The sequence below is a fragment of the Cyclobacterium roseum genome, assembly GCF_010119225.1.
Classification (GTDB): Bacteria; Bacteroidota; Bacteroidia; order Cytophagales; family Cyclobacteriaceae; genus Cyclobacterium; species Cyclobacterium roseum.
Map to the genome: position 1 here is coordinate 115,343 of NZ_WNKF01000011.1, position 57,671 is coordinate 173,013.

A 57,671-nucleotide genomic window follows, 5' to 3' on the forward strand; every position below is an offset into this window, starting at 1 on the left:
GCTTCCATAAAATTAAGTTCCTTGGCGGCAGCTTCCATTCGTTTCTGCGTTTGTTTGGTAAGTTTTTCCAATTTCTCCCGGCTTAAATACTGAATCACCGGATCCGCTGCCACGTCTACCTCTTCGGGATTGTTTTCTACATAGATCTTCGCGTTTCGTTTGCTATCGGCCACCTTCGTCTGCCCCATAATCCTATCCCTGGATTTGATGACCGTTGTTGGCGTGATGCCATGGGCTTCGTTGTAGGCTTTCTGTTTGACTCGTCGGCGGTTGGTTTCATCGATCGCCGATTGCATGCTATCCGTAACCTTATCGGCATACATGATGACCCTGCCTTCGGAATTCCTGGCGGCGCGGCCGATGGTCTGCACCAGGCTCCTTTCATTTCGCAAGAACCCTTCCTTGTCCGCATCCAAAATGGCAACCAGGGCCACTTCCGGAAGGTCCAGTCCTTCCCGAAGCAGGTTTACGCCTACCAAAACATCAAATATTCCGAGCCGAAGCTCTCGCAATATTTCCACCCGGTCCAGCGGTTTTACCTCCGAGTGGATGTACCTTGATTTTACGCCGATTTTGGCCAGGTACTTGTCCAGTTCTTCGGCCATCCGTTTGGTAAGCGTGGTTACCAACACCCGGAAGCCTTTTTGGATCGTCTGGTCTATTTCCTCCAGCAGGTCATCGATTTGATTGCCGCTGGGACGGACATCTATTACGGGATCCAGCAGACCGGTAGGCCGGATAATTTGTTCCACCACCACTCCCTCGGATTTGGTCAATTCATAATCGGCGGGCGTGGCACTGACATAGATCGTCTGATTGGTCAGGGATTCAAATTCATCAAATTTCAGGGGCCGGTTATCCAATGCGGAAGGCAATCGAAAGCCATATTCCACCAGGTTTACCTTTCTGGACCGGTCACCGCCCCACATGGCCCTGACCTGAGGAAGGGTGACGTGACTTTCGTCGATCACCATCAGGTAATCATCCGGAAAATAATCGAGTAAGCAGAACGGGCGGGTGCCCGGATGCCTGCGGTCAAAATAGCGGGAGTAATTTTCCACCCCGGAACAATACCCCAGCTCCCGAATCATTTCCAAATCAAATTCAGTCCTTTCCTTCAGCCGCTTTGCTTCCATCAATTTCCGGTTTTCCTCAAAAAAACGTATCTGAGAGACCAGGTCATCCTGAATTTCATGAATGGCGGTATCGATCACATCCCGGCCCGTGACAAATAAATTAGCGGGAAAAATAGTGATGAGGCGTTCGTCTGAGATTTTTTTTCCGCTTTCAGGATCCACCCGCTGAATGGCTTCGATTTCATCTCCCCAAAAGAAAACACGGTAGGCAAAATCGCCATAAGCGACAAATATATCTACGGTGTCTCCCTTTACCCGAAATGTTCCCCGGGTAAATTCACCCGTCGTCCTACTGTACAAAACCTCTACCAATTTAAACAGAAACTGATTTCTGGGTATCCGGTCTCCTTCCTGGATTTTGATTACGTTTTTTCCAAACTCTTCCGGATTACCAATACCGTAAATACAGGAAACGGAAGCCACCACGATAACGTCCCTTCTGCCCGAAAGCAGGGAAGAAGTGGCGGAAAGCCTTAATTTTTCGATTTCTTCATTTATCGACAAATCCTTCTCGATGTACGTTCCACTCGTGGGAATGAAGGCCTCAGGCTGGTAGTAGTCGTAGTAGCTGATAAAATACTCCACCGCATTGTCCGGAAAAAATTGTTTGAATTCCCCGTAAAGCTGGGCCGCCAGGGTTTTGTTATGGCTCAATACCAGGGTGGGTTTTTGTACTTCCTGGATTACATTGGCGATGGTAAAGGTTTTACCGGAGCCGGTTACCCCTAAAAGTACCTGGGCTGGTTCTCCTGAATTTACCCCGCTCACCAGATTTTTAATGGCTGTTGGCTGGTCTCCGGTGGGCACGTAATCCGAAATGATATTAAAATCCATATAATTTTAATTTATTTAAATACAACGTCGGATAGGTGGTGAATAGTTTTCGCGGTTACCTCCTTTTATCCAAACCGATGAACGCCTTTAGGTTATAATACAGAAAATTCGTTCTTAGCAAAATGATCAGCAACAGGGGCAGAATGCTGGGGTGAAAAGACTGAAATCCCAATATCCATATGACCAGTGCCAGGTCGGTGAGGATCATGCTTGTCAGAAGTAACTTTTTCACCAATGGATGAAGCGGTTTGACCAAAAGGTACCAGGCTACGATCAGGTGTAGGGGAAAGGCCCAAAGGAGATTCCAATTGTACTTCGTCTGGGAATGCTCGGTGAAAAACCAAAGAAATACAACCAGCAGTCCCAGCAAACCCAAAATGGTAAAGATCCCGATATCCAGGCCGTAGTAAAGTCTTTTATTCCTGAATCCAAAAAACGTAATCAGTCCCACGATGATGGCCAGGGCCCAAAAAACCAAATAAGGACTGGAAAAATCCCATTGTTGTCCTTCGGTATCCGGGAAATCGTAGACGGTGTGGTTTTCAGCAACCAGTGCTCTTTCAGGACCGTCCCCGATAATGGTGGCCCGTTGAAAAGCAGCTTCCAGGTAATCGGGTAAAAAGAGCTTTTCATTTTCATTGGCCGTACGGTCGATGACCGCACCCAGGGCCAGATCTATTCCCAGGTCCGACCAGGGCAGTGGGTAGACGTATTCGTCTATTATATTCCGGAAGGATTTTGAAGGAACATCAGTGGGATGATTCCATTTTAACGAAGAACCCAACACGGTTTCCAGCATTTCCCGGATTCTGGTGGAGCAATTGTCAAAGAAAAAGTCATACCGGTAACTCCGGTTTTCCGGTCGGTAATTGTTTTGCAAAAAGGCTACCAAGTCCCTGGCTTGTGCCTCTGAAAGTGCCAGCTCCTGTTCACGTACATTTCGCTTAAAATAATCGTATTCGTAGAGAAAGTTCTCCGTAGTGGTCAGCGATAACTGATAATCCAGCGTTCGACGGATAAATTTGACATAAAAAAAGGGTGTGTTGAAGTCAAAAGTGCCATAATTAAAGACCAGATCCCTGCCAGAATCCAAGTCCCTGACCCGAATGGCACTATGTCCAAAAGTGGAGTATAATTCGTCTCCGGGATCGCAGGTGAGCAGGCTTATTTTGAAACGCTGTGCCTCCGAATCAGGAATGGAGGTAAGTCCAACAAACAAGGTCAAGCTTATATAAATAAAGAGCCTGGCAAATGAAAGGTGAAAAGGATGTTCCATGGAATCGGGAGATGACTGGAGATTAGGGCGTAATGGATCGTGCAAATTTACAGGATTAATTCTGTTTTCGGGTAATTCACCACTCAAATCCTTAGCAGAAGTAATTCCCAAAAAAGGCAGATTTATCTAAGTGAAAATGGGTTTCCTATAAAAAAATATGTATTACATGCTTTGGTTTTTGCGGATGATTCCTTATTTTTAGTATGAATTCATTTTTATTCAGGATATTTTTTATAAAATGAAACCTTGCATTACCAACCGCGAACTACCGTGCATTCGGGCAATGGGTACCATTTTCCTGCTGCTTTCCTGTGTTTTTTGGACAAATGCACAGATAGCCCTCACATCCAATAGCTACCGTACCCAATTGCCCCAAGATGGCGTTGGGGACTGGAATGATGCCGGAATCTGGGAGGTTTTTGATGGGGTGTCCTGGGTAGCTGCAGGGGCTTCACCCAATAGAAACCACGATGTATTTATTCTCAAGGGAAACGAAGTCAGGCTAACCCAGAACCAGGAAGTAGGCAATCTCTACCTTTTTGGAGCAGTGGATGCAGGGAAAAAATTGAATTTGCAGGCCTTTGATCTGGAGGTGTATGGGGCTTTACATAGCTTTAACGTTAATGCAGGAGGGGAGTATGTACTATATGGCAGTGCATGGCTGGGGGACGACTGGATTTATCCCGAAACGGGTCGACTTGTTTTCAAGGGAACCTCCAGGACCGTGGTGGATCGGGGCTCCTGGAGCGGGCAAAACCTGGCAAGTAGGTTTTTGGTGGTTTTTAACCCGGATCCGGGAGAAGAATTGGTGGTTAATGCCGTGTTTAAAGCCAGTGGGTTTTTAATCCAAAGTGGAACGGTCCGGCAAACAGTTAATACAATCGGTACTCCGGCGACTTCCACTTTTTCCTTTACAACGACAGAGCTCTTTGGTACAGGAGATTTTGGCGAACTACGGATTGTCTCCGGTGCCACCTTAATTTCCGAGGCGACTAAAGAGTTTGACCAACTAATCCGACGATCTGAAAATAAACCAGCCAGTTCCTTTATTCTGGAAGAAGGAGCAAACCTGATTCTACTCGGGCAGGAGCCGGAGATAGATGCGGTAAACGTGGTATTGGATGGAAACGTGTTTTATGCTTCGGATGGAGCTACCCAGGAATTTTTGAAGGCATCCATGGCGAGCGCACAGCAATATTTCGGCTACCAAAACCTATACCTGCAAGGAGCTGCTTCCAAAAATCTTCCGGATCAGTTGCCGGTTCAGGGAGATTTTATATTGCTCTGGGGGGGAGCTGCCGATGGTTCCACTACCAACCTGCAGCTCACGGGCCCAACGGACCAGGAGCTGGATGTTTCCGGCCTGGTGCTTTCGGGTTTGCTGATAGACAAAGTCGCAGGCCTGGTAACGATAAATGATGATTTGACGGTTACGGAAAACTATTCACAGGTGGGTGGAGACGTTGATTTTCAACAGCACCAACTTATCCTGGATTTTGATGCTACGGGTGCTTATACCTATTCCGGAGGAAATTGGTTTAATCTGGGGGAATTGCGCTATGAAAGCCTGCCGCTTACATTAGATGCCGGAAATGCCCTTTTTCCATTTTTTGATCAATCCCTGGATGCACCGAGGCATTTACTACTGGAAGGAAATTTGTCCACGGTTGGCCAATCGTTAGTTTTGAGCTATGTTGAAGCACCCGGTGTGACGTACGATCCGGGTTTTTTAGATGAAGGGGTGGCAGTCGTGTATCATTTGAATAGCTTTTTTGAAATCAGTACTAACGGAACGGATCCCGGACAGCTAATAGCCTGGATTAGCGCAGAGGACCTGGCGGTTCAGGATATCGATCACCTGCGGGTAGTCGGAGACGGTCTGCCCGCTATTGGCATGCACCTGCCTGCCGAAGAAAAAGGTGGCTGGCTTTGGGCAAAAAGAGTTTTTGATTTTGAAGATGCACAAAGTAGTCTGCTGACCATAGGCAGTACGAGTTCGCTGAGTGTTTTGCCCCTGGATTGGAACGGACTGCAGGCCAATTTGGTGACTGACAGGGTGGTCTTGTCCTGGGAGGATGATTCCGACGAGCCGGTGGATTATACCATTACCCGGTCGGGTAGCGAAGGGAAGGAGTTTTTACCTATCGGCAGCTTTCAGGTAAATCCGGGCAATCAAATGGTGTCGTATGAAGATATCAACTACCCGTTGAATGAGCCCTTCTGGTTTTACCAGATTGTCGGCAAAGAGATGGATGGACTGCTCCATTACAGCCCGGTGATTCGAGTAACGAATCCTGTTTTTCGGTACCAAGGTCCGAGAATACACCCCAACCCCTACATTTCCGGGCCTCTTAACCTGGTCCTGGGCAGTATGTCTTCGGAGGAAATAACCGTTTGCAAAGTTTGGAATATGGAAGGAGTTAATTTTCTAACCCTTTATTTCAAAGAGGATTTTCATGCTGGAATTTTAGAAAATAGATTGGCATCACTTCCTGCGGGAAACTACCTGATACAGCTTTTAGGGGTAAGGGAAGTGCACACACTCAAATGGCAGAAGCACAACCAATAAAATTTGTATTTTATATACTAATAAACTTTTTTTAAAATAATAAATTGAAAATACTATAAAAACATTGTAAATATTCTTATTTATTTGTATTTTCATACTTCAAAAGAGGGGTGGCTAACCTTCTTTTTTGAAAGATCGCTATTTTTGTTAGCCTGATTTTTAGAGATAGGATCTCGGGGAGGGAGGACATGGTCTTAAGAATGTTATATCGGTTTCTGACGTTGCAGATTTTCATGGCAAGCGCAATTTCCCTTCCGGCCCAGGTGCAAATAACCGGTAATCAGAATAATATTGCTGTGGAAGAAGTTCGATTGCGCGTGGCAGGCACCTTGCACGTACAAACCACCGATGTTTCGACTCGAACTAATCCTTCTCCAACCACAGATCCCGTCATTATCGAAACCATTCTTTTGGCCGAAGGCACTGAAATTTTTGCTACGACTCGTACTCCCTTTGTTGGTAATTTGCATCGCGATCTTGGCACTACATCCATTGCAGTTGATGCAGTAGGCGTGGCCAAATACGATGGTAGCACGGTAAGTCATCGCAGCGTGGGCTTTGAACAGGCATTGGAAGAGGTGGTTTCCACACCGGACCTACGCTCCTACTGGGATATTGGAGGGGAGTCTATTCCTTCCGGAGAAACGTTCATGGATATTGTGTACCCGCAGGAGGTTCCAATGTCAGGGTATCTCATAGTATCGGAAAGGGACGGTAATTCCAAATTCAATTTCCAGGCCTTGGATGTCAATGGGGATCCTATCCCCGGAGCCAAAACCCTGGAAATAAGGGGCTATGAATGAAATACCCAGGTAGTAAATCAAGGGAATTATCCAAGTCAGCCGCAGCATTTGGTAGTTATTTCACCTCAACTATTTGATACGGAATCACCTGTATACGGGTTTAGGGTGATCAATCTGGACGGGGCTGATGGGAAGATTGTTTTTTTCCGAAATTCCATACACGTAAACCCGGACCTGCCAGAACCTGTTTTTTCTGGAGATACTGCCATAATAAATGTACTGCATAATGATGAATTGAAGGAGCAGGCAGCAACGGTAGCTAATGTCAGCATTTTTACCCTTACCGGGGTGGAGAATGAGTATGTGGTGTTAAGATCGGATGGGTTTGTGGATGTAGCTCCGGAGGCACCTGCCGGGACGTATACCATCGTCTACAATATTTGTGAAATAGGGAACAGCACCAATTGTGACAGCGGTACCGTTACGGTTGAAGTCATGTATGCCTTACCGGTAGTCTGGTTAGATTATAAAGCGAAAGCCGGAACGGGAGGAAATATGGTTATTTGGAACACCGCCTCTGAAAAAGACAATAAAATGTACCGGATCTGGCGCGCATCAGACCCGTCACAGGGATTTAAATTGATCGGAGAATTGCCTGCAAGGGGCGAAAGTACAGAACCACTACGTTACGCCTTTCTGGATACCGTGGATTTTTCCGGAGATGCCTTGTATTACCGGATAGATCAGATAGACGTGGATGGGGAAATTTCCACTACCTCCGTTTTCAGGCTAAAAACGACTATCAGGAAAACACCTGATTTCCAGGTTTATCCCAACCCTTATTTTGGTGGGCAGTTAGTGGTTAATTTTCCTCCTCGATGGAAGGGTAAAATGGGCACTATTGGAATTCAGAGCTATCTCGGTACCGTCCATTATTCAGTTCAAGGAGAGCTTCAGTCCCTGGCGGGCAGCCTCCGCTCACGTTTAAAGCAATTACCAAAAGGCATGTACATCCTTTTCGTACAAGTTGAAGACGAGAAAAAGGTAAAAAAATGGATCAAACGGTAAGTATGGGTGAATATTTTTTCCAAGTTTATTGGCTCTGAATAGGCATTCAGCGGAATATGCTGTATTTTTTCGATTCATTTCGAATTCATGATGACCTTTTTAATTGTCGGATTAAGCATATTATTGCTGGTAGGATTGATAGTTTGGTTGAGGGTAGAGCCCTTTATTGCCTTTCTGCTTACCTCTATTGCAGCCGGATTATGTCTCGGCATTCCGCTGGATGCTGTTTCCGGTTCTATTCAGAACGGGATTGGAAGTTTGATGGGGGCCTTGGTGATTGTTATTGTTTTGGGAGCAATGTTGGGAAAAGTAGTGGCGGATAGTGGTGCCGCTCAGCGGATCGCCCTTTTTCTTACACAGCGTTTTGGACAACAGCGCTTGCCCTGGTCGGTAGCGATGACCGCATTTATAGTAGGGATACCCTTGTTTTTTAACGTCGGGTTTGTGCTGCTGGTGCCCCTTGTGTTTTCGGTTTCCTATCAGTATAACATCCCGGCGATGGTCGTGGGCATCCCCATGCTGGCGGCTCTTTCGGTTACCCATGGATTGTTGCCACCCCATCCCGCTCCGGTAGCCCTGGTGGCTCAGTTTGATGCACATATGGGGACCACCTTGATTTACGGTTTGATATTGGCGGTGCCGATGGTGATACTGGCGGGACCCATATTGGGCAAGCTCCCCTATTTAAAGGCCATGCAGGTTAGGCCGTTGGCGGTTTTCAGTGCAAAACCGAAACCCGAGGAGGAGTTGCCGGGGTTGGGAAACAGTCTATTTACCGCATTATTGCCTGTTTTCTTACTTATCGTTTTGTCGTTAGCGAGTTTGAAAATGTCCCCCGATAGCGCTGGTTTCGGGTGGATTCAGTTTTTTAGTGACCCCAATGTGGTCATGCTGATTTCGCTCATTTGGGCCACCTTCAGCCTTGGAATTAGCAGGGGACAGCGGGTGGCCGAGCTCATGGAAGGGTACGGTTCTGCCGTCAAAGACATTTCCCTGATTTTGTTGATCATTGCCGGAGCCGGAGCCTACAAAGAGGTGTTGATGGATAGCGGGGTGAGTACGGAAATCGGAGCATCATTGGAACAATTACCGATCAATTCCTTAATCCTCGGATGGTTGATTGCGGCAGTTATCCGGATTTCCGTTGGGTCTGCCACTGTAGCAGCACTTACTGCGGCGGGGATCATTTCGCCCCTGGTGGCTGCTGGTAGTGTCGATCCTAACCTGATGGTGCTTGCCATTGGTAGCGGCAGCCTTATTTTTTCGCATGTCAATGACGGCGGATTTTGGCTCGTAAAAGAATATTTTAACCTGAGTATTAAACAGACCTTTTTATCGTGGACCTTATTGGAGACGGTGGTGGCTATTTTAGGCCTTTTGGGGGTGTTGATACTGGATTTGATTATATAAAAAAAGAATAATTGCTATGGAAAACATGTCTGCAGAAGGAAAATTAAAAGAATTAGGACTGGTATTACCCCCTGCTCCACCTCCGGGGGGTGTATACCGACCTATTGTTATCACCGGAAACATGTTGTTTCTGTCTGGTCACGGGCCGGTATTGGAAGACGGAAGCCTGATTAAGGGCAAGGTGGGAATTGATTTGGACAAGGACCAGGGCAAAGCCGCTGCCCGGCAGGTAGGCTTGACCATGCTTTCTACCTTGCAAACTCAGCTTGGGAGCCTGAACAAAATCAAACGTGTGATCAAAGTTTTGGGGATGGTTAATTGCAGTTTGGATTTCGAAGAACACCCCTATGTAATCAATGGCTGTTCGGAGCTGTTCGGAGAAATATGGGGAAAGGAAAATGGAATTGGCTCCAGAAGTGCCGTAGGCTTCGGTTCCTTGCCAGGGAATATTTCCGTGGAAATAGAAGCTACTTTCGAAATAAACCAGTAAGTGTATGACAGATAAGTGGTATGAATTACAAAATCCGGAGAGAACCGACAGTCCTGCCTTATTGGTATACAAAGAGCGGGCAATCGAAAACATCCAAAAAGCCATTCGAGAGGTAGGTTCGCCGGACCGGCTGCGACCTCATGTGAAGACAAACAAGTCCGTTGAGGCCTGCCGCCTGATGATGGATGCCGGAATAAAAAAGTTTAAAGGAGCCACCATCGCAGAAGTAGAGATGCTGATAATGGCAGGGGCTAAGGATATCCTGCTGGCGTACCAACCTGTGGGGCCAAAAATAGACCGACTGATATCTATCATTCAGAAATACCCGGAAATCAACTTCCATTGCCTGACGGATCATTCGTCTGCGGCGGATGTGATGGATAATAAGGCCATGGAGGCAGGTGTAAAGCTATCGGTCTACATTGATCTCAATGCTGGAACGAACCGGACGGGTATTGCCCCCGGTCCTGCCGCCATTGATTTGTTTGAAGGGCTTGTTCAAAAGAAAAATCTCCAGGTAAAAGGATTTCATTTGTACGATGGACATTTGCGGAATCCGGTATTTGAAATTCGTAAGTCGGAGTGCGAGGAAGGGTTTGCTCCCATTGCCGCCATGCGAGAGGAATTGGAAAAAAGCTATGGATTTTCCCTGGAAATCATTGCCGGAGGTACGACCACCTTTCCGATTCATGCTGCCCGTGAGGGAGTCACCTGCGGACCGGGAACATTTATTTATTGGGACGATGGGTATGGATTTGGGCTTCCGGAGCAGGAATTTCAGCACGCCGCACTGGTGATGAGCCGGGTGATATCTTTTCCGGCGGAGAACTTGGTTTGTGTGGACCTGGGGCACAAGGCCATAGCTTCCGAAAATCCCATTGATAAACGAGTACGTTTTCTAAATGCAACGGACCTTACGCCGGTAAGCCAAAGCGAAGAGCATTTGGTATTGCAAACTTCCCCCGATCATACCTATCGGATTGGCGACGTTTTGTATGGGGTTCCGTACCATATTTGCCCCACGGTAGCCTTGCACCAGGAGGCAGTGGTGGTGGAAAATGGGGAGCAGACAGCAGTATGGAAAACGATTTCCCGTAACCGGAGGATCTTATTTTAATGATTAACAAGACAACGATACATGTTTACTATAGACGCACACCTGGATTTGAGCATGAATGCTCTGGAGTGGAACAGGGACCTTACCCTCACTGTTGAGCAGATTAACGCAAGGGAACGGGAATTGCAAATGACCGATAAGCCGGACCGGGGTAAGGCCACCGTCTCGCTGCCTGCATTGAGACAGGCGGAAATTGGATTGGTGGTAGCCACCCAAATAGCCCGATACGTGGCACCGGGCAACGCTTTGCCGGGCTGGCATAGTCCTGAACAGGCCTGGGCGCAAACACAGGGGCAATTGGCCTGGTACCAGGCGATGGAAGATAAGGGAGAAATGGTGCAAATAAATAACCTGAAAGCCCTGGAGGATCACCTGAATTTATGGAAGAATGGCTCCGATGCCGGTAAAAAGCCTGTAGGATATATTTTGTCGCTGGAGGGAGCGGATTCCATTGTTGATCTCAGGTATTTGGAGAAGTCGTATGAGGCGGGTTTGCGAGCATTAGGTCCGGCTCACTATGGTCCTGGCCGGTATGCCCAGGGAACAGATGCCAGCGGTCCCTTGGGGCCAAAGGGAAGGGATCTACTTCGGGAAATGGAGCGTTTATCGATTATTTTAGATGCTACCCATTTGTGTGACGAGAGCTTTTGGGAGGCCTTGGATCATTTTAACGGGCCGGTTTGGGCAAGCCATAATAATTGCCGGGCTCTTGTAAATCACAACCGCCAGTATAGTGATGAACAAATCAAGGCCTTAATCGATAGGGGCGCGGTCATTGGAGGAGCGTTGGATGCCTGGATGATGGTTCCCGGATGGATTAAAGGTGTCTCTCAGCCTCGGGAAATGGATTGTGATCTTGAAAAAGTAATCGATCACTTGGATCATATCTGCCAGATTGCGGGGAATGCAAGGCATATCGGGATCGGGACCGACCTGGATGGGGCGTATGGAAGGGAACAAAGTCCCTATGACCTGGAAACCATCGCCGATATCGGCCGGATCCCAGGCATGCTTGAAAAGCGTGGCTATAGTACTGCCGATATTGAATTGGTCATGCATGGAAACTGGTTGCGGTTTCTACATAAAGCTTGGAGCTGATTTGTTTAATAATTAGAAAAAATATTAAACAAATACCCCTTTTTGGGTTTCACGAATAAAGGACGAAAAAGCCCCATAAAATCGATTTATGGGGCTTTTTTTGTAAATACATATCTCCTTTAAAATTTTTGTTTAAAGAAAAAATAAAAAAACTCTACAAAAAAGTTGTTTGTGTGTTTAACATTAAGTAGATTTGTTTAAACAAAAAGATAAAGCCATGACAACTCTTGAATTCAGCTACTCATTAAATAAGTTAAGTAAATCATTAAAGCCATTTGCGTTAAAGTTAACTCGCGACATGGATGATGCCAACGATTTGATGCAAGACACCATGGTCAAGGCATTTACCAACAAAGATAAATTTACCGACGGAACCAACTTAAAAGCTTGGTTATATACCATAATGAAGAACACCTTCATCACCAATTATCAGCGAATGGTGAGAAGAGGGACATTTGTGGATACCTCGGATAATTTGCATTTCATCAATTCAGGTTCCGTAGTTATTGAAAATGGTGCCTATGGAGAGTTCGCCATGAAAGATATCACCAAGGCAATCGATAAATTGGACTCGGTGTACAAAACCCCCTTCCTCATGCATTATAAGGGTTTTAAGTATCATGAAATCGCTGAAAAGCTAGACATTCCCATTGGAACGGTCAAAAACAGAATTCATATTGCCCGGAAATTATTAAAAGACGATCTTAAGGTCTATATTACCAAAAACTAAAGGATGGTTCATAAAAGAGTTGTGGTTATCGGTTCGGGTTTTGCCGGACTTTCTACAGCCACGCACCTGGCAGCAGCAGGCCAAGACGTATTGTTATTAGAAAAAAACAGCACCCTCGGCGGTAGGGCAAGAAAATTCCAGGCCGAGGGTTTTGTTTTTGATATGGGTCCGAGTTGGTATTGGATGCCAGATGTCTTTGAAAAGTACTTTGAAACTTTCGGGAAGCGGGTTAGTGATTACTACAAACTTACCCGACTCGACCCCTCTTACTCGGTTTTTTTTGGCCAGGATGATGTAATGGATATTCCGGCCGACCTGGAAAAGCTGAAGCAAGAACTAGAAAAGTTAGAGCCTGGAGCGGGAGCTAAACTGGATGAATTTTTGAAGCAGGCGGCTTATAAATACCAAAAAGGAATTCATGATCTCGTACATAGACCAAGTCTGTCCCTTACTGAATTTATCGATTTTTCATTGGTAAAGGACTTGTTCAAAATGGATATTTTTCAGTCCATGTCTTCTCATGTCCGGAAATACTTTACCCACGACAAAATCATTCGCCTGATGGAATTTCCCGTGTTGTTTCTGGGAGAGACGGCACAAAATATTCCGGCACTTTATAGTTTGATGAATTATGCAGATATCGCTTTAGGTACCTGGTATCCCATGGGGGGCATGCATCAAATCATTGAAGGAATGGTAAGTCTGGCAGTGGAAAAAGGAGTGGAAATCCGGGCAAATGCTGAGGTGGTCAAAATAAATGCCCGGGCTGGCAAAGCCGAATCCCTACTTTTAAGCAATGGAGAAATCATCGATTTTGATATTCTGGTAGCGGGTGCCGACTACCACCATGTGGACAAAAAGCTTTTGGAACCAGCGTTTAGCAATTACAGTGAGGCGTACTGGGATAAGCGGACCTTGGCACCATCTTCCTTGCTTTTTTACCTGGGAGTGGACAAAAAACTTCAAAACCTGCACCACCACAACCTTTTTTTCGACGAGCCGCTGGGTCCGCATGCAGATGCGATATACAAAAATCCCAAATGGCCTGAAAAACCCTTGTTTTATGTTTCGGTGCCTTCACAAACAGATCCGACCGTCGCTCCTAAAGGAATGGAAAACCTGTTCATTCTAATACCGCTGGCTCCCGATCTGGAAGACCCTGAGAAAACCAGGCAGTTCTATTTTAATCTGGTGATGGACCGGTTGGAAAAATTAACCCATCAGGAAATACGATCTCACATTATTTATCAAAAATCGTATGCTCACCAGGATTTTAAGGACGACTACCATGCCTTCAAGGGAAATGCCTATGGATTGGCCAATACCCTGATGCAAACCGCTATCCTGAAACCTTCATTGAAAAACAAGAAACTTTCCAATGTTTATTATACGGGTCAGTTGACTGTTCCGGGCCCAGGCGTTCCCCCCTCTTTGATTTCGGGAGGAGTGGTAGCAAAAGAAGTCATTAAATCCCTGGGAAAATAAATAAAATCTATATATTGAGGAGGTTATGATCGATCACCAAAAGCTTTTTGATGAGACTGCACTGGAGTGTAGTAAACTAATAACCCAGAGGTACAGTACGTCCTTTACACTGGGCATCAAAACCTTGCACAAGAAGTTTCACCTACCGATCTATGCCATATATGGTTTTGTTCGCTATGCGGATGAGATCGTCGACACGTTTCATGACAAGGACAAGCAAGCTTTACTGAATTCGTTCAGAGAAGATACCTATCAGGCCATCTCCGACGGAATCAGTCTGAATCCCGTTCTCCATTCGTTTCAATTAATGGTGAATAAGTATCAGATTGACAGGGAGCTGATAGATGCCTTTCTGGCCAGCATGGAGATGGACCTGGATTTTACTACTTACAACGATTCCAAGTATAAGGAGTACATTTATGGCTCAGCGGAAGTAGTTGGACTGATGTGTTTAAAGGTTTTTTGCGAAGGCAATGCATCCGAGTACGAAAAACTAGAAGGAGCTGCTTGTAAATTGGGTTCTGCTTTTCAGAAAGTAAATTTTTTGAGGGATTTGAAGAGTGATTTTGAAGACAGAGGCCGGGTCTATTTTCCAGGTGTTGATTTTAAAAAATTCGATTATACGGTAAAAAGGGAAATTGAAAGCGACATTGAAAAAGATTTTAAAGAGGCATTAGAAGGCATCCATCAATTACCCAAAGGAGCCATGTTAGGTGTAAAAATCGCCTATTTGTATTATCAGAAACTTTTCCTTAAAATAAAGCGCCTGCCACCTGAGGTAATCACCAGGCAACGGATACGCATACCCAATATTCGAAAAATGGCACTACTCGCCAAGACCTATTTCGGATACAAAACAGGACTTGGATGATGAAAGAGGAATTTTATTACCTGGGACTGATGCTTTTCACCATCTCCTATCCACTGGCACAGTCATTTGAATCCCGGATATACTACTATAAAAAGTGGCACGCTCTCTGGCCGGCAACCCTGGTTTCAGCCTTTATTTATATCCTGTGGGACCATTGGTTTACCGTAGAGGGGGTATGGTGGTTTAATGAACGATACATTTTGGGTTGGTACCTTTTCGACCTTCCCCTGGAAGAAATATCCTTTTTCTTTATCGTTCCTTTTGCCTGTGTATTTATTTACGAAGTGCTGATTTACTTTATGGAGAAAGATTGGCTGCGCCCTTTGGGCAAACCGTTTGTCTTTTTGGGAGTACCGGTACTGTTATTCATCGGCCTGTACCATTGGGATAAAATGTACACTTCGGTAAATTTTATTTTTACCTCCTTTCTACTTCTCGGCCACTACCTGGTATTTAAAGATAAGATATTGGGTCGATTTCTGGCGGGGTTTCTAGTCAGCCTGATCCCTTTTATGCTTGTAAATGGTGTTTTAACAGGTTCCTGGATAGACGAGCCCATCGTAGGCTATAATAATGAAGAGAACCTGGGAATTCGAATTGGAACCGTTCCCGTAGAAGATAGTGTTTACTCCTTGGGGCTCTTGCTTTTAAATATCAGCATTTACGAAAAAATCCTGAAACGCAAAACAATTCGAAAATAGTATGGTTTATAGTCTATGTTAAATTTGGATGTACATATTGATCAACATTCCGGTTTTTGTTTTGGGGTAGTGTATGCTATTGAAATGGCAGAAGAAATCCTCGATAATGAAGGACGCTTGTATTGTTTGGGTGATATTGTACACAATGATGAAGAGGTAAAAAGACTAACTCAAAAAGGCCTAATCATTATCGATCATACGTCGCTGACCGATCTGAAAAATGAGAAAGTCTTAATCCGTGCCCATGGGGAGCCGCCATCTACTTATGAATTGGCAATAAAAAACAACTTAACCCTGGTAGATGCGAGTTGTCCTGTGGTATTGAAATTACAAAACAGGATCAAAAATTCTTACGACAAAGAGGAAACCATCTACATTTACGGAAAGCACGGGCATGCCGAGGTAATCGGCTTACTTGGCCAAACAAGAAACAAAGCCGTAGTTTTTCAGGATATAAGTGAATTGGACATTCCCTCCCTACCGAAAAACATTACGCTGTACAGCCAAACTACGAAAAGTACGGATAAATTTTACGAAATTAATAAGATCCTTAAAGAAAATGGAATCACCATCAATACCAATGATACCATTTGCAGGCAGGTTTCTAATCGGGATAAAGAGCTTCGGGAATTTGCTTCCAAATTTGACCACATCGTGTTTGTAAGTGGTACAAAATCTTCCAATGGGAAGGTTCTTTTTAACGTATGCAAAGAAAAAAACCCGAATACTTATTTTGTGTCCAGTCCGGAGGAAGTAGAACAGGACTGGTTTTCAGATAGTCAAACCGTGGGGATCTGTGGGGCCACCTCCACCCCCATGTGGTTGATGGAAAAAGTGAGGGATCGGATTAGAGAATTTTGAATGTTTTCATTTTTTTCATTGTTTCTTTCTCATGAACAATTTGCGATCTGTCCACCAGCTATCTGAGAAAATCGATCCAAAGGGTATTTTGATAGCGGTGTCCATCATGTTAATATGGGGCATCTCTTTGATTTTCTTATTAGGCTATTCGGTCGATTTTTCCAATCCGTTGGTTTATATAGGCATTTTGGTCCAGACGCATTTGTACACCGGGCTTTTTATTACCGCCCATGATGCCATGCATGGGGTCGTTTCTTCCAACAAGAAGCTTAACCATGCCATTGGTTGGCTCGCCGCCCTGCTGTTCTCCTATAATTTTTACTGGAAACTCTTTCCCAATCACCACAAACATCATCAATATGTTGCTACGGAAAATGATCCCGATTATCACTCTTCCAACCGTTTTCTTCCCTGGTACCTGAGTTTTTTGTTCAGCTATGTGAATATCTGGCAGTTCCTTTTGATGGCCGTTACGTTCAATGTGTTGAAAATTTGGGTTCCTGTTCCCAACCTAATTCTATTCTGGATGCTGCCTGCCATCCTTTCCACCCTGCAGCTGTTTTATTTTGGGACCTACCTTCCCCATAGAGGAGATCATGCCAATAAACATCATTCGGGTACTTTGCCAGCCAATCATATTTGGGCATTTGTATCCTGTTATTTTTTTGGATATCATTACGAACACCATGACTCACCGAATACGCCCTGGTGGCGCCTTTGGAGAACAAAAAATGTTCGTACCTGAAAATTTATTCTTTACAACCAAACATTTTTTGTTCATTTTGATTATTCTTTAAAACTACCGTTCATGATGAAGCACTTCTCCTTAGCATTCCTTCTATTTTTCGTTTTTCATTCGACGATGGCTCAGGATGGGGTCATTCAAGGTAAGATTGTTAATCCCATCAATAACGAACCCATTCCTTTTGCCAATGTAATTATTCAGGGCTTGGACCAGGGGGCCGTTTCCGATGAACAGGGCCAATACCGTATTTCAGGTCTTGAACCAGGCCTGTATAATGTAAAGGCGTCATTTGTAGGCTTCAAATCCCAGACGTTTTATGAGGTTCAGGTGACGCTGGCCAGACCCGTACAACTTGATTTTGAATTGGAAGAGGATGCATCTAATTTGGACGAAGTGGTAGTTGATTCGGAATTTAGCCGGTCAGAGGAAACCCCCTTATCTGCAAGAAAGCTTAATTCGAATGAAATCGAGCGCTATCCCGGAGGTAACCGGGATATTAGCAGGGTGATCCAATCCCTACCAGGTGTGGCCAGCACCGCCAGCTTTAGAAACGACATCATTATTCGCGGCGGAGCTCCCAATGAAAACAAGTTCTTTATCGATGAAATCGAAGTGCCTGTGATCAATCACTTTGCCACCCAGGGGTCCTCGGGTGGTCCGGTAGGTATCTTAAACGTAAACCTGATCAAAAATGTAGACGTTATCAGTGGCGGTTTTCCAGCCAATCGAATGAACGCCCTGAGTTCCTTTTTTGAATTTCAGTTAAAAGATGGGCGAAGGGATAAGATGTTCTCTCAGGTTACGGTAGGAGCCAGCGAACTGACCTTTTCCAATGAAGGACCCATTGGGGATAAAACTACTTATATATTTTCTGCCCGTAGGTCCTATTTACAAGGATTGTTTCGGCTTTTGGGACTTCCTTTTCTGCCTACTTTCAATGATTTTACATTCAAAACCAAAACCAAAATCAATGATAAGACAGAGCTGACGGTGTTGGGAGTGGGTGCGATTGATCAATTTGCCCTGAATTTTGACGTTCCGGATGGAGAAACCACCGAGGACAGGGAAAACCGGCTGTATCTCTTAGACAACCTTCCCATTTCTACCCAATGGAACTATGCCACGGGAGTGAAATTGAAGCGGTTTCGTGATAATGGGTTCTGGACCTTTATTTTAAGCCGAAACATGTTGAATAACCGTTCCTATAAATATGCCCAAAATGATGAGTCCCAGCCAGAAAACTTATTATTTGACTACTTGTCTCAGGAGAGCGAAAACAAGTTCCGTGCGGAAAACAGCGTTTTTAAGGACGGTTATACCTTTCAATATGGTGTTAATTATGAATTCAGCAGGTACCTGATCGAAAACCTTGACCGACAGGTGCTGGTTCAGGACGGGCAGGAGTTGAATATATCCTCTGTTTCGCTTTTCCATGGCTACGGTGGATTTGCCATGGGAAGTAAGAAATTCTACGATGAACGCCTGCTCGTTAATTTTGGGTTTCGGCTTGATGGAAGTGATTTCGGTGCGACCGCCAGTAACCCGTTGAATCAATTTAGCCCCAGGTTGTCTGCCAGCTACCAGTTAAAAGACAATCTATTTTGGAATGCCAATGCCGGGATTTATTACCAGAAGCCGCCCTACACTGTTTTAGGTTTTCAGAACAACGAGGGGAACTTTGTAAATCAGGACAATGATGTCCGGTTTATCAGGGCTACCCATCTGATTTCCGGAATAGAATGGAAGTTTCCGGAAAAAAACAGAACCTTTTCCGCTGAGGTATTTTATAAGAAATATGCCAATTATCCCAGCTCCATCCGAAACGGTATCGCCCTTGCCAATTTGGGGGCAGATTTTGGAGTGATTGGGAACGAGCCGGTAAGCTCGGATGCGGAAGGCCGTGCTTACGGTCTGGAATTGTTGGCCCAGCAGCGGCTATACAAGGGGTTTTATGGAATCGCTGCGCTTACCTTGGTTCGTAGCGAGTTTACCAATCCCAACACGGATTACCTTCCCTCCTCCTGGGACAACCGGTTTATCGTAAGCCTCACCGCGGGCAAACGGTTACCGAAAGATTGGGAAGTAGGAGCTCGCTGGCGCTTTCTGGGAGGAACGCCCTACACCCCGTACGATTTTCAGGCTTCCTCCCTTCGGTCCAATTGGGATTTATTTAACCGGGGAATTTTTGATTACTCCCGAATCAACGATCAGCGGCTCAACAGCTTTCACCAATTGGATCTGCGGGTAGATAAAAAATATTTCTTCGATAAGTGGAATCTCAATTGGTATTTTGACGTTCAAAACGCCTACAACTTTCAGGCTGAGCAGCAGCCAGAATTGATTCCCCAGCGAAATGATCAAAATGAATTGGTCGTGAATCCGGAGGATCCCAGCCGGTACATTCTTCGCGAAGTACCCAATCCTGCCGGGACAGTATTACCAACTATTGGTCTCATAATAGAATTTTGACCCGAATGTAGTATCTTCGGGGCCTGATGAAGCGAAGAACTACTTTTTTACTGATCCTTCAATTGCTCCTTTGGTGTTCTGCTCCTGCGCAGGAGCAGGGTAAGACCGCCGACTTGGGAGAAGCGGAGTCTTTTGCAGGGAAGCTTTTTGGCTTAGCTGACCGGACCATAGACTTATTAACGACGGATTCGTGGACCTTCATTCCTGCCCTGACCTACTCGCCTGAAACAAGCTTGGGTGTGGGTGGGAGGGCCCTGAAAATTTTTCGCACAGGCAAAGACCGCTCCTCAGGATCCACGCGACCTTCATCCCTGCCACTGACTTTTCTATATACGTTCAATCACCAGTTAATTCTAACAGGTGAGCTGGAGCTATGGTTGGATGAGAACAAGTCCTTTCTGAATGCAAGAATAGAATTTTCTGACTATCCTTTCGAATTTTCAGGTATAGGAAATGAGGTCGTACAAGCCGAACCCTATGCCAGCAGGTATTTTTACTTTCACTTATATTACGAGAAGAAAATCGCAAAGGGTCTCTACCTTGGCCCCCGGTATGAGTTTAGGGGCGATGATCTTTACCAAAAAATTCCCGGGGGGCTGCTGGATTCAGGCGATATTCCGGGCAGTAACGGGCAGCGCTTGTCCGGGCTGGGATTGGCAGTGAATTTAGATAGGCGGGATAATATTTTCCAACCAACGAAAGGAGTTTACCATCAATTATCCTGGATGAAGTTTCATTCTCTTTTTGGCAGTAATTTTGATTTTTCACAGTGGATCTTTGATTTCAGGAAGTATTGGCCGGTTGGGAACGAGCAGATACTGGTTGGGCAGGCAATGGTTAGCGTTTCAGAGGGAGAGGTGCCCTTCCAGCATTTAGCGATGATGGGGGGAAGTGATTTGATGCGCGGATATTTTGAAGGCAGGTACCGGGACAGACATGCCATGGTCTATCAGGCCGAGTGGCGTTTTCCGGTTTACCGAAATCTGAGAATGGTTGCCTTTGGAAGTGCCGGACAGGTAGGAAGGAAATTTTCGGATTTCGGACTGAACCACCACCTTCGCATGGCGGCTGGTTTTGGATTCAGGTATCGATTAAATAAGGAAGGGCTGCATTTAAGAATTGATTTTGCCTACGGGGATCAGCCAGCCTTTTATTTTGGACTAAATGAAGTAATCTAGCTAGCAGCGCATTTCTAATTTCAGAACGAATGGAAATAAGAGCATTGAACCAATTGTTAGGCAACATTGATATTTATTTGCTTGACCAACTATTAAAAGAACGTTTCAATAAGGAAATGCTTATCCTGGATGCAGGTTGTGGAGAAGGCAGGAATACCCATTATTTTATCCGGTCTGGCTATCAAATCCTGGGAGTAGATAGTAACCCCATAGCTATTCAGATGGCCAGGGTAACGGCGAAGACCCTGGACCCCACTTTCGATCCCTTACGGTTTTTGGTGGCTCCGGTAGAGGAGCTTCCATTTCATGGGGGAGCGTTCGACGTACTGATCAGTAGTGCCGTCATGCATTTTGCGGATGATCGGACCCATTTTGAAGCGATGCTACAGGAGCAAATGCGGGTGCTGAAAAAAGGAGGGCTTTTCTGGTTAAGAACCTGCACGGATGCGGGAGGTTGTTTTTCGTTGGTTTCGGAGAATGAAGAACGAAGGCAAGCACTACCGGATGGCACCGAAAGGTTTGTTTTTACTGAAAAATTAATGAAAGAAGCCATGAGAAAATATGCGCTTACCCTTTTGGAACCGGCAAAATCGGTTCTGGTTCACGGCAAAAGAGCTATGGGGGTTTATCTGTTTCAAAAAGAGAAATAAAAAATACGGCAATGTTTGGGACTGCGATACCATTGGATTTACAGTATGCCTTGGAATTGATAGGGACATATTTTTTTGCCATATCAGGGGCATTGGCGATTCAAAACCGGGAACATGACTTATTTGGGGCAGGGTTTACAGGTTTTATTACAGCCATTGGAGGGGGAAGTTTGCGGGATATTATTTTGGGTGCGTATCCCTTGGTATGGATTGGCAATGTTAATTTTCTGTATGCCATCTTTGCAGGATTGATTACCACCTTTGTTTTTTTTCCTCTGGTAGCCCGATTGCGAAAGACCTTGTTCTTGTTTGATACCCTTGGCATTGCTTTTTTTACGATATTAGGTGTGGAGAAAACCCTGGCCCTTGGCTTTCGGCCAGAGGTGGCTGCCATCATGGGCATGTTTAGTGCCGTCATGGGAGGGGTGATCCGGGATACGCTTACCAACGAAATTCCCATATTGTTCCGGAAGGAGGTATACGCTTCGGCCTGTCTTAGCGGCGCAGTGGTTTACCTTGTTCTGAATTATTACGGCCTGGAACGTAATATTAACCTATTGGTGTCCATTTCGCTAATCATCCTGATACGCCTGGTAGCCGTTCGATTTAAATTAAGTTTGCCTACCCTAAAGTAGCTGAATTTTCAAGATCCGATTTAAGGGATGGTATTTTGGCAGCGAATCAGGTATATCTAAAAATAAATTTACACTAATCATTCTTTTTTATTCATGCAAATTCAAATATTTCAAAGCAGAGAAGCGCTACACCGGGCGGTTGCCGACAGGTTTATTTCCGCGGTTAAGGCTAACCCCAAAATGGTGCTTGGTTTGTCTACGGGAAGTTCGCCCCTGGATACCTACGCGAACCTGGTTCGGGACCATCAACAAAATGGTACGGACTACAGTAAAATCCACACCTTCAATCTGGATGAATACGTGGGATTGAAAGGAAGCCACCCGCAGAGCTACCGATACTTTATGAACGCCCACCTGTTCCATCATCTCAATATCCCGATGCCACAGACGCATGTACCAGCAGGAGTCGGAGATTTGGAAGCGGAATGCGAACGGTACGAAAAAGAGATTCAGGAATGCGGAGGCATTGACCTACAGTTACTCGGATTGGGCACCAACGGTCATATTGGATTTAATGAGCCCGGCACTTCCTTCGACTCCAGGACCCATGTCGTCAACCTACTAGAAGAAACGATCGATGCAAACGCGCGATTTTTTTCAGGAAAGGAAGAAGTTCCCACCAAAGCTGTTACGATGGGCATACAGACCATCATGGAAGCCCGTCAGATTGCGCTGCTGGCCTATGGTAGCAAGAAGGCCGCTCCGATTCGAGATGCCGTAAACGGACCCATTACGGAATCGATGCCCGCTTCCCTCCTTCAAAACCATGCGGATGTCACACTTTATCTGGACGAGGAAGCTGCCGCTCTATTGTAGCCTCTCTGGGGAAGGGTTCCTGGGAAGAAAAGGTATTTTTGGTTTTACCCATGATCAGGTTCCGAAGGTATACTTTGAAGATGGTGCCCTTTCCCACCTTACTTTCGATTTCTATTTTACCGTCATTGACGCGAATCTGCTCCCTTACCAGATAGAGTCCCAGGCCTTTGCCTTCCACGTGGTTATGAAACCGCTGGTAGAGACCAAATATGCGATCCCCATACCTTTTTAGGTCTAGTCCTATCCCGTTATCTTCAAAGTGAATTATACAATAATCCTTTTCTTTATAGGTGCGAATGTATACTTCAGGAGTTCGGTCTGGATGTTTGTATTTGACCGCATTGGTCATGAAATTCATGAAGAAATTTTCCAGATGAGCGTACACATAGTTCATTTCTTCCAAGGCTGAAAAATCCTTGTGAATTTTTATCCCCGACTCCTTCAATTGATTGAACAGGCTTTTTTCCACATTGTAAAGAAGTAGCTTGAAATCGATCCGCTCTACCTTTGGAATCTTTTGTTTTTTAATGGATACGACCTCTATCAGATCCTGAAGCGTTGCATCCAGTAGGTTGGTGGAGATTTTTAAGTTTTCCATCACCTCCTTATTTTCAGGGTCTGCTGGATTTTCCTCATTAAACAGGTCTATCAATAGGGAAATATTGACAATGGGTGCTCTCAAATTATGGGAGACAATATAAGCAAAGCGCAGCAGTTCTTCGTTGTGCGATTTTAAATCCCTAATTAATTTTTCGCGCTCGGATTCCAGCTTTTTAGCCTTGGTAATATTTTGTTTGACCAGTAAAATCCGATCAATTTTTCCCGCATCATTTGTCAGGGGAACACCACTTTTTAAGAATCGCTGTTGTTGTGCTTGGGTTTCATAGAAAACCCGTTGCCCCTGCAGGATTTTATTCAGGTTTTTCTTGGTGATGGCAAGGTTTTCTCCCGAATACTGGTCCAGATGGGAGGTGCCAACGAGTGACTTGGGGTCTTTTCCAGCAAGCCGGTATTCTTCCCCATCAGTAAAAATATAGTTGAAGGATTTGTCCAGTACATCTACGGTTCCGCCGGGGAAATTTTCTGCGATGCTTCGGTACAATTGCTCGGAAGCAATCAGTCTTTTCTCAGAAACGGTACGGTCAGTGATGTCATCGACAAAGACGACGTAGGAGACCCGGTTTCTTTTTCCATAGCGAATGCGCGTAAAAGAAATTTTAAGTTCTTTATAATCCTCCGGTCCGTTGGGAAGTAAAAAGTAGGCCGTATTATTTTTTGACTGGGAAAACTGCGTAATAACCTCCCGAAGATTTTGTTTAGTGCCATTGTTAATTAATACCGTTTCCAACAGTTTATCTTTTCTCTTTAGGTTGAAAACGGGTAAGGTTTTGTTATTTATCAGGGTGATTTCAAACTGGTGATTTACAGCAAAAATAGCATAGGCTGTTCCATTTAGAATGGCATCGTGCATGAAATTGGTCTCCTGAAGGGGGGATTCAAAGCGGAATCGATGCAATTCTTTCCCTATCCAGTCAGCTAAGATCCGAAATAATTCCTGGTACAGAGAGCGATTTTGAAGGGGTTCCTGGTGAAGAAAACAAAGGGCACCAATTTTAAGGTTTTCTTTGTCAAGCAAGTCCAGGCGAATTAATGAGGCAATTTGGTGTTTTCTAAAAAATGGATGCGGTTCTAAAGAACTTCTATCCTCAGCGGAAAGCATCAAAAAATCCCTTTTCTTGGCGGGTGCAGGAAGATCCTGGTTTAGAAATTTTCGCCATTTTTCTGAAGATCCTGAGGTCAGTTTGCCAGCAATGGCCAGGGAAACCATCTCCAGGGATTGATTGTCGGGGTCAGTATTGGCAATCATGCAATAGGTAAATCCCAGCCTTTTATGGAGCAAGAGGACAATTTGATCAAAAAGCGCTTTTCCGCTAAATAAATTTGATATCTCGGAAACCTCCTTGAGGGTCTTTTGAATAAATTCCTTTTCGCTGAGATTCTGGATAATCCCTTCTTTTTCCAGTAGGTTTTTTTTGGCCTTGTTTATTTCTGATACATCCCTGAGAATCCCTACCAGGACGGTTTTTTGGGAAGGAATATCGTAAAATACTTTCAAGCTATTTTTTAGATGAAGGAATTTTCCTTTGTTATTTTTGACCCGGTAGGTGAGGGTGTAGGAATCCAACTCATACCTTTCAGAAAAAAACAAGTCTTGGACCTTACCCCGGTCCTTGGGATGCACCATTTCCAGCCAGTCCCATACGGAATATTTTTTGAACTGGGTTTCTTCATATCCGAGTAATTCAGTGATGGCTCCGGACCAGATCATTTCCTTGTCTTCCCTGAGGTACTCAAAATACAGGATATCTAAAAAACTGTGCGGGATATAATTGGGTTTATCTTCAATTAGATTGGGGAATTCCGGACGATTGGTTTGCTTCTTTATAGCCAGTAGCTGGTACCCATTTTTTAATGGAATGCTATGCATTTTAAGCACATCTAAATCTAAAACCGTTCCCACTAAATTTCCCTTACAGAGCTTGCTTAATTTGTCCTTGTCCGAAAGCCGGTACTTATCGTGAAGGTGCTGACAGAATTCTTCCATATCCTTTGGTACAAAACCAGAAGGATTGGAAATATCGGCTAGAATTGTTTTCGATAAGGGATGAACAATCCAGGAAGACTGGGTTTCGGCGGGTCTGCTGGGTACGATCATCGCATTGACCAGATAGCTATTTTCTTCCTGTGCCATGGTAAAGCCTTCGATCGTTACCCAGGTAAATTTATTATGTCCTACAAAAAAGGGTACCTCCAGGATTTCGGCCTTGCCCAGGAAATCAAATAGTTTTTCAAAAACCGGAGATTCGATCGTAGGGAAAATCTCATCAAAAAATTCGGTCCTGTAAAACTTTGATCGCTCATTAAAAATCCCAAAAAAGTTTTTGGAAACATAGAGAATCTCAAAAACCCCGTGATTTGATTTTCTAAAAGTTAATAGTAAGTTATTGAATTTCTTCTCAGGCATTTGCCACATTCAGTGAATATCGAAAGTCTATACAAGCAAATATCAGCTAAATTTAAACTAAATTTCAAAAAATACACAATAAATTTATATTAGTCAAAATAAACTATACGAAATTCATATAATCAACTACGTATTAAAACAGTTATAATTGTTTTTCCAATAGGAAAGTGATTTTGTGTAATGTGGAGGCGGTTTCATCAGCAGGATCTCTGCGAAGCAGTTCGAGTGAAATCACCTCTCCCTCTTTCGATCTCAACAAATCCGTAATGTCGGATAATTTCCAAAAGGGGGCAGGAATTTTATTGATCGAAATTATTTCGTCGAATACCTGTACGCCTTGTTGGTGGGCAGGAGAGCCTTCCCGTACCTGGCTAATATAGAAGCGTTTGCTTTCAGCTGAATAGACCCGAACCATCAGTCCGCTCATATCGTATTTAAATTCATTACTGAATCGAGATCCTTTTTTGTAGAGCATTCTTTTTCGGGGATAATCCATTATGATTTTCATCCGGTTCAGGACATCTGAACCGATACTTCCATTTCGGCCGGTTCCGATGATGACATCTGAGAACTCATTCTCTTCCGGATAGGAAGTGATGACATTTCTGAATTTTAGTCCATTTAGACGCAGTCTTTTAACCCGGCCCACAAAACCAAACAAGTCCCCTCCAAGGGATCGGCCCAGGTCACTTTGCAGCGTGACTTCGGGAAGAACGATTTCATCGCTGGTTTCCCTGTTAAGTAGCAAACCATGGTTTGCTCCCGTGTCAATCAACAATTTAGAGCTCAGATCCGGGCCATTTGATTGGCGGATGGTGGATTGAACGTATGGTTTGTTGCCTAAAATCTCAATTTCTGTTTTTCGGAACCCAAGAGGCCTCCATTTGAGGGCAGATCTTTTGTAAAAACTAATAATACCATTATCATAATCAATTTTCACCGGGTTATTTTTGAAAAATTCGTGACCAATCACCCCAAAAACAGGAATACCAATGACTTTTTCCAATTCCAGAAAATCTTCGTCCAGTACCAATATTGCCTGAAATATACCCTCAATAGGACCCAAATCGAAGTGGTTGTTTGGCGAGACGGAGGCACTTAATACGGTCGTTCCGTCTGCACCAACTAGATTTAATTTCCGGGTGTATTGCATGTCTAATTCATCCGCCATGGTTTTGCTGAAAAAAATATTGGATTTCACACCCGTGTCGAACAAAAAGTTCACCTCTGGCCCTCCATTAATGGATATAGGCATGATGATGAGGCTATTTGAATCAATAAAGGGAAGGTTTATTTTTCTCTTTTCCTTTTTCATGTAAAAACCAGGAACCTGGCTTTGTAGCGAGAAGGCCATGAAACAGAATAGGAAAAAAAAGAAAAACGGTTTGATACCAAGGTGCATAGATGCTGGATTCGTATTTATCGTTTTAATATAGAAAATTAATTTTAGTACTCTGTCATAAACGGCTATTCTTTGAGGTTGTTTGAAAATACCTACCGCTTATTTAGAAGGATTGAAAATAACTATGGATAATGAGGATTGAAAAGTTAACCGGTTTGATAAATCTAAAAAATAACTCATCTTTAATCTTTAGAATTGTAGCGTCATGGCCGAAAAGTCAATAATTGAAAAAGCAAAGAAAATTTTTGAAAACTACCTCATTCGACAGGGGAGCCGTAAAACCCCCGAACGCTTCTCCGTAATCGATGAGCTCTATGCCCTGCCCCAGGATGAACACATCGATGTGGAGGGCTTATTTTTGAAAATGAGAAACAGTGGGTATTCCATCAGCAGAGCTACCATTTACAATACCCTCGACCTATTGGTCGAATGTGGGCTGGCTGTGAAGCATCAGTTTAAGGATAAGGTGGCCCTGTATGAACAGGCACTTACCTACAAGCACCATGACCATTACGTCTGCAATCAATGCAGAAAGATCAAGGAATTTTCGGATCAACGGATCAATTTGATCAAAGAGGCCATGGGAAAGGAGTTCTCTTCCCACATTACCAGCCATTCGCTGGTACTTTATGGGGATTGTCAGATCCCGGAATGTGAAAACCTACAATTCGTAGTCTAAGAAAACCTTTTATCCGGTGTCCTAAACGGGTCTATGTTTTCCAAAATACTTTTTGTAGACCGGTTTGCGCATGGCAAACTGAGCATATAATACCGGAAATAGGAAGATCTCCAATATTTTATTGGGAGCCCGATAGCTAATTTCATCAATGATTAAGGACTGGGATGGCCCCTGGCTTACTACCCGGTGTTTATGCCTCCAAAAACGGAGGAAAAAGGGTAGTTTTATACCTTCGTCTACGAAGTAAAACTCGTTCTCATCCGTCTGATCATCGGTAATCTCACTGGTCCATACCTGTTTGAACAGGATGAAATTTAACTCCAAACTGACGATGTCTCCGGTAGAGGAGCCATCAAATCGAAGTAATTTTACCGGAGGAAAGGGCGGGTTCAAGGATTGAAACAAATCCTCCGTGAACCCTTCCTTTACCTTTAGATAGGATTGATCCACCCGGGTACTAAGGTTGATTTTCATTTAGGAAACTAACGCTTCTGATTTACTTTTTTATTGCATGTCCTTGAGGTACTGAAACAATTCACTATCGGAAGAGATCACCAGATTGGTCTTTTCATCCAGGGAATTTTCCAGTGCTTCCATGGATCGCAGAAATTTATACAGGTCGATAGATTGTCTGTTTTTATTGTATGCAGAAGCATATATTTCCGTAGCTTCAGCATCTGCCCGGCCACGTATTTCTTCAGCCTGTCTGACCGCTTCTGACTGGATTTGAGCCAGGTCCCGTTCTTTATCCCCTTGGATTTTTCGGGCTTCCCCCTGGCCTTCCGACCGGAATTGATCCGCAATCCGGTTTCGCTCACTTACCATTCGATCGTAAACCCGGTCGCGTACCTCATCTACATAGTTCATGCGCTTAAACTTGAAATCCAGAATCCGTACACCCAGATCAGAAGTCCTTTCGTTGGCCTTTTGGAGAACAATTTCTTCGATGGCTTCCCTACCCACATCAATGTCCTCCAAAACTTCCAGTTCTTCCATGAAATCTTCCGTCACTTCCGGATCACGATTGGTGGAACGAACGATGTCCAACAGGTCATGGCTGGCGATGGCATTCCTGGTTTCCCCGTCCAGAATATCATCTAGCCTGGACTGAGCGGAACGTTCGTCTCTCAGACGGATAAAAAACTGCAAGGGGTCTGTAATCTGCCAGCGAGCATAGGTGTCGACAAAGATGAATTTCTTGTCTTTGGTAGGTACCTGGTTTTTATCTCCATCCCATTCCAGGTAGCGCTTGTCAAAAAACTGTACCTTTTGAATAAAGGGAATAACGACGTTAACTCCCGGACTGGTCCGTGGCTCTCCCACGGGCTTACCAAACTGCGTGACAATAGCCTGCTGCGTTTCATCGAGTATAAACACACTCTGAGCAACGAAGATCAATGCTACTACCACCAATACAATGTATATTATTTTACTTTTTTTCATTTCTTGATGTTTTTATTGTACCGATTAGGCTCAGGGAGTAGGATTTTGAATGGCCTTGTTTAAATTCAACAATGGCAAAACGTTGCTTCCCGCTTCATCTGTAATGATTGTATTTCCGATTTTGGGAAGTACTTTTTCGAGGGTTTCCAAATACAAACGCTGTCTGGTTACTTCGGGTGCCTTGATATAAGCGGCGTACACTGAATTAAACCTCTCGGCTTCTCCTTTAGCACCATTGACCCTGTTTAAGGCATAGGCTTCTGCTAATTGGATGGTCTCTTCGGCTATACCGCGGGCTCTGGGAATTACACGATTGTAATCGGCATCCGCCTGATTGATAAGTGTTTCTCTTTCCTGCTGCGCTTCATTAACGGCATTGAAACTAGGTTTTACTGGCTCGGGAGGGTTGACATCCTGCAGCACCACCTGATCGATCCGGATGCCATTTTCATACTCATCGCACAGCTCTTGCAGCAATACTTCGACGCTGGTAGCGATTTCCTGCCTGCCCACGGTCAACACTTCATTGACCGTGCGGTCACCCACGATTTTTCTCATGGCAGCCTCCGACATGTCGTTGAGCGTTTTTTCTGCATTTCGGACCTTGAAAAGATAGTTGTAGGAGTTAACGATACGGTACTGCACCACCCACTCTACATCGGTAAGGTTTAAGTCTCCGGTGAGCATCATGCTCTCATCCCCGTACCCGGATTTCACGTAATCCGATCGGGTACCTGCACTGCTGGTACGAAATCCGAACTCTTGCTTCAATTGCCGCTGCACCGGTATTTTATACATGGTTTCCGCGAATGGAATAATAAAATTCAGTCCGGGCAAAACGGTACGGTTGTATTCCCCCAATTGAATCACCACCCCTTCTTCTTCCGGTCCCACGGTTTTAACGGCTGAAAACAGCACAATTAAAGCCGCCACTACCAAAACGATCTTGGATAAATATTTCTTGATCCAATCCGGGTTGACGTTGATCTCAAATTGTTTGTCTGACATAGTATTTATTTTTTTTGCAATTTACGATTAATTGATGGAAGTAACCTTAGAGAGGGAACTCATTTAGAAGTAGCTTGTCCGGATTTTAACCTAAAACATCCACAGAAATAACAAAAACAGGATTAACCAGACTGCATCCATGAATTTCCAGTAAACCGAAAATAAGTCCAGCTTCATTTTCTCATAAGGATTCGTGAGAAGGATCAGGGATTTGACGGGATCTTTCTCCTTTTTACTGATTTGGACCAAAAGCACCAATGCATATATCAGGGCACCAGCGAGATGAAAAAGGTGAATACCACTCAACAGGTAAAGGAAACTACCGGAAGGAAGCCCCCGGAAGTCTATGCCCATTTCTGAAAGTTCTGTCCACCCTAAAAACTGAGATGCTGAGAAGAATAAACCAAGGAGAAATGTATAAAAGAGGTATTTCTTTGCCATTTCTGGTTGATCCGAAAGGAAACCCGGCATTATCTTGGCAGAGGTGTAGGTACTAACCAAGATAATCAAGGTGCTGAAAATAAAGGATTTTGGAATGATAAACTGATCATAGACACCCGCTCCCGGCTGTGAAAATACAAAAGCCGTGGTAAGAAAGAAGAACAGCAACCCACTGCTAAACATGCCCAGGTACAGAATCGTCCTGTACGGATGCATGTTCTCAATTTTTTGAAACCAGGGAGCTTTTTTTTCTTTTTGCATACAATATAATCTGGTAACAAAACAATTCTACCCTTTGTTATTTCAAACCAGTAAAATTTCTTTCGGGATTGAAATCCCGAAAATAGCTGCGATCGGATTCTGGAGGGAAGGCTCCTACTTTGCGGGGAAATTAATAAATTGCGCCAATTAATTTACGACCATTAAATAAAATATCGTTGGATAGACAATCATTTTTGTCACTTTACCAAGAAGATCCCTTCGTCAGAAACCTGGCTTTAGCCTTGACGGAAGGCCACCCTAATAGAATGCAAGTTAGGGGCTTATCCGGAAGTATGGATATGATTCTGCTTCAGGCAATGGTCAAACTTTCGGGAGGATTTCATGTCGTGCTTGCACATGATAGAGAAGAAGCAGCTTATTTGGCCGGAGACTGGCAGGCACTGACAGGGTCGCGACCTTATCTTTTTCCCGCCAGCTATAAAAAGCCCTATCACCACGAAGACATTGAAAACGCCAATGTCCTTTTACGCGCTGAAATACTCAATCAGCTGTCCCAGTCCCCTGAGACAGGCCGGGTACTGATCACTTCCCCGGAGGCCATCTACGAAAAGGTAATCAATAAAAAGAGCCTGAAAGAAAGCACCTTCACCGTTCGGACCGGTGAAATGGTGGATTTGGCTTTCGTTGAAGAGTTGTTCAGTACCTATGGCTTTGAAAAGGCAGACTTTGTCTACGAGGCTGGCCAATTTGCGGTAAGAGGGGGAATCATAGACATTTTTTCCTACGCCAATGACATGCCCTACCGGCTGGAGTTGTTTGGAAAGGAAATAGACAGTATCCGGGTATTTGATCCGGAGACGCAGTTGTCTACCGTACCCATCGATCAAATCAGTATCATTCCAAATATTCAGACCAGTTTGCAGGAAGAATCCCGACAGCCGCTAACGGATTTTTTTCCGGAAAACACCTGTTTTTGGATGAAGGATTATGCGCATTGCCTGGGCGTATTGGAGAGCTTATACCAAAAGGGACTGGATTACTATCAGAATGGTGGCGATGCGGGAAAAAGTTTGCTGATGCATCCCGAAAAGCTTTTCTTGTCAAAGGAGGCATTTGAAGAAGCCATCGCTCCGTTCAGGCAAATTGCATTCGGACATGTGTTTCCCTGGAAAGATGTCCCCGAATTTCAATATCAGGGACAGCCGCAGCCTTCTTTTAATAAGCATTTTGATCTGCTGGTTCAAAACCTGAACGAAAATGCGGCCAAAGGAATCCGTAACATCATCTGCTCGGAAAGTGAAAAGCAGATAGGCCGTCTCTTGAATATTTTTTCGGAAGTAGATCCAAGCCTTGAGATCCAAACGCTGCCCATTAGCCTTAGGGAGGGGTTCATCGATACTTCGTTGAAACTTGCCTGTTACACAGACCACCAGATTTTTGAACGGTTTCATCGCTATAAAACCACCGGAAGGACCAGTAAGTCCAAAGCACTCACGCTGAAAGAGATCAAAAGCTTACATCCCGGGGATTTTATTGTGCATGTAGATCATGGCATCGGCCGCTTTGCCGGATTGGAAAAGGTCGATGTAAACGGAAAGCGTCAGGAAGCCATCCGTCTGGTTTTTCGTGACGATGATCTGCTGTATGTCAACATTCACTCCCTGCACAAGATATCCAAATACAGCAGTCAGGAAGGGACCCTCCCTACCATGTCCAAGCTGGGTTCTCAGGAATGGGAAAACAAGAAAAAGAAGGTAAAGAAAAAGGTCAAGGACATTGCCAAGGACCTGATCCGCCTTTATTCCAAACGCAAATCAGCTCCCGGTCACCGTTTTTCTCAGGATAGTGTGTTGCAGGTGGAGTTGGAAAGTTCCTTTATCTATGAGGATACGCCGGATCAGGCCACGGCCACCACGGATGTCAAAGAAGACATGGAAAAGCCGTATCCCATGGACCGGCTTGTCTGCGGGGATGTGGGTTTTGGTAAGACCGAAGTTGCCGTACGGGCGGTATTCAAGGCTGTAAATGACCGCAAACAAGTGGCGGTGTTGGTACCCACCACTATTTTGGCCATGCAGCATTATCAGACGTTTAAGGAGCGACTGGCCGACTTCCCGGTAGCTGTGGAGTACATTAATCGATTTCGAACGGCCAGGGAAACTAAGGAAATTATTCAAAAAGTAAGCAGTGGAGAAATCGATGTGCTGATTGGCACACATCGCATCGTAAACAAAGACATCAAGTTCAAAGATCTGGGGCTTCTGGTCATTGATGAAGAACAGAAATTTGGGGTGAAGGTAAAGGAGCAACTTAAAGAACTGCGGGTGAACGTGGATGTACTTACCCTAACCGCTACGCCCATTCCGAGAACCTTGCATTTTTCCCTGATGGGAGCTCGGGATTTGTCAGTTATTGCCACCCCGCCCCCAAACCGGCAACCAGTTACCACTGAAATATATACGTTTAGGGAGGATGTCATTCGGGATGCAGTAGCCAACGAACTGAGTCGGGGTGGGCAGGTATTTTTTGTCCACAATCGGGTAGGTGAGATTGATTCCATTGCCAACCTGATTCTACGGTTGGTGCCGGATGCCAAGGTAATAGGAGCCCATGGGCAGATGGATGGAAAGAAGCTCGAAAAGGTCATGGTTGATTTTATTGAAGGCGCTTACGATGTGTTGGTTTCTACCAATATTATTGAATCCGGGCTCGATATACCCAATGCCAACACCATCATTATCAATCGGGCACATATGTTTGGTATGAGTGATTTGCACCAAATGAGGGGCAGGGTAGGGCGAAGCAATAAAAAGGCCTACTGCTACCTACTTACCCCCCCGACTTCCACCTTGAGTGCGGAATCCAGGAAACGCCTGCAGGCATTGGAAGAGTTTTCGGATTTAGGTGATGGGTTCAAAGTAGCCATGAGAGATTTGGATATCCGCGGAGCGGGCAATTTGTTGGGGGCCGAACAAAGCGGTTTTATTTCCGACCTGGGTTTTGAAATGTATCATAAAATTTTGGACGAAGCGGTGCACGAGTTGAAGCAAACCGAATTTGCTTCCCTTTTTGAATCCGACCTGAAGGAAAAAACGGCGGTTTTGGTTCAGGATTGCGTTATTGAAACCGACCTGGAACTACTGATTCCTGATAACTATGTCAGTAATATTTCTGAAAGACTGGGATTGTATTCCAAATTGGACGGTATTAAGGAAGAGGAAGAACTCGCCTCCTTTAAGGAGGAAATCAGAGATCGATTCGGGCCGATTCCTGACCGGGTTCAGGCGTTGTTTGAAACGGTAGAATTGCGCTGGATGGCCGAGCGGCTGGGTTTTGAAAAACTAGCCTTGAAAAACGAACAAATGAAATGCTACTTCGTTTCATCAAAAAAGGACAGCTACTACAGTTCGGCCGTATTTCAAGGTATCATGACCTTCATTCAGTCCAAAGGGAGGTATTGTAAAATAAAAGAGACCAAAGATCGTTTACTATTGGTAATAAAGGGAGTTGACTCGATCGGGAAAGCAAAAAAATGGCTGGAAGACATGTTGGCGACCTGATCCAAAAACCTCCGGTACCCGTTTGGAAAAGAGGGGTTTAGTAAGAATTAAGCAAAAATAGGTAAAAATTTTTCATGCCAGCATTTATAGCAATGGTATGAACGTTTTTGTAGTATTTCACAGGATCGGCTCGTTCCGTTCTTTTGAACGAGGCTGGTGTCGAAAAAGAATATTGGTATAATATATTATTGCTCCTATATTAGCGTTTCAATAGGGCAAAACAAAAAAATTGTCACATGAATTTGGGTAACAAAAATTTTCATTTTAGTTTTTTTGCCGGGCTGGCAATGCTGGGTTTTTTCTTCACTTCCTGTGGTAATCAATCCGGTCGCAGAACTGCGAGTGATCCGGGAGGAGTAAGTGCCTCCACAGGTGCACAGTATAGTTTTGACGAAGAAGATTCCACTTCTTTTCAGGTGTTTCGATTACCTACGGAAGTGGTTGGTCCCCGACTGGTCTTTATTCAGGGGGGAAGGGCTGTTTTAGGCTCTCAGGAACAGGATATCATGGGTTTTCGGGATAATGTGGAACGAACGGTTACCATCGCTTCTTTTTACATGGATGAGACGGAAGTTACCAATGTCGATTACAAGGAATTTTTGTTCAACATGGCCAAAAGAGATGGTGTCAGTGCGGACTCTATTCAAAAGTTGGAACCCAATGAAAAGGTATGGGATGGCACCATGTCTTACAATGATGTGTATGCTACGTATTATTTCCGATATCCCGGATTTAATTTTTATCCGGTAGCTGGGGTGAGTTGGACCCAAGCCAATGCATACAGCAAATGGCGAACCGTCTACGTAAACGAATTGGAACGAGAAAAAAATGAACTGGATTCAGCTTTGACCAAAGATCAGCTCATTGAGCGAGGCTCTGTATTTCCCGACTACCGTCTTCCGAACGAAGCCGAGTGGGAATATGCGGCGAAAGCGATGATTGGTACCCAGTACATGGACGAGAATCAGGAAAATGGCCGGATTTATCCCTGGGATGGTAGAGGGCCAAGAAATCCGTATAACATCAAACGGAAGTCGAGGCAAGGAGATTTTCTGGCCAACTTTAAACGGGGACGTGGAGATTACGCCGGTATCGCGGGTAGTGTATCCAACGATGGAGAAATTATTCCTACTAACGTATATGATTTTCCCGCTAATGATTTTGGCTTGTACAATATGGCTGGCAACATGAACGAATGGGTGCAGGATGTGTACCGTCCGCTATCCTTTCAGGATTTTGACGACCTGAATCCCCTTCGAAAAGATGGGGTTTACGATGAAGAAGATACCTATAATACCACATTGATTGACGACAACTACCGGGTCTACAAAGGAGGTTCGTGGAGAGATGTAGCCTACTGGCTAGCCCCTGGTACCAGGAGGTTTATGCACCAGGATTCTTCTTCTAATCACATAGGATTCAGATGTGCCATGATCGCTGTTGGCGGTAAAGACAGGTAACGGGAGTAGATGACTTGAAATAATTTATAAAGGGGCGTCTTGCCCCTTTTTTTATGACTTGTTTTTTTTATTTGGTAGCTACAAAAAAGCCTTTGAGAATTCTCAAAGGCAATAAATGGTGTTTTGCTGTGTTATCATGAATTAAATAGTATTTTTGTAAGCATAATTTATTTAAACTAAGGCATTTGTATGAAGCGGGCTTTATTTTTAGTTTTCGTGCTGCTGGTAGGTATTCAGGAGATTTTTGGTCAAAGCTGGAGACGAGTAGGTGATTGGGGCAATGACTATTCCGCCATACATTGGGTCAATGAGAACGTGGGGTACATTGCCGGAGAAAATATTTTTTTGAAATCGATTGATGGGGGACTTAGCTGGGTAGAAATCAAATCACCATCCGAGGGAATGCTTCTGGACCTCGCCTTTTATGATGAACAATTTGGTCTGGTAATTGACGATGAGGGACGACTCCACCGGACAACAAATGGGGGAACGAATTGGACAAGTTACCGGCATTCAGAAAATACCTCCTGGAAAAAAATCAGCTTTGTAAACAACGAGGTTTTGATAGTCACCGGCAGTTCGGGAGCCATGATCCGATCTGATGACCGGGGTTTCTCCTGGGAGGAGGTACCGACACCTACCGCTGCCGATATTAATGGCTTTACGTTCGTCAACGAGACCCTGGGTTTTGCCGTTACCTCTGATGCTGAGATCTTAAAATCTACCAACTCAGGCCGGGACTGGGAGCGTTTTCCTTCCGGATTTCAGGCAGCTTTAAACGGGATTCATTTTACCGATGATACCACCGGGTACGCAGTAGGAAGCCTGGGGACCATCATTAAGACGGTGGACGGAGGTAGAAACTGGCAATACATCAATAGTGGGATTGATAGCGATCTTCACGAGGTGGTATTCAATCCGGCTTTTCCTCATATTGGGGTGATCAGTGGGGATAACGGTACCATTCTGAGAACCGATAATGGCGGCCTTACCTTTTCAGCAGCCAATTCCCGTACATTGCAAGGTATCAAAGACCTGGCATTCAGGCCGGAGACCAATAGCGTGTTGGGGGTTGGTTCCAGCGGAAATCTAATAGCCTCCAATAATTCGGGGAGCAACTGGACCATTCGTTTGTCAGGAAGGGCCAATGACTACACCTCCATTGAGTTTACGACAGACCTCAGAGGTTATCTTGCTGGTGATCAAGGGTTAATTTTATTGACAGGAAATGGTGGCAACTCGTTTTTAGATCGGTCCAGACCCATTTCCCTTCCTTTTAATAGTCTTTACTTCGTTTCAGGAAACGTCGGATATGTATCGGGAAATAATGGAAACATACTCAGCACCACTAATTCAGGCGCTACCTGGACTACTCTAAATCCTGGCACCAACCGCAATGTGAACGGATTGTATTTTTTTGATATCAACCGAGGCTTCGCTGTGGGAGACAGAGGGCTGATTACCAAAACGGAAAACAGAGGTGTCAATTGGGAACTGGTTCCTTCTGGGTACAACGAAGTAAATTTTAGGGACATCCTGTTTTTCGATGAAGGTACAGGTCTGATCATAGGGGATCAGGGATACCTGCTTCGTTCCGAAAACGGGGGAACGAGCTGGGCTCGGGTGAACTTGAATCAGAATACGAGATTACATTCCCTGACGAGGATGGATGAAAATACGGCCATGCTGGTCGGGGGGGCAGGAACCGTATTCAAAACCGAGGATAAAGGCGATTCCTGGATGCGTCTGGAAACCGGCTTTTCGGTTGATTTCAGTGATGTGGAATTTCTGGATGAATCTGTAGGGTTTATTACTGGAGAAGAGGGTACCATATTGCGGACTTTTGATTCGGGTGAAACCTGGGAAAAGCTTTCTACCGGCACTTTTCAGGATTTTACAGGGCTTAGTTTCGGTGATCTGAATGTTGGATACGCAGCCGGAGAAAACGGGATATTTTATCAATACACCTGTCAGGTACCGTTAGACATCGCTACCATTTTTGGAGAGGACGATATTTGTTTGAGTCAGCAGATTTACACGATTCAGGATCTGGAAGAGGATGGTACCAGCTATGAATGGAGGGTAGACGGAGGAACAATACTGGAAGGGCAGGGAAGTACCCGGATTGTCGTGCTATGGGACGAGCCGGGAAGGAATGCCGTCATGGTCAGGGGTCAAAATAACTGTGGAAATGGGAATACTACTGCCCTGGAAGTGGTTGTGTCTGAGGAACCACGGCAAACCGCAGCCATTCAAGGCGAGGGAGTAGTTTGTGTCAATACCCTGGAAGATTATTTCGTAGACTCCATTCCCGGTACCCAGTATTTTTGGGAAACGACCGGCGGCGTGGTGCGTTCCGGACAGGGAACGGCGCGCATTACCCTGGAGTGGACCAACTTAAACAACCAGTCCATATCGGTTTCCACTACGAATCCATGTGGACAGGGTCCCACCACCGAAAAATTGATTCGCGTGATTACCATTCCCGAACAGCCCGCACCCATAAGCGGCCCCGGAAGAGTAGGTTTTCAGGAGGCAGACTATGAAGTAGCTGCAGTTCAGGATATCAACTACCAGTGGGCGCTGGACGGTGGAGGTGAAATTATCGAGGGGCAGGGAACGGCATCGGTTCGGATCAGATGGAACGGCGAAGGGGATCACCAGTTAGAAGTGACACCTATGAATGCTTGTAATCAAGGGCCTAGCCAGGTTCTTCCGGTGAATGTGAATTTGATAACATCCCTTCCGGAAAGCGGTGCCGATGCGGATATTCGCCTGTTTCCCAGCCCTTCTTTCGGAGATGTTCACCTTCAGGTGCAGGGTTTGCCAGCATTAGTCCGGCTGGAAGTATTCAATGCGAGCGGGCAAAAAATCAGAGAAATTCAAACACAAGAGGATCAATTCGTATATCCTATTTCCGACTTGCCCAAAGGGCTGCATGTGGTGGTTATACGTACCCGAACAGCCACTTATAAACGAAAAATCATCGTCTTTTAGTCTTCTATTCCTCCCTCTTTCATTTTTTCTGCATTTTCTGCAAAGCGAAGGGCACTGATGAATTCTTCTATATTCCCCTCCATTACGTCCGGCAGGTTGTAAACGGTTTTATTTATCCGGTGATCGGTGACCCGGCTTTGGGGGTAATTATAGGTCCGTATCTTATCGGACCGGTCCCCGCTACCGACCATGGATCTCCTTTGAGCACCTACGGTTTCATTGTGCTTTGCCAGTTCGATTTCGTATATGCGAGATCGCAGTACCTTCAGTGCTTTTTCAAAATTTTTAATCTGAGATTTTTGATCCTGACAAGTAACGACCAGTCCGGTCGGTTCATGGGTAAGCCTTACGGCAGAATAGGTCGTATTTACGGACTGACCCCCGGGTCCGGAGGAACAATAAGTGTCTTTTCGTACCTCGTTCATATCTATTTGCACGTCCACCTCTTCCATTTCCGGTAGCACTGCTACGGTAGCGGCGGAAGTGTGAACCCTTCCTTGTGTTTCGGTGGTTGGTACCCGCTGTACCCGATGCACACCAGACTCGTATTTCAGCATGCCATACACGTCCGCTCCCGAGACAGAGCTGATTATTTCCTTGTATCCTCCGGAGGTGCCAAAAGTAAGATCCAAAACCCTCAGGTTCAGGCTTTGCTTTTCGCAAAATTTTTCATACATGCGGAACAGGTCCCCTGCAAAGATGGCCGCTTCATCTCCACCGGTGCCACTCCGGATTTCCAGAATGCAATCTTTGGAATCATTCGGATCTTTTGGGATGAGCATTTTTCTCAACTCCTCCTCCAAGTCTTCTTTTCGCTCTTTTAGCGTTTCCCATTCCAATTTTGCCATTTCCCTGAATTCAGGGTCTTTTTCTTTCTCCAAAAGTGCCTTGGTGCTACTGATATTTTCCAGTGTCAGTCGGTAGGTTTCATAGACATTTACTACCTTTTCCAGGTCCTTGTATTCTTTGGAAAGCTTGGTGTACTTTCCCATGTCCGACATGGCATCTGGCTGAATGATCAGCTGGGATACTTCTTCAAATCTTTCTTTTATGGCTTCCAGTTTATCCAGCATGGTACGATATGGTTTAAAAGGCAAAATTAAACAATATTGTTGACGAATACCCTTCCGGGGGAGCAGAAAGGTGTTTTGGTTCACCTGCCAATTTCGATTACCGGCAAATTGCCTAATTCTATCGCTTTTACCCCTGTACCTCTATTATCCTTCACAAACAGGAACTTTAATGATTTTAATCATCCATTGAACAATTTTGCCGGCAAGTGTGTATCTTTAACTAACGGACATAGATAGACGGTTTTATGAATAGTATTCAGGCATTTCTTTCGGTTGGCGCGCTTTCTTTTTTTCTGGTTTCCTGTGGGAATAATAAAAAAATCGACCGGGATATCGTAGAACAGGTTAACCAGGCCAATGAGGTGAAAAAAGTAGCCGAATCGGAAATCATTGCACAAGCTATGGAATGGGGGGACGAAATCAGTCAGGATGCACAGGCATCCCTGATCGGTGCCCTTCAACAGGCAATCGAAGAAAAAGGCGTACCGGGGGCCATTGACTTTTGTCAGGTGGAAGCTTTGCCCATCACCGAAAAGGTAGCTGAAAAATACCAGGTAGGGATTAGGAGGGTCTCCACGAAAAACCGGAACCCGGAAAATCAACCTAATGAATTGGAAAAAACCTTATTAGATGCCTACCAATACAATGTCGAAAACGATATCAATAGCCGCTCCAATATTCAGAAAGCAGAGGAGGGCGAAGTGCTGTTGTTTACCAAAGCCATTACCATCCCGGGTGGACTTTGCCTGAATTGTCACGGGGAGCCGGGCAAGGACATCAGCGAAGCGACCCTTGAAAAAATTAATTCCCTCTACCCTAACGATAAAGCCACTCATTACAAGGTAGGTGAGTTACGCGGCATGTGGAGCATCTCCATACCCAAAAAAGAAGTGGTGAAAAACATGTAAAATAACCTCTTGGCTTGTTTCCCTCTTTTTAAACTTTACTTTATATATTCGCATTGAAATTCGGCGTTGCTTTCAGCAAAAGCACTTTTCTTAACCTATTCCCCTGATCATGAAAAAATTTTGTCTACTAGTGGCTTTGCTCGTGTTCCAAACCATGTTGCTGGCCCAAACCAAAAGTCCGGCTGAGTTTTTAGGGTATGAGTTAGGAGAACGGTTTACGCCCCACCATAAAGTAGTTGCCTACTTTCAGCATGTGGCAACGGAAAATCCTGGTGTTGTGCTGCGTGAATATGGTAAAACCAATGAATTACGTCCGCTGCTTGTTGCCTTTGTTTCTTCGGTAGCGAATATTGATCGTTTGGAAACCATCCGTACGGATAACTTAAAGAGAACAGGAATGCTGGAAGGCAGTCCGGAGCTTTCCATCCCGGTTCATTGGATGAGTTACAACGTCCACGGCAATGAAGCGGTTTCTTCTGAAGCGACGATGATGACCCTTTTTTCACTTGTGGACCCTGAAAATAGCCAATACAGGTCCTGGCTGGATGAAATGCTGGTCGTCCTCGACCCCTGTGTGAATCCCGATGGGCAGGAACGGTACGTCAACTGGTACCAACAAAAAATGAATCAGGTGCTGCAGCCAGACCTTCAATCCATCGAACACCGGGAACCCTGGCCGGGAGGAAGGCCTAACCATTATTTGTTTGATCTGAACAGGGACTGGGCATGGCAGACACAGGTGGAATCTCAGCAGCGCCTGGCACTTTACAACGAATGGTTGCCTCAGGTACACCTGGATTTTCACGAGCAGGGAATAAACTCCCCTTATTATTTTGCACCGGCAGCAGAGCCCCTCCACGCACAACTAACCGATTTCCAACAGGAATACCAGGAACGTTTTGGCCGGAATACGGCTACTTATTTCGATGCAAACGATTGGTTTTATTTCACCAAGGAGCGCTTTGATTTACTTTATCCCAGCTATGGCGATACCTACCCCATGTACAATGGGGCCATTGGTATGACCATTGAGCAGGGAGGTTCGGGAAGGGCCGGAATAGGAGGATATACGGCCGATGGGGACACCGTTACCCTTAAAGACCGGATCATTCATCACCATACTACCGGAATTTCCGCTATTCAGACGACCTTTGACCTTAAAGAACAGGTATTGAAAGCCTATTCCAATTATTTTGAGGAAAGCAGCTCGGATCCTGCAGGTCCGTATAAAAGTTTTGTGATCAAGGGCAGCAACCCCCCTGCGAAAGTCCAGGCGTTGCTGGATTTGTTGGACAAAAACCAAATTCGTTACGGTCTCAGCGGCAAGAATGCCAGCCTGACCGGCTTTTCGTATCGAAGCGGGCAGTCCGAACGCCTGAATCTGGAAGAAAATGACATCGTCGTCAATGCCTACCAGCCCAAATCCGTTTTGACCCAGGTGCTTTTTGAGCCTGAGCCGGTGCTAAACGATAGTATAACCTATGACATTACTTCCTGGGCCCTTCCTTATGCCTATGGCCTGGAAGCCTATGCGCTGGAAAGCCGCCTGGATGCGAAACAGCCATATGAGGCAGTAGCCTTTGAGCCTAACCAGCCTGATGCAGAAACACTTGCCTATATTGCTCCCTGGAATGCCACCCTTCATGTGAAATTCCTGTCTGCATTGCTGCAGGACGGCATTCGGGTACGCTATAACGAGTATCCCTTTGAAGTGGGCGGAAAGAGCTATCCCACTGGTTCGCTTATCGTTACCCGTGGAGGAAATGACTATGTACCCAACTTTCACCAGAAGGTGACCGATCTGGCCAATTCGTTTCAGATTCCCCTTGGACAAACAAGAACAGGATATATGGACAGCGGAAAGGATTTTGGTTCCTCGCATGTGCGCGTGATCCGGAAGCCCTCCATTGCCCTGGTAGGCGGGGAGGGTGTTTCTTCCCTGAATTTTGGCGAAATTTGGCATTTTCTGGACAGTGAGCTGGCATATCCCGTGGTAATCCTGGAGCAGGATCAATTAACAAGTGCTGATCTGAGCAGGTACGATGTGATGGTGCTGCCTTCAGGAAGTTATCCCGAGGAGCTCTACGAAACCCTAACTGAATGGGTGACAGCGGGTGGAAAGTTGCTGGCACTGGATGATGCCCTGAAGCTATTTGCTGACAAGCCGGATGGGATGTTACGTACCTTTGCCAGTGAGGACGAAAGAGCCCTGCAAGACAGTATTGAGAGCAAGGCGATGGAAGAGGAGAAAACGGCTCCGTTTCTTGAGCGGGAGCGGTTAGACATATCTACCTATGCTGCCGGAGCGATATTTGAGGTGCAACTGGATCCCACCCACCCTTTGGGATATGGAAAAAATGGAACCTTTTATACCTTGAAAAACAGTTCCGATAGGTATGCACTGATGGATCAGGGAATCAATGCCGGTTATATCTCCGGACTGGACAGCCACCGCACCGGGTTTATAGGATATAAAATCAAACCGGGCATGGCTCGGTCCCTGGTTTTTGGTGTGGAACCCAAAGGTCGGGGGCAATTGATCTACCTGGCCGATAACCCCGTATTTCGTAGTTTCTGGGAAGATGGCAAGTTGATCCTTGCCAATGCCCTCTTCCTTTCCGGGAATTGAGAAAAAAACGGTCGTAGGTCTAATTTATGAACGTTTTTTTCCATTTATTTCCTATATTTCTTAGGAAATTTCCCAGCTTCTATGACCAACTTTACACCCAACCAAACCGACACCTTTCGTTGCCCTTGGTGTCTGGGATTCGAACAGTATATTCAGTACCACGATGAAGAATGGGGCGTGCCCGTATACAGTGACCGTAAGCATTTTGAATTTCTGGTACTGGAAAGTGCCCAGGCGGGCTTGAGTTGGGCTACCATCCTGAAGAAAAGAGAAGGGTATGCCCGGGCATTCAAGGATTTTGACTACCAAGTTGTAGCGGATTTTACCGAGGCAGACATCGAAAATCTGATCGGGAATCCGGCCATTGTAAGGAACCGTTTGAAAATAGCGGCAGCGATCAATAATGCGGGGAAGTTTATGGAAATACAAAAGCATTACGGAACCTTTACCGATTATATATGGGGCTTTGTGGAGGGTAAACCTGTTCAGAATGAATGGAAAAGTCTTTCGTCTGTTCCTGCAGCGACCCAACTTTCCAATCAAATAGCCCGCGACCTAAAGCAAAAGGGGTTCAAATTTCTAGGTAGTACCATTATATACTCCCATTTGCAGGCGACTGGAATCGTAAACGATCATTTGGTACAATGCTTTCGGCATCAGGAAGTCAAGCGTATGGCCAGGTAAATTTGACTCCCAATCATGCAGTCTGTTAGTGGAGGCTCTCACTGGGGCGGAGGCATGATGATCAATGCCTTTGATCAGGCCAGGTTTGGTTACCTGACCTTGCATAAGGGAGAGTGGAACGGAGAACAGCTGCTATCCCGTGAATGGATTTCAAAATCCCGCACCCCGGGTCCAGCCCATGAGCGTTACGGTTTTATGAATTATTTTTTGAATACCGGGCAACAGGAGATTCCCGCTGCCCCTGAATCCGCCTTCTTTCATCTGGGAGCAGGGGCTAATATGGTCTATGTGGATGAAGATAATGACCTGGTCATCGTCAGCCGTTGGATTAAGAATGCCTCAAAGGCCGAACTGGTAAAGTTGGTTTTAGAAAGTCTGCCGGATTAGATGCTCCAGTTTTCCGGAGAAACCAGCGGTACCGGATAATCATTCTCCAACTTTACGCCCCTCTTTTTCAAGGTTTTCGAAGAGAGTTGAAAGGGAATGTGCCGGTCAAAACCGGTTAATTTTGCCAGTTCCGGAATCCATCGGGCAATGTACTCCCCTTGGGGATCGTATTTTTTAGCTTGTAGCAGGATATTGAAATACCGGTCCGAGCGGGGATCATTGCCCACTCCGGCAATATACATCCAGTTGCCCCAATTGCTGCAGGGGTCGTAGTCGATAAGCTGTTGCTCAAAATAGGCAGCGCCCCACCTCCAGTCGATTTCCAGATCGTTTACCAGGAAACTGGCGACCAGCTGACGGCCCCGGTTGGACATAAAACCGGTTTGATTGAGTTCTCTCATATTGGCATCGATAAAGGGAATTCCTGTTTTTCCCGCTGACCATTTTGAAAAAACCTCGCGATCTTCCTTCCTGTACCCTGACTTGTCTTGAATACCGGCAAGCTGAAAGATGCGATTCCCATGTTTTTTCGCCATCAGGCGAAAGAAATCCCGCCAGATCAACTCAAAAATCAACCAGTAAGTAGATTGATTTTTGGTTTTTTCCGATTCGAAGCGACGGATCTCCCAATAAATTTGCCGGGGAGAGAGTGCTCCCAGAGCCAACCAGGGGGAGAATTTGCTGGAATAGTCGGCTCCCAGCAGCCCGTTTCTGGTATTTTTGTAATCGGCAAGGGCCGCCGTTTTCCAGAAGTAATGATTCAACCTTTTCCAGGCCGCTGAAGAACCTCCTTTGAAAGGCATGTCGCCTGCCGGTTCCTGTGCAGCTTGGTCGTAGCCCAACTCCTGCAAATCCGGTAATTTATTACTGATCGTTTCTGGCACGATAGCGAAGCGAACCGGCTCGGTCATGGTTTCCAGCGGCCTTACTGATGCCATTTTTTCGCACTCTTTGCGAAAGCGGGTAAACACTTCCGGGAGTTGGTTCACCGGGAAGGGCAGGTCGTCGATATGAAAAAGGGTAGCTTGCCAATAGCTTTCGGTTGCTATTCCATGCTGCCAGGCTTCTTTTTCCAGGGCTTCTTCCACTTGGATTTCTTCTCCGGTAACTTCCTGAGAAAAACAGATTACTCCGGCACCGATTTCTCTGGCTAGGGCAGGTATTTCCTTTTCGGGATGGCCCCGGAGGAACAGGAGTTTCCCTCCTTTTGCAGCGATTTGTTCCTGCAAGTCCCGGAGGGTTTCCAATAGGAACCTGGCCCGGTGAACACCGGTTTTCTGCAATCCGAAATCGCCCGGCCCAAATTGGCGGGGATCCAGGCAATAAACGGGTAGGATGGTTTTGGCAAGTTCGGTTGCTTTCTTAATAGTGAGGTTGTCTTCCCACCTAAGGTCATTTCTCAGCCAGACAAGTGCTTTTTCGTATCGCATACGGTAATCAAACTCCCTGTTCAACCAAAGTGTTTTTTAGAAAAAGGTGGTTTTGGCTAAAACCAGGAATTTGAAATTCAATTAATAGGGAATGGGCGATTTCCTATTGAGGAAAGATTCGAAATCGATTATTGATCAAAAATAGAAATCAGGATTCCTTTCAATCAATAGCCTACAGCTTTAGCTGTGGGTAAGGGGGGTAATCTTATGCATCCTTGGCTTTAGCCAAAATTTTATCCATGAAGCTCTTGATTACAATTTTTACGGCTATTGCCTAAAGCCACCTTCCCTTTTTTTAGATGTTAGCCATTGATTTTTCGGCCAATTTGTCTATTTAAAACTTAATCCTCTCCCAAAATAGTCGGCTTGCTTTGGGCTTTGGATTGCTTGATACGGTAGTTTAGGGTCAGGTTGATTTGCCTTCTTCTGGGCAGAATATTTCCTTCGGTCAAAAATCCCGGACCCTCGAAAATATACCGGTTTCGGCGGGAATTAAACACATCCATTACATTCAGAATGAGCGTCCCCCGGCCTTTCATAATGTCCTTACTAGCGGAAAGGTCCAGGTAGGCAATGGCCTTTTGCACCCCCTGGGCCACCCTTCTGCGACCCTCATAATTTCCTCGGAACTGCAGGTCCAGCCCATTGGCTAAGGTAAAGCGGGAAGTGAGCCGGGTAAACCAGGAATAGGTGTTGGCCGTGTAGGTGTCCAGTATATTGCTGCCATCGATTTTGGCATAGAAAAAGTTGAAATTGGCATCCAGCTTCCACCATTCCACGGGGTAGTAATCCGTGGTGAACTCAAAGCCCATGGACTGCTCGCCCACTATGTTATAGGGCAAAGTGGTGGCATTTCCCTCTTCATCCACGCTACGGATGCGCTCAATTTTGTCCTCGGTATCCCGGTAGTACAGGGTGGAGAAAATAGAGCCCTTGTCCATGTATTTGATATGGCCGAGTTCGAATGCGTCCGTGTATTCCGGATTCAGGTCCGGGTTGCCGCTAAAGAAATTCCTTGCATCCGAAAAGGTCATAAAGGGACTGAGATCGTTGTAAACGGGCCGGCGGATCCTGCGGCTGTAACTGATCTGTAAGGCATCATCCGGACTGATGTTATAGGTCAGGTGGGCAGAGGGGAAAAGGTTGGCATAATCTCGGGGATTGACCTCATTGGATTTTACCAGGGTGGTGCTCACATCGGTGTATTCTGCTCGTAAACCTCCCTGATAAGAAAATTTATTGCTCTTATTGCCCAGGATGGCGTAGGCGGCATGGATGTTTTCGTCATAAAGGAAAACATCGTCCAGACCGGGCAGCGCCACCATGTCTCCCGACTCGGTCCGTTCGCTGACGATAAAATCATTTTCCATGTTTCGGATACTGCTGCGTATTCCGGTTTCAAAGTTTCCTTCGCTACCGATGGGCTTGGTATAGTCCAGTTGGAGCAGCCATTGCCTGTCGAATTCGTCGTTAATAGAGGTTTGATACAGGGAACCACCTGGAATGGCCGTTCCATTTGGAGAATAGGCATCCTGCGTGTACACCTGATCGGAATTTTCCCAATAATCCAGGTAAGTAATGGCCGTACTGAGTACATGACCCTTCTGGTCAAAGCTTCGTTTATAGGTCAGGTTAAACTCGGAATTGGGTTCTTTCTCATCTTCATCCTGAGTCCGTAGCGTGTATCTGCCGAGCGGAGCCCCTTCTGCTGCGTAATCGTCGTATCGTATATTGGTGAGGCGTCGGGCATCGCTTCTTCTCCACAGGTAGGAACCGGTAAGGATGCTGTTTTCGTTGAAAAAATAATCCAGGCCTGCCCGGATATTGTTGTTCAGCCCATTCACCGTACCCGTAGTGGTCTGGTAGGAGTAAAAGCTGGTATCGGCATTGCTGATTTCCTGGCGGATGGTTCCCTCCCTTGGCACCCGGCGATAAGCCACCCCATAGTTGACAAACCAATTGATTTTTTTGTGTCGGTAGTTCAGGTTAGCGGCCAGTCCAAAATTGGTTGGATTTCCCGCAATTCCCTCAAAGGAGGCATTAAAGCCCTGGTTGTTTTCCTTTTTAAGGATAATGTTGATGACACCGGCCATGCCTTCTGCCTCGTAGCGCGCAGAAGGGTTGGTAATGACCTCTACGGTTTCGATCATGCTGGCGGGGAGTTGTTGCAGGCCGCTGCTGCCCTTGAAGCTGACCAGACCGGAAGGTTTTCCATCTACCAGAATGCGTACATTGCTGGATCCCCGGAGGCTTACCCCACCTTCGGGATCTACGTTGATGGAAGGAAGGTTCATCAGAATGTCGGAGGCGGTTCCCCCTGCATTGGCCAGGTCCTTGCCTACGTTGAAGATTCGTTTGTCCAGGGAGAGCTCCATCAGGGTTTTTTCTCCCTGCACCACCACTTCTTCCAGGTTTTCGGTATCGGCTTTCAATTCGAAGGTACCCAAATTTACCCTGCGGTTATCCCGGTTGATATCCAGGTCGTTGATTTCCATGGGCAGGTACCCCATAAATTCCACGAGTACAGCATACTCCCCCTGTGGCAGATCCAGGTCAAAGGTGCCGTCCTCTGCCGTGATGCCCCCATTTACCAGTGTTTTTTCGGTACTTTCCGTATCAAACACGCTAATGGTGGCAAAACCCAGTGGGGCTTTGCCTTCGCTATCGATGACTTTTCCCCGTATACCTCCGAAATTATCGGACTGGGCAATTAGGGAGCTGCTGATTAGAAAAAATAAGATTATTCCGGGCAGGTAGATTTTTTTCATAGTTATGAATTCTTTTTCTGGGTATCCGCAAAGATAGAAATACAATGTGTAGGAAAGTTGAATTTTTACAGGAAAGCCGAAAGAAGTATACCAAAGGAGTTTATTTTTTGCAACTTTCCCATAGTTCTAAACTTTGGGAAAGTTAACCTGAGGGTGATTTTAGTCCAACCCAGCCAAATAAGTATTACAAATTCGTAATCGTAAGGACCACCTCCAAATCCTGTTTTTTTATTTTGGTAGAATAAAGTAGATTAGTCGGGTCAATTGTTTTAGAATAAGCCTACGAATATATGAACTACCGATATTACCCTTCCCTTTTTCTGCCAGCCATCGCTTTGGCCTGGTCTTGTTCTTCCGGGGAACCCAAATTGGAGGAGCAGATTCCCATGGACGAGGCGGCATTGGAAAGCGGCGAAAATTTATTTGATACCCACTGCAGCAGTTGCCATGGATTTGAGCAGGACGGAATTGGGCCCCATCTGGGAGGGATCACCCGGGAACAGCCCCTGGATTGGCTTCGCCGCTTTATCAAAAATCCCACAGAAGTAATCGAAAGCGGGGATGAGCGGGCCAAAGCTGTTTTTGAGCGTTACAATACCTACATGCCGGCCTTTGGCTACCTGGAAGAACAGGAAATCGATGCGATCATTGCCTACATGCACCAGTTTCCGGCACCGGAGGAGGTAGAGGGCGCACGGGCCGATTCCATTTTGAATCCCATTCCCGAAGCCATTCCCCTCTCCGATCTGCTGGTCGAATTGGAATGGATCAGCACCATTCCTGCTTCCGCAGAAAATAAGCCCCGGACCCGCATTGCCAAAATGGACTACCATCCTGTAACGGGCGATTTGTACATCATGGACCTGCGGGGCAAAATGTATCGCATGGAGGGGGAAGAAACCGAAGTGTACCTGGACATGCAGCAGCAAATGCCCGATTTTATCAACGAACCCGGACTGGCTACTGGTTTTGGCAGCTTTGCCTTTCACCCGGACTTTGGTACTAATGGCCTGCTGTACACCTCTCATACCGAAAAACCGGGAACCGCTCCCGCAGATTTCACCTACGGAGACAGCATCAAGTCTACCTTGCAATGGGTGGTAACCGAATGGAAAACCGAGCACCCCCTGCAGGTGCCTTTGGAGGCAGAAAGCCGGGAGCTGTTCCGGATCGATATGGTTACCGGAATACATGGCATGCAAGAGTTGACTTTCAATCCCCTTGCCGAAAAAGGAGAACCGGATTACGGCCTGTTGTATATCGGGATCGGAGACGGAGGCAGTGTGGGCGCCGGTCATCCCTGGGTTCCCCATGGAGCCGAGCAGGCCTGGGGCTCCATTTTCCGCATCGATCCCTCCGGAACCAACAGCACCAATGGCAACTACGGTATTCCCCCGGATAATCCCTTTGTGGATCAGCAGGAAAGGCTACCCGAAATTTATGTGCATGGCTTTCGCAATGCCCACCGGATTACCTGGACGGCTGACGGAAAAATGCTGGCCACCAATATTGGGCAGGGTCAGATCGAATCCCTGTATATCGTGCAGCCTGGAGATGACTATGGCTGGCCGGTCAGGGAAGGTCCTTTTGTGATCGAACCGGCAATGGATTTAAATCAGGTTTTTCCCCTGCCGGAAAATGATGCCGAACTGGGCTACACCTATCCGGTAGCCATGTACGATCACGACGAAGGCAATGCCATTTCCGGAGGGTATGAATACCAGGGAACCGATATCCCCGAATTGCGGGGCAAGTATCTTTTTGGGGATATTGTTCATGGCCGACTTTTTTACGTGGAAACGGCCGATTTGGAGCGGGGAAAGCAGGCCCCGGTTTACGAATGGAAAGTTAGCTATGAAGGAATTTCCCGACCCCTTTCCGAAATGTCAGGCAGCAACCGGGTGGATTTGCGGTTGGCAAGGGACCAGGGTGGAGAAATGTACCTCTTCACCAAAGCCGATGGCAAGGTATATCGGATGACAGGAACGTTACCTCCGGATCAATGAAAAATTTCGACCGAAGAAAGGTACTCAAGAGCATGGCTTGTTTGGGAGTTATGACAGTGGTCTATCCAGGCTATGGAAATATGGGTAGATACCTTCCCGCCCTTTCCATCGGTGCTTGCGACTGGTCCATAGGCAAAACCTCCGATCCGGAAGGCTTTGCCCTGGCCAGGGAAATCGGATTGGACGGCTTGCAGGTAAGCCTGGGTACCCCCCAAAACGACATGCACCTACGGAAGACAGCCGTTCAGCAGGTTTTTTTGGAGGCTTCCCGGGAGCATGGGGTGGGCATTGCCAGTTTGGCCATCGGCGAACTGAATCGGGTGCCCTACAAGTCGGCTCCGGAGACAGAGGCCTGGGTGCGTGACAGCATCGATGTGGCCAATGCCCTGGGCTGTACCAATGTCTTGCTGGCTTTTTTTGGTGAGGGCGATTTGCGGGACGATCCGGAAGGACAGGCAGAGGTGGTGCGCAGGCTGCGGAAAGTGGCCCCCAAAGCGGAAGCGATGGGCGTGAACCTGGCCATTGAATCCTGGCTTAGCGCCGAAGAACACCTAAAGCTTATTGAAGCCATCGGCTCTCCTAATGTGAAAGTCTATTACGATGTGGCCAACGCTACGGAAATGGGCTACGATATCTTCCGGGAAATGGAACTGCTGGGAACCGAGCACCTTTGTGAAATCCATTTTAAAGAAAACGGAAACCTGCTGGGGCAGGGGAAGGTAGATTTTGAACGGGTGAAAAGCACGCTGGAAAAGATCGGGTACGAAAATTGGATTATCATAGAAGGCGCGCTTCCCAATGGAGCGGAGATCTTGCCAGCCTACCAACAGAATTTAAAATTCGTACGACAACTTATACGCAGTTAGCCCATGAAAACCTACCACCTGCTTTCCTTGTCTCTTTTTTTGGGTCTTCTCTCCTGCGGGCCTGGCACCCGGGATGAGGAGGCTCCGCTTTTGTTTGTACCGGATGACCTGGAAGTGAGCCTGTGGGCCAGCAGCCCGCTGTTTCACAATCCCACCAACATGGATGTGGACGCCAAAGGCAGGGTATGGCTTACAGAGGCTGTTAATTACCGTGATTTCCGCAATGCCGATGGGCACCTGGTAAGGGAAGCGGGAGACCGGATCATGATCCTGGAGGATAGGGATGGAGATGGAAAGGCCGACACTTCACAGGTGTTTGTGCAGGATGAGGATTTACGAAGCCCTTTGGGCATTGCTGTGGTAGGCAATCAGGTAATCGTTTCCTGTTCTCCAAATGTGATCGTGTATACGGATACCGATGGAGATGATATTCCCGATAATAAAGAGGTTTTTTTGACCGGATTCGGAGGAAAGGACCATGACCACGGTTTGCATGCCGGCCAACTGGGTCCTGATGGGAAATGGTATTTCATTACCGGCAATGCCGGGCCTCATCAGGTTAGGGACAAAGAGGGTTGGACCCTGCGCTCCGGCAGCGTTTACAATGAATACACGCCCTACAGCACCGAAAACGTGCCGTCTCAGGTAAGTGATGATGGGAAAGTGTATACCGGAGGGCTGATTATCAGGATCAATCCTGATGGCAGCGGCATGGAAGTGATGGCTCATAATTTCCGCAATGCCTACGAGGTATTTGTGGATTCCTTTGGCAATATGTGGCAAAGCGATAATGATGACCAGACCGCCTCCTGTCGCAGCACCTGGCTGATGGAGGGAAGCAATGCCGGCTTTTTCAGCGAGGAAGGAGACCGTACCTGGCAAGCGGACCGACGGCCGGGTCAGACCATAGCGGAAGCGCATTGGCACCAACACGACCCCGGGGTGTTGCCTGCAGGCGATATTTACGGGGCAGGCTCTCCAACCGGAATGCTGCGCATCGAAGGAGACGAATTGGGGGAAGCATACCGGGGTTTGTTGCTCGCTGCCGATGCGGGAAGAAACATTATTTTTGGCTATCATCCCAGGCCGGAGGGAGCCGGGTATTCCCTGGCAGAAAGACAAAATTTTATCGCTTCCGTTGACGTGGACAACGAAGGCTACATCTGGCATCAGGTAGAAGCGGATACCAGCAAGTGGTTTCGGCCCAGCGATGCCACCCTGGGAACGGATGGATCCCTTTTTGTAGCCGATTGGTATGATCCCATTGTGGGCGGACATCAGATGCGGGACAAGGAAGGGCAGGGAAAAATCTACCGCATTACCAAAAAGGGGCAGGACTATCCCAAAGCCAGCATTGATTTCGCGACCGTTTCCGGTCAGGTAGCGGCCTTGCGTAACCCTGCCGTACACGTGCGTGCCAGGGCAGCCCAATTACTGCAAAAACAAGGCGCAGCGGTAATTCCCGAATTGGAAACCCTGCTGGATCATGCCAATCCCTTTTACCGGGCCCGGGCGATTTGGTTACTTGCTGGAATGGGAGCACCAGGAATACAAAAAATTCAACCGTTGTTGCGAGACAAAAATCCGGAACTGGTTCTCACAACGGTCCGGGCCCTGGCCGCCCATGCTCCGAATACCTTGCTGAGGGAAGCGGAAGGGGTTCTGTTAAATGCCGACCCCCTGGTCAGGCGGGAATTGGCGATATTGTTGCGGCATGAGGATTATGAAAAAACAAGCCAAATTTATGCCTACCTGATCGAAGGTTACGATGGAAAAGATCCCTGGTACCGGAATGCATTGGGGATCGCTTTAAGCGATAGGGCCAATGAAGTATTTGAAGCGGAATGGCAAGGATTGGATCCCCTGGAATGGAGCCCGGAACAGGCTTCCCTGATATGGGAGCTGCATCCTGAAGCGGCGATTTCTGCCCTGAAGCTTCGGATGGAAAGCGAAACCCTGAGTCCCGAAGAACGGATGCAGGCGCTGGAAACCCTGGCCTTTATCCCTCATAAGCAAGCGGCAGAAGTGTTTCTGGAACTAGCCGAGGAGGAAGGCAGCCTGGCCGAACAGGCCCGCTGGTGGTTGCAATTCAGGAAATACAACGAATGGCAGGCATTTCTGGAAGATTGGGAGCCGCCCTTGGACAATTTGCCATCTGCCCAACCGGAACTCCTGGCATCCCTGGAAAGGCTGGGTGATAGTCTGGCTACCGGAGATCAGCAGCGGGAAGCACTGAAAATACTGGCCGAAAGCCCGGAGGGCAGGTTGCACCTGGCACTATTGGCGGTCAAGGGAAGTATTCCCGATTCCCTGCAGGCGCAACTCCCGGAGGAATGGTCTTCCGAAGGCAGGCCTGCCGTAAAGCACTTGTTGGCCCAGTTTTTTGGCAGGCCACAGGAAGTGGAAGAGGCCGCAGTTAATGCACTTGAGGGCGATGCAGCGGCGGGTAAGGTATTGGCTGCTCAAAACTGCCTGGCTTGCCACCGCATCGGGGAGTCGGGAAATGATATTGGTCCCAACTTGAGCGGTATTTGGCAAAAGATGGATGCTCCTACCCTGGTAAATGCGATTGTGCAGCCCGATGCTGCTATTGGTTTCGGTTCCGAATCCTGGTTGGTTCGCCTGAAAAACGGGGCAGTGCTTTACGGGTTGTTGCAGTCCAACGGTCCGGTGGTCACGGTGCTGGATAGTCAGGGGCAACGGTTTGTAATTCCGGCATCTGACGTAGCAGAGAAACGCCAGGTACCGCTTAGCCTGATGCCCAAACCGGCAGAAATGGGACTGATGGCGCAGGACATTGCCCATATCCGGGCCTATCTGATGCAGGGAGATCTGTAAAAATCTTGTACACTATCGGTTTTTAGTTAATTTTGCGCCCATGGCAAAATCAGCACAACCTCAGGAAAGCAATCTGCTTAAAGATATTATCGCCCATGCCAAGGAGTATGGGTTTGTGTACCCCTCGTCGGAAATTTACGATGGCCTGCAGGCCGTCTACGATTACGGCCCCTATGGGGTAGAATTGAAAAATAATCTTAAGCGCTTGTGGTGGGAATCCATGACCCGCCTGAACGATAACATAGTGGGAGTAGATGCGGCTATTTTTATGCATCCCACTACCTGGAAGGCTTCCGGTCACGTGGACAGCTTCAATGATCCCATGGTGGACAACAAAGACAGCAAAAAGCGGTACCGTGCGGATGTGTTGATCGAAGACAAAGCCGCCCAATACGAGCAGGCAGGAGAAGCGGAACGGGCAAAGGACCTTTTGGCGGCCATGGGCAAATTGCTGGATGCGGAAGACTTTGCCGCCCTGAGAGAGTTGATGATCAATGAAGGCATTACCTGTCCCATGAGCGGCACGGCCAACTGGACCGAGATCCGGCAGTTTAACCTGATGTTTTCCACCCAGGTAGGATCGGTATCGGAGGATTCTTCCACCATCTACCTGCGACCTGAGACGGCACAGGGTATATTTGTCAATTTCCTGAACGTGCAGAAGACTGCCCGGATGAAAGTACCTTTTGGCATCGCTCAGATTGGCAAAGCCTTCCGGAATGAGATCGTAGCCCGGCAGTTTATATTCAGGATGCGGGAATTCGAACAGATGGAAATGCAGTATTTTGTTCGACCCGGTACGGAAATGGAATGGTACCAAAACTGGGCCAAAACCCGGGTAAATTGGCACCTGGCCCTGGGAATCCCCGAAGATAAAATCCGGCGACACGATCACGACAAGCTGGCCCACTACGCCAATGCCGCGCTGGATATCGAGTACCAGTTTCCTTTCGGATTTAAAGAGGTGGAGGGCATTCATTCCCGCACCGACTTTGACTTGAAGGCGCATCAGGATTTCAGCAAAAAGAAGCAGCAGTACTTTGATCCGGAAGTAAATAAGAACTACATCCCTTACGTGGTCGAAACCTCCATTGGAGCGGATCGGCTGTTTTTGATGACCTTGTGCAATGCCTATACAGAAGAGCAAACTGGGGACAAAAGCAGGGTATATCTGAAATTCCACCCTGCGATCGCACCGGTGAAGGCGGCTATCTTGCCTTTGACCAAAAAGGATGGCTTACCAGAAAAGGGCAAGGCCATCTTTGAGCAATTGAAGTATGATTTCAACATTATCTACGAGGAGGCGGCCTCTATCGGCAAGCGCTATGCCCGGCAGGATTTGATCGGGACGCCCTTCTGCATCGCCGTAGACCACCAGACCCTGGAGGACGATACCGTCACTATTAGGCACCGGGATACCACGGAACAGGAGCGGGTAGCAATATCCGATCTGCACGGCAGGTTGTCGGAAGCCTGTAGTTTTCGGACGGTGTTTGAGAAGATATGATGTTTCCCTCCCCGGTCCGCTCCCTGAGCGGAGTCGGTACTGACCGTCATTGCGAGCGCAGCGAAGCAATCTGAATCGAAGCGTTTATGTAGGGAGTTCGAAAATTGGCATTTGAATACGTGGGATGTGTACGTATACCAACAGACTGCCGCGGATACGTGGAACGTTCTTCCATCCAGCCAGGGTAACCAACATTACTCTGTGCTCTCTTTAATTTTTTTGTCGCAAAGGACACAAAGGAGCCACAAAGAACACGAAGGTTTTTTACAAGCTCCTCTGTGGTTTCTTTGGGCTCTCTGTGACTAAAAATTTATTACGAATTTTTCGATCTACCAGCAGTACCCCGTCTAGGTGAGTTTGAAACGTCACACTTCCATTTTTCGGTTCATGAATAGATTAATTTACCATTAAAGCATTTGAAATAGCTAACCGTGAACCTTCCTGGGAACGCCTTTTCGTGGGTTCAATCTGAGCCGGCATTACAAATGCCTCAAATACGCTTCCGCAGAGATATAAGGGTGTAGAAAAATTCTACACCCAGCGGATTCTCAATAGGCCATGATGTCCACAAATGCCTCTTACTGATAACAGATTTCAAACCTCAGGCGTGAAGGGCCGCTGGCACTAGCGACAAGCCGTTTTCAGGAATGAGGTTATTTGCTGCTAATGCAAGAAATTCCACGTTACAGATACCCCGGGTTGCACCTCCTGCGTCGGCATACACGGGTCTACTAACATGGCAGTCCGCCGGTGTTGCTGTTTTAATTATTTCATTCTGAATTTTGCGTTTTAAAATTGTTAGATCTCGCTGGGACTAGGTTAGCCGAGGCGACGGAAATCAGGCATATCGGATATAGCGCAAGTATTCGTTCCTGTTGCCGATTTTGACGCAATTACTAGCTTTGATAAAATATCTAGAGATGAAAAGCGGGCGGGCCGACACAAAACCGGGGGCGCGGGAGGCTGTGGGGGGAAGGATTTTTGTGTCTTGATCTTTTGGTACTTTTGGATCAAGCCAAAAGTACGAAAGGAATTGGCGTTAACTACCATCATCAGCCTCTGTCCTGCAATAAGCGAAAGTCTGCGGTCCAATCGTGTCAGGTTCCAAAATAATCCCTCCCGACTTGACCGGAACAGACAGTTGAAAACGGCGGATGTGAACGTATTTCGACAGACCGTCGCGGGTGCGTGGAACGTTCTTCCATCCAGCCAGGGTAACCAACATTACTCTGTGCTCTCTTTAATTTTTTTGTCGCAAAGGACACAAAGGAGCCACAAAGAACACAAAGGTTTTTTTCAAGCTCCTATGTGGTTTCTTTGGGCTCTCTCTGACTAAAAATTTATTACGAATTTTTCTATCTACCAGCAGTACCCACTCCAGGTGAGTTTGAAACGTCACACTTCCATTTTTCGGTTCATGAATAGATTATTTTACCATTAAAGCATTTGAAATAGC

At 46.3% G+C, this 57,671-nt stretch carries 41 protein-coding genes (1 of these 41 cut by a window edge); 30 read left to right on the forward strand and 11 right to left on the reverse strand.

All coding sequences use genetic code 11. The features are described 5' to 3' along the window. Positions 1 to 1,970, reverse strand: partial view of an excinuclease ABC subunit UvrB gene (gene uvrB / locus GJQ68_RS15900; protein ID WP_162418296.1) — the 5' portion only. 70 nt of this gene lie to the left of the window's left edge; the window shows 1,970 of its 2,040 coding nt (coding positions 1-1,970); it begins with the start codon at positions 1,968 to 1,970; its stop codon lies off the left edge, out of view. Between the two features lie 55 nt (positions 1,971 to 2,025). After that, entirely contained in the window at positions 2,026 to 3,246 is a 1,221-nt protein-coding gene (locus tag GJQ68_RS15905) for an Lnb N-terminal periplasmic domain-containing protein (RefSeq protein ID WP_162418297.1), read from the reverse strand. A 238-nt stretch (positions 3,247 to 3,484) separates the two neighbouring features. Here GJQ68_RS15905 and GJQ68_RS15910 point away from each other — a divergent pair, with 238 nt between their 5' ends. The 18 genes from GJQ68_RS15910 to nagB all read left to right on the forward strand — a co-directional run bounded on the left by GJQ68_RS15910 (position 3,485) and on the right by nagB (position 22,882). Then, the gene (locus GJQ68_RS15910; RefSeq protein ID WP_162418298.1) at positions 3,485 to 5,815 is read left to right on the forward strand and encodes a hypothetical protein; all 2,331 of its coding nucleotides are present in this window, start codon (positions 3,485 to 3,487) and stop codon (positions 5,813 to 5,815) included. A 233-nt stretch (positions 5,816 to 6,048) separates the two neighbouring features. Further along, positions 6,049 to 6,618, forward strand: coding sequence for a hypothetical protein (locus GJQ68_RS15915; RefSeq protein ID WP_162418299.1), 570 nt, complete (start codon positions 6,049 to 6,051; stop codon positions 6,616 to 6,618). Positions 6,619 to 6,666: 48 nt separating this feature from the next. Next, a complete protein-coding gene (locus GJQ68_RS15920; protein WP_162418300.1) occupies positions 6,667 to 7,626 on the forward strand; it encodes a T9SS type A sorting domain-containing protein in 960 nt (319 codons plus the stop codon). Between the two features lie 90 nt (positions 7,627 to 7,716). Next, positions 7,717 to 9,036, forward strand: a complete 1,320-nt coding sequence (locus GJQ68_RS15925) for a gluconate:H+ symporter (RefSeq protein ID WP_162418360.1) — start codon at positions 7,717 to 7,719, stop codon at positions 9,034 to 9,036. 25 nt (positions 9,037 to 9,061) lie between these two features. After that, positions 9,062 to 9,526, forward strand: a complete 465-nt coding sequence (locus tag GJQ68_RS15930; RefSeq protein WP_202927955.1) for a RidA family protein — start codon at positions 9,062 to 9,064, stop codon at positions 9,524 to 9,526. Between the two features lie 4 nt (positions 9,527 to 9,530). After that, positions 9,531 to 10,643, forward strand: coding sequence for a D-TA family PLP-dependent enzyme (locus GJQ68_RS15935; protein WP_162418302.1), 1,113 nt, complete (start codon positions 9,531 to 9,533; stop codon positions 10,641 to 10,643). Positions 10,644 to 10,664: 21 nt separating this feature from the next. Further along, positions 10,665 to 11,741: a dipeptidase gene (locus GJQ68_RS15940; protein ID WP_162418303.1), complete on the forward strand. Its 1,077-nt coding sequence runs from the start codon at positions 10,665 to 10,667 to the stop codon at positions 11,739 to 11,741. A gap of 217 nt (positions 11,742 to 11,958) precedes the next feature. Continuing rightward, complete coding sequence (locus tag GJQ68_RS15945) at positions 11,959 to 12,471, forward strand: RNA polymerase sigma factor (RefSeq protein WP_162343382.1); 513 nt, start codon at positions 11,959 to 11,961, stop codon at positions 12,469 to 12,471. Between the two features lie 3 nt (positions 12,472 to 12,474). Further along, positions 12,475 to 13,956 (forward strand): phytoene desaturase family protein, encoded by a 1,482-nt coding sequence (locus GJQ68_RS15950; protein ID WP_162418304.1) that lies wholly within the window; start codon positions 12,475 to 12,477, stop codon positions 13,954 to 13,956. A 25-nt stretch (positions 13,957 to 13,981) separates the two neighbouring features. Beyond that, on the forward strand, positions 13,982 to 14,827 hold the full coding sequence (locus tag GJQ68_RS15955) for a phytoene/squalene synthase family protein (protein ID WP_162418305.1): 846 nt from the start codon (positions 13,982 to 13,984) through the stop codon (positions 14,825 to 14,827). Beyond that, positions 14,824 to 15,528 carry a lycopene cyclase domain-containing protein gene (locus GJQ68_RS15960; protein WP_235941610.1) on the forward strand — a complete coding sequence of 235 codons (705 nt, stop codon included), beginning with the start codon at positions 14,824 to 14,826 and terminating at the stop codon, positions 15,526 to 15,528. The genes GJQ68_RS15955 and GJQ68_RS15960 overlap by 4 nt, the downstream gene beginning before the upstream one ends. Before the next feature lie 15 nt (positions 15,529 to 15,543). Further along, positions 15,544 to 16,389 carry a 4-hydroxy-3-methylbut-2-enyl diphosphate reductase gene (locus GJQ68_RS15965; RefSeq protein ID WP_162418306.1) on the forward strand — a complete coding sequence of 282 codons (846 nt, stop codon included), beginning with the start codon at positions 15,544 to 15,546 and terminating at the stop codon, positions 16,387 to 16,389. Between the two features lie 31 nt (positions 16,390 to 16,420). After that, positions 16,421 to 17,134: a fatty acid desaturase gene (locus tag GJQ68_RS15970; protein ID WP_162418307.1), complete on the forward strand. Its 714-nt coding sequence runs from the start codon at positions 16,421 to 16,423 to the stop codon at positions 17,132 to 17,134. Between the two features lie 66 nt (positions 17,135 to 17,200). Next, positions 17,201 to 19,603: a TonB-dependent receptor gene (locus GJQ68_RS15975; RefSeq protein ID WP_162418362.1), complete on the forward strand. Its 2,403-nt coding sequence runs from the start codon at positions 17,201 to 17,203 to the stop codon at positions 19,601 to 19,603. Between the two features lie 26 nt (positions 19,604 to 19,629). Further along, positions 19,630 to 20,781, forward strand: a complete 1,152-nt coding sequence (locus tag GJQ68_RS15980; RefSeq protein ID WP_162418308.1) for a BamA/TamA family outer membrane protein — start codon at positions 19,630 to 19,632, stop codon at positions 20,779 to 20,781. 29 nt (positions 20,782 to 20,810) lie between these two features. Then, on the forward strand, positions 20,811 to 21,431 hold the full coding sequence (locus GJQ68_RS15985) for a class I SAM-dependent methyltransferase (RefSeq protein WP_162418309.1): 621 nt from the start codon (positions 20,811 to 20,813) through the stop codon (positions 21,429 to 21,431). 32 nt (positions 21,432 to 21,463) lie between these two features. Continuing rightward, on the forward strand, positions 21,464 to 22,066 hold the full coding sequence (locus GJQ68_RS15990; RefSeq protein WP_162418363.1) for a trimeric intracellular cation channel family protein: 603 nt from the start codon (positions 21,464 to 21,466) through the stop codon (positions 22,064 to 22,066). Between the two features lie 93 nt (positions 22,067 to 22,159). Beyond that, positions 22,160 to 22,882, forward strand: a complete 723-nt coding sequence (gene nagB, locus GJQ68_RS15995; RefSeq protein WP_162418310.1) for a glucosamine-6-phosphate deaminase — start codon at positions 22,160 to 22,162, stop codon at positions 22,880 to 22,882. Here the strand turns inward: nagB and GJQ68_RS16000 are convergent. Both GJQ68_RS16000 and GJQ68_RS16005 read right to left on the reverse strand, forming a co-directional pair. Then, the gene (locus GJQ68_RS16000) at positions 22,842 to 25,907 is read right to left on the reverse strand and encodes a PAS domain S-box protein (protein WP_162418311.1); all 3,066 of its coding nucleotides are present in this window, start codon (positions 25,905 to 25,907) and stop codon (positions 22,842 to 22,844) included. The genes nagB and GJQ68_RS16000 overlap by 41 nt on opposite strands. A gap of 142 nt (positions 25,908 to 26,049) precedes the next feature. Further along, a complete protein-coding gene (locus tag GJQ68_RS16005; protein WP_162418312.1) occupies positions 26,050 to 27,162 on the reverse strand; it encodes an aspartyl protease family protein in 1,113 nt (370 codons plus the stop codon). Between the two features lie 352 nt (positions 27,163 to 27,514). Between GJQ68_RS16005 and GJQ68_RS16010 the strand changes: the two genes are divergently transcribed. Further along, positions 27,515 to 27,988 carry a Fur family transcriptional regulator gene (locus tag GJQ68_RS16010; RefSeq protein ID WP_162418313.1) on the forward strand — a complete coding sequence of 158 codons (474 nt, stop codon included), beginning with the start codon at positions 27,515 to 27,517 and terminating at the stop codon, positions 27,986 to 27,988. Positions 27,989 to 28,009: 21 nt separating this feature from the next. Here GJQ68_RS16010 and GJQ68_RS16015 read toward each other — a convergent pair whose 3' ends face one another. The 4 genes from GJQ68_RS16015 to GJQ68_RS16030 all read right to left on the reverse strand — a co-directional run bounded on the left by GJQ68_RS16015 (position 28,010) and on the right by GJQ68_RS16030 (position 31,141). Continuing rightward, positions 28,010 to 28,462, reverse strand: a complete 453-nt coding sequence (locus GJQ68_RS16015) for an SRPBCC family protein (protein ID WP_162418314.1) — start codon at positions 28,460 to 28,462, stop codon at positions 28,010 to 28,012. Between the two features lie 30 nt (positions 28,463 to 28,492). After that, the gene (gene hflC / locus GJQ68_RS16020; RefSeq protein ID WP_162418315.1) at positions 28,493 to 29,431 is read right to left on the reverse strand and encodes a protease modulator HflC; all 939 of its coding nucleotides are present in this window, start codon (positions 29,429 to 29,431) and stop codon (positions 28,493 to 28,495) included. A gap of 30 nt (positions 29,432 to 29,461) precedes the next feature. Next, positions 29,462 to 30,439 carry an FtsH protease activity modulator HflK gene (gene hflK, locus GJQ68_RS16025; RefSeq protein ID WP_162418316.1) on the reverse strand — a complete coding sequence of 326 codons (978 nt, stop codon included), beginning with the start codon at positions 30,437 to 30,439 and terminating at the stop codon, positions 29,462 to 29,464. A gap of 90 nt (positions 30,440 to 30,529) precedes the next feature. Beyond that, positions 30,530 to 31,141, reverse strand: coding sequence for a cytochrome c oxidase subunit 3 (locus tag GJQ68_RS16030; RefSeq protein WP_162418317.1), 612 nt, complete (start codon positions 31,139 to 31,141; stop codon positions 30,530 to 30,532). Positions 31,142 to 31,317: 176 nt separating this feature from the next. On the opposite strand from GJQ68_RS16030, the gene mfd reads away from it, so the two are divergent. From mfd to GJQ68_RS16045, 3 genes are all read left to right on the forward strand, one after another. Beyond that, positions 31,318 to 34,662, forward strand: a complete 3,345-nt coding sequence (mfd, locus tag GJQ68_RS16035; protein WP_162418318.1) for a transcription-repair coupling factor — start codon at positions 31,318 to 31,320, stop codon at positions 34,660 to 34,662. Positions 34,663 to 34,949: 287 nt separating this feature from the next. After that, a complete protein-coding gene (gldJ, locus tag GJQ68_RS16040) occupies positions 34,950 to 36,122 on the forward strand; it encodes a gliding motility lipoprotein GldJ (protein ID WP_235941624.1) in 1,173 nt (390 codons plus the stop codon). 189 nt (positions 36,123 to 36,311) lie between these two features. After that, the gene (locus tag GJQ68_RS16045; protein WP_162418320.1) at positions 36,312 to 39,119 is read left to right on the forward strand and encodes a YCF48-related protein; all 2,808 of its coding nucleotides are present in this window, start codon (positions 36,312 to 36,314) and stop codon (positions 39,117 to 39,119) included. On the opposite strand, the gene prfA is transcribed toward GJQ68_RS16045, so the two are convergent. Beyond that, positions 39,116 to 40,192 carry a peptide chain release factor 1 gene (prfA, locus tag GJQ68_RS16050; protein WP_162418321.1) on the reverse strand — a complete coding sequence of 359 codons (1,077 nt, stop codon included), beginning with the start codon at positions 40,190 to 40,192 and terminating at the stop codon, positions 39,116 to 39,118. The two genes, GJQ68_RS16045 and prfA, sit on opposite strands and share 4 nt — an antisense overlap. Before the next feature lie 245 nt (positions 40,193 to 40,437). On the opposite strand from prfA, the gene GJQ68_RS16055 reads away from it, so the two are divergent. From GJQ68_RS16055 to GJQ68_RS16070, 4 genes are all read left to right on the forward strand, one after another. After that, positions 40,438 to 41,100 carry a Tll0287-like domain-containing protein gene (locus GJQ68_RS16055; protein WP_162418322.1) on the forward strand — a complete coding sequence of 221 codons (663 nt, stop codon included), beginning with the start codon at positions 40,438 to 40,440 and terminating at the stop codon, positions 41,098 to 41,100. A gap of 109 nt (positions 41,101 to 41,209) precedes the next feature. Continuing rightward, positions 41,210 to 43,729 carry a M14 family zinc carboxypeptidase gene (locus tag GJQ68_RS16060; protein ID WP_162418323.1) on the forward strand — a complete coding sequence of 840 codons (2,520 nt, stop codon included), beginning with the start codon at positions 41,210 to 41,212 and terminating at the stop codon, positions 43,727 to 43,729. 81 nt (positions 43,730 to 43,810) lie between these two features. After that, complete coding sequence (locus tag GJQ68_RS16065) at positions 43,811 to 44,413, forward strand: DNA-3-methyladenine glycosylase I (protein ID WP_162418324.1); 603 nt, start codon at positions 43,811 to 43,813, stop codon at positions 44,411 to 44,413. 15 nt (positions 44,414 to 44,428) lie between these two features. Then, the gene (locus GJQ68_RS16070; RefSeq protein WP_317174447.1) at positions 44,429 to 44,800 is read left to right on the forward strand and encodes a serine hydrolase domain-containing protein; all 372 of its coding nucleotides are present in this window, start codon (positions 44,429 to 44,431) and stop codon (positions 44,798 to 44,800) included. Here the strand turns inward: GJQ68_RS16070 and GJQ68_RS16075 are convergent. Further along, the gene (locus tag GJQ68_RS16075; RefSeq protein ID WP_162418325.1) at positions 44,797 to 46,230 is read right to left on the reverse strand and encodes a DASH family cryptochrome; all 1,434 of its coding nucleotides are present in this window, start codon (positions 46,228 to 46,230) and stop codon (positions 44,797 to 44,799) included. The two genes, GJQ68_RS16070 and GJQ68_RS16075, sit on opposite strands and share 4 nt — an antisense overlap. A gap of 341 nt (positions 46,231 to 46,571) precedes the next feature. Continuing rightward, a complete protein-coding gene (locus GJQ68_RS16080; RefSeq protein WP_162418326.1) occupies positions 46,572 to 48,998 on the reverse strand; it encodes a TonB-dependent receptor domain-containing protein in 2,427 nt (808 codons plus the stop codon). A 290-nt stretch (positions 48,999 to 49,288) separates the two neighbouring features. Between GJQ68_RS16080 and GJQ68_RS16085 the strand changes: the two genes are divergently transcribed. Genes GJQ68_RS16085 through GJQ68_RS16100 form a run of 4 tightly spaced genes read left to right on the forward strand, consistent with a single transcriptional unit; the run spans position 49,289 to position 56,215 of the window. Further along, entirely contained in the window at positions 49,289 to 51,004 is a 1,716-nt protein-coding gene (locus GJQ68_RS16085) for a PQQ-dependent sugar dehydrogenase (protein WP_162418327.1), read from the forward strand. After that, positions 51,001 to 51,870 carry a sugar phosphate isomerase/epimerase family protein gene (locus GJQ68_RS16090; protein ID WP_162418328.1) on the forward strand — a complete coding sequence of 290 codons (870 nt, stop codon included), beginning with the start codon at positions 51,001 to 51,003 and terminating at the stop codon, positions 51,868 to 51,870. The genes GJQ68_RS16085 and GJQ68_RS16090 overlap by 4 nt, the downstream gene beginning before the upstream one ends. A gap of 3 nt (positions 51,871 to 51,873) precedes the next feature. After that, a complete protein-coding gene (locus GJQ68_RS16095) occupies positions 51,874 to 54,708 on the forward strand; it encodes a PVC-type heme-binding CxxCH protein (RefSeq protein ID WP_162418329.1) in 2,835 nt (944 codons plus the stop codon). Between the two features lie 40 nt (positions 54,709 to 54,748). Next, positions 54,749 to 56,215 carry a glycine--tRNA ligase gene (locus GJQ68_RS16100; RefSeq protein ID WP_162418330.1) on the forward strand — a complete coding sequence of 489 codons (1,467 nt, stop codon included), beginning with the start codon at positions 54,749 to 54,751 and terminating at the stop codon, positions 56,213 to 56,215. Positions 56,216 to 57,671 lie beyond the last annotated feature (1,456 nt).

Bases quoted from the DNA above. Each gene is read 5' to 3' on its own strand.
- GJQ68_RS15925 (WP_162418360.1), top strand. From the start codon at position 7,717: ATGACCTTTTTAATTGTCGGATTAAGCATATTATTGCTGGTAGGATTG.
- GJQ68_RS15935 (WP_162418302.1), top strand. From the start codon at position 9,531: ATGACAGATAAGTGGTATGAATTACAAAATCCGGAGAGAACCGACAGT.
- GJQ68_RS15965 (WP_162418306.1), top strand. From the start codon at position 15,544: ATGTTAAATTTGGATGTACATATTGATCAACATTCCGGTTTTTGTTTT.
- GJQ68_RS16090 (WP_162418328.1), top strand. From the start codon at position 51,001: ATGAAAAATTTCGACCGAAGAAAGGTACTCAAGAGCATGGCTTGTTTG.
- GJQ68_RS15905 (WP_162418297.1), bottom strand. From the start codon at position 3,246: ATGGAACATCCTTTTCACCTTTCATTTGCCAGGCTCTTTATTTATATA.
- GJQ68_RS16095 (WP_162418329.1), top strand. From the start codon at position 51,874: ATGAAAACCTACCACCTGCTTTCCTTGTCTCTTTTTTTGGGTCTTCTC.
- GJQ68_RS15970 (WP_162418307.1), top strand. From the start codon at position 16,421: ATGAACAATTTGCGATCTGTCCACCAGCTATCTGAGAAAATCGATCCA.
- GJQ68_RS15975 (WP_162418362.1), top strand. From the start codon at position 17,201: ATGAAGCACTTCTCCTTAGCATTCCTTCTATTTTTCGTTTTTCATTCG.
- GJQ68_RS15915 (WP_162418299.1), top strand. From the start codon at position 6,049: ATGGCAAGCGCAATTTCCCTTCCGGCCCAGGTGCAAATAACCGGTAAT.
- GJQ68_RS15930 (WP_202927955.1), top strand. From the start codon at position 9,062: ATGTCTGCAGAAGGAAAATTAAAAGAATTAGGACTGGTATTACCCCCT.
- GJQ68_RS16055 (WP_162418322.1), top strand. From the start codon at position 40,438: ATGAATAGTATTCAGGCATTTCTTTCGGTTGGCGCGCTTTCTTTTTTT.
- GJQ68_RS15960 (WP_235941610.1), top strand. From the start codon at position 14,824: ATGATGAAAGAGGAATTTTATTACCTGGGACTGATGCTTTTCACCATC.
- GJQ68_RS16015 (WP_162418314.1), bottom strand. From the start codon at position 28,462: ATGAAAATCAACCTTAGTACCCGGGTGGATCAATCCTATCTAAAGGTA.
- GJQ68_RS15985 (WP_162418309.1), top strand. From the start codon at position 20,811: ATGGAAATAAGAGCATTGAACCAATTGTTAGGCAACATTGATATTTAT.
- GJQ68_RS16010 (WP_162418313.1), top strand. From the start codon at position 27,515: ATGGCCGAAAAGTCAATAATTGAAAAAGCAAAGAAAATTTTTGAAAAC.
- GJQ68_RS15940 (WP_162418303.1), top strand. From the start codon at position 10,665: ATGTTTACTATAGACGCACACCTGGATTTGAGCATGAATGCTCTGGAG.
- hflK (WP_162418316.1), bottom strand. From the start codon at position 30,439: ATGTCAGACAAACAATTTGAGATCAACGTCAACCCGGATTGGATCAAG.
- hflC (WP_162418315.1), bottom strand. From the start codon at position 29,431: ATGAAAAAAAGTAAAATAATATACATTGTATTGGTGGTAGTAGCATTG.
- GJQ68_RS16070 (WP_317174447.1), top strand. From the start codon at position 44,429: ATGCAGTCTGTTAGTGGAGGCTCTCACTGGGGCGGAGGCATGATGATC.
- GJQ68_RS15980 (WP_162418308.1), top strand. From the start codon at position 19,630: ATGAAGCGAAGAACTACTTTTTTACTGATCCTTCAATTGCTCCTTTGG.
- GJQ68_RS16100 (WP_162418330.1), top strand. From the start codon at position 54,749: ATGGCAAAATCAGCACAACCTCAGGAAAGCAATCTGCTTAAAGATATT.
- GJQ68_RS15950 (WP_162418304.1), top strand. From the start codon at position 12,475: ATGGTTCATAAAAGAGTTGTGGTTATCGGTTCGGGTTTTGCCGGACTT.
- GJQ68_RS15955 (WP_162418305.1), top strand. From the start codon at position 13,982: ATGATCGATCACCAAAAGCTTTTTGATGAGACTGCACTGGAGTGTAGT.
- GJQ68_RS16085 (WP_162418327.1), top strand. From the start codon at position 49,289: ATGAACTACCGATATTACCCTTCCCTTTTTCTGCCAGCCATCGCTTTG.
- GJQ68_RS15910 (WP_162418298.1), top strand. From the start codon at position 3,485: ATGAAACCTTGCATTACCAACCGCGAACTACCGTGCATTCGGGCAATG.
- prfA (WP_162418321.1), bottom strand. From the start codon at position 40,192: ATGCTGGATAAACTGGAAGCCATAAAAGAAAGATTTGAAGAAGTATCC.
- nagB (WP_162418310.1), top strand. From the start codon at position 22,160: ATGCAAATTCAAATATTTCAAAGCAGAGAAGCGCTACACCGGGCGGTT.
- GJQ68_RS15945 (WP_162343382.1), top strand. From the start codon at position 11,959: ATGACAACTCTTGAATTCAGCTACTCATTAAATAAGTTAAGTAAATCA.
- GJQ68_RS16045 (WP_162418320.1), top strand. From the start codon at position 36,312: ATGAAGCGGGCTTTATTTTTAGTTTTCGTGCTGCTGGTAGGTATTCAG.
- GJQ68_RS16080 (WP_162418326.1), bottom strand. From the start codon at position 48,998: ATGAAAAAAATCTACCTGCCCGGAATAATCTTATTTTTTCTAATCAGC.
- GJQ68_RS16030 (WP_162418317.1), bottom strand. From the start codon at position 31,141: ATGCAAAAAGAAAAAAAAGCTCCCTGGTTTCAAAAAATTGAGAACATG.
- gldJ (WP_235941624.1), top strand. From the start codon at position 34,950: ATGCTGGGTTTTTTCTTCACTTCCTGTGGTAATCAATCCGGTCGCAGA.
- GJQ68_RS16075 (WP_162418325.1), bottom strand. From the start codon at position 46,230: ATGCGATACGAAAAAGCACTTGTCTGGCTGAGAAATGACCTTAGGTGG.
- GJQ68_RS16060 (WP_162418323.1), top strand. From the start codon at position 41,210: ATGAAAAAATTTTGTCTACTAGTGGCTTTGCTCGTGTTCCAAACCATG.
- GJQ68_RS16005 (WP_162418312.1), bottom strand. From the start codon at position 27,162: ATGCCTATATCCATTAATGGAGGGCCAGAGGTGAACTTTTTGTTCGAC.
- GJQ68_RS16000 (WP_162418311.1), bottom strand. From the start codon at position 25,907: ATGCCTGAGAAGAAATTCAATAACTTACTATTAACTTTTAGAAAATCA.
- GJQ68_RS16065 (WP_162418324.1), top strand. From the start codon at position 43,811: ATGACCAACTTTACACCCAACCAAACCGACACCTTTCGTTGCCCTTGG.